The sequence below is a fragment of the Pseudarthrobacter sp. MDT1-22 genome (assembly GCF_054511035.1).
Window position 1 is genome coordinate 113,834 of sequence record NZ_JBTNDK010000006.1, and the last position, 57,132, is coordinate 170,965.

The 57,132-nt window shown below is 64.7% G+C and carries 53 protein-coding genes, 1 tRNA gene and 1 pseudogene (2 of these 55 only partly in view); 36 read left to right on the top strand and 19 right to left on the bottom strand.

The features are described from left to right. The 3 genes from mmsB to ACX80M_RS07030 all read right to left on the bottom strand — a co-directional run. A protein-coding gene (gene mmsB / locus ACX80M_RS07020; protein WP_252607787.1) for a multiple monosaccharide ABC transporter permease crosses the window boundary here: on the bottom strand, positions 1–451 show its 5' end (the start). It extends 833 nt beyond the left edge of the window; 451 of the gene's 1,284 nt are visible here — the first part of the coding sequence; it begins with the start codon at positions 449–451; the stop codon falls past the left edge of the window. A 45-nt stretch (positions 452–496) separates the two neighbouring features. Continuing rightward, on the bottom strand, positions 497–2,053 hold the full coding sequence (gene mmsA, locus ACX80M_RS07025) for a multiple monosaccharide ABC transporter ATP-binding protein (protein WP_252603695.1): 1,557 nt from the start codon (positions 2,051–2,053) through the stop codon (positions 497–499). A gap of 130 nt (positions 2,054–2,183) precedes the next feature. Further along, a complete protein-coding gene (locus ACX80M_RS07030; protein ID WP_252607788.1) occupies positions 2,184–3,374 on the bottom strand; it encodes an ROK family transcriptional regulator in 1,191 nt (396 codons plus the stop codon). A gap of 207 nt (positions 3,375–3,581) precedes the next feature. On the opposite strand from ACX80M_RS07030, the gene ACX80M_RS07035 reads away from it, so the two are divergent. After that, on the top strand, positions 3,582–4,376 hold the full coding sequence (locus tag ACX80M_RS07035) for a carbon-nitrogen hydrolase family protein (RefSeq protein ID WP_252603698.1): 795 nt from the start codon (positions 3,582–3,584) through the stop codon (positions 4,374–4,376). Here the strand turns inward: ACX80M_RS07035 and ACX80M_RS07040 are convergent. Next, positions 4,355–6,004 carry a PucR family transcriptional regulator gene (locus ACX80M_RS07040; protein ID WP_459309310.1) on the bottom strand — a complete coding sequence of 550 codons (1,650 nt, stop codon included), beginning with the start codon at positions 6,002–6,004 and terminating at the stop codon, positions 4,355–4,357. The genes ACX80M_RS07035 and ACX80M_RS07040 overlap by 22 nt on opposite strands. Then, complete coding sequence (gene alr / locus ACX80M_RS07045; protein ID WP_459309311.1) at positions 5,994–7,208, bottom strand: alanine racemase; 1,215 nt, start codon at positions 7,206–7,208, stop codon at positions 5,994–5,996. Before alr ends, ACX80M_RS07040 begins: the two co-directional genes overlap by 11 nt. A gap of 100 nt (positions 7,209–7,308) precedes the next feature. Between alr and ACX80M_RS07050 the strand changes: the two genes are divergently transcribed. Together ACX80M_RS07050 and ACX80M_RS07055 are read left to right on the top strand one after the other, a co-directional pair. Further along, a complete protein-coding gene (locus ACX80M_RS07050) occupies positions 7,309–8,847 on the top strand; it encodes an amino acid permease (protein ID WP_252603704.1) in 1,539 nt (512 codons plus the stop codon). Further along, positions 8,844–10,538, top strand: coding sequence for a flavin monoamine oxidase family protein (locus ACX80M_RS07055; RefSeq protein ID WP_459309312.1), 1,695 nt, complete (start codon positions 8,844–8,846; stop codon positions 10,536–10,538). The genes ACX80M_RS07050 and ACX80M_RS07055 overlap by 4 nt, the downstream gene beginning before the upstream one ends. Here ACX80M_RS07055 and ACX80M_RS07060 read toward each other — a convergent pair. The 3 genes from ACX80M_RS07060 to purU all read right to left on the bottom strand — a co-directional run bounded on the left by ACX80M_RS07060 (position 10,535) and on the right by purU (position 12,701). Beyond that, a complete protein-coding gene (locus ACX80M_RS07060; RefSeq protein ID WP_252603621.1) occupies positions 10,535–11,053 on the bottom strand; it encodes a gamma carbonic anhydrase family protein in 519 nt (172 codons plus the stop codon). The two genes, ACX80M_RS07055 and ACX80M_RS07060, sit on opposite strands and share 4 nt — an antisense overlap. A gap of 83 nt (positions 11,054–11,136) precedes the next feature. Further along, positions 11,137–11,814 carry a class I SAM-dependent methyltransferase gene (locus ACX80M_RS07065; protein ID WP_252603624.1) on the bottom strand — a complete coding sequence of 226 codons (678 nt, stop codon included), beginning with the start codon at positions 11,812–11,814 and terminating at the stop codon, positions 11,137–11,139. Positions 11,815–11,840: 26 nt separating this feature from the next. Continuing rightward, positions 11,841–12,701: a formyltetrahydrofolate deformylase gene (purU, locus tag ACX80M_RS07070; protein WP_252603627.1), complete on the bottom strand. Its 861-nt coding sequence runs from the start codon at positions 12,699–12,701 to the stop codon at positions 11,841–11,843. 257 nt (positions 12,702–12,958) lie between these two features. On the opposite strand from purU, the gene glyA reads away from it, so the two are divergent. From glyA to ACX80M_RS07105, 7 genes are all read left to right on the top strand, one after another. Next, positions 12,959–14,257 (top strand): serine hydroxymethyltransferase, encoded by a 1,299-nt coding sequence (glyA, locus tag ACX80M_RS07075; RefSeq protein WP_459309313.1) that lies wholly within the window; start codon positions 12,959–12,961, stop codon positions 14,255–14,257. Between the two features lie 3 nt (positions 14,258–14,260). Beyond that, the gene (locus ACX80M_RS07080) at positions 14,261–15,160 is read left to right on the top strand and encodes a bifunctional methylenetetrahydrofolate dehydrogenase/methenyltetrahydrofolate cyclohydrolase (protein ID WP_252603630.1); all 900 of its coding nucleotides are present in this window, start codon (positions 14,261–14,263) and stop codon (positions 15,158–15,160) included. A 217-nt stretch (positions 15,161–15,377) separates the two neighbouring features. After that, on the top strand, positions 15,378–15,941 hold the full coding sequence (locus ACX80M_RS07085) for a hypothetical protein (protein ID WP_058929690.1): 564 nt from the start codon (positions 15,378–15,380) through the stop codon (positions 15,939–15,941). 10 nt (positions 15,942–15,951) lie between these two features. Continuing rightward, positions 15,952–16,785: an exodeoxyribonuclease III gene (locus ACX80M_RS07090; RefSeq protein WP_459309314.1), complete on the top strand. Its 834-nt coding sequence runs from the start codon at positions 15,952–15,954 to the stop codon at positions 16,783–16,785. Between the two features lie 19 nt (positions 16,786–16,804). After that, entirely contained in the window at positions 16,805–17,848 is a 1,044-nt protein-coding gene (gene trpS / locus ACX80M_RS07095; RefSeq protein ID WP_252603635.1) for a tryptophan--tRNA ligase, read from the top strand. 4 nt (positions 17,849–17,852) lie between these two features. After that, positions 17,853–18,449 carry a 2'-5' RNA ligase family protein gene (locus ACX80M_RS07100; protein ID WP_252603638.1) on the top strand — a complete coding sequence of 199 codons (597 nt, stop codon included), beginning with the start codon at positions 17,853–17,855 and terminating at the stop codon, positions 18,447–18,449. Positions 18,450–18,486: 37 nt separating this feature from the next. Continuing rightward, entirely contained in the window at positions 18,487–19,569 is a 1,083-nt protein-coding gene (locus ACX80M_RS07105) for a YihY/virulence factor BrkB family protein (RefSeq protein ID WP_252603640.1), read from the top strand. Here ACX80M_RS07105 and ACX80M_RS07110 read toward each other — a convergent pair. The 5 genes from ACX80M_RS07110 to sdhC form a co-directional block, all read right to left on the bottom strand. Further along, on the bottom strand, positions 19,526–20,296 hold the full coding sequence (locus ACX80M_RS07110; RefSeq protein WP_252603643.1) for an alpha/beta hydrolase family protein: 771 nt from the start codon (positions 20,294–20,296) through the stop codon (positions 19,526–19,528). The genes ACX80M_RS07105 and ACX80M_RS07110 overlap by 44 nt on opposite strands. Before the next feature lie 94 nt (positions 20,297–20,390). Beyond that, the gene (locus ACX80M_RS07115) at positions 20,391–21,173 is read right to left on the bottom strand and encodes a succinate dehydrogenase iron-sulfur subunit (RefSeq protein ID WP_058929685.1); all 783 of its coding nucleotides are present in this window, start codon (positions 21,171–21,173) and stop codon (positions 20,391–20,393) included. Position 21,174: 1 nt separating this feature from the next. Further along, entirely contained in the window at positions 21,175–22,974 is a 1,800-nt protein-coding gene (gene sdhA, locus ACX80M_RS07120; RefSeq protein ID WP_252566498.1) for a succinate dehydrogenase flavoprotein subunit, read from the bottom strand. Between the two features lie 104 nt (positions 22,975–23,078). Continuing rightward, entirely contained in the window at positions 23,079–23,555 is a 477-nt protein-coding gene (locus ACX80M_RS07125; RefSeq protein ID WP_252603645.1) for a succinate dehydrogenase hydrophobic membrane anchor subunit, read from the bottom strand. Positions 23,556–23,558: 3 nt separating this feature from the next. Then, a complete protein-coding gene (gene sdhC / locus ACX80M_RS07130; protein ID WP_082576094.1) occupies positions 23,559–23,939 on the bottom strand; it encodes a succinate dehydrogenase, cytochrome b556 subunit in 381 nt (126 codons plus the stop codon). A 257-nt stretch (positions 23,940–24,196) separates the two neighbouring features. Between sdhC and ACX80M_RS07135 the strand changes: the two genes are divergently transcribed. The 25 genes and pseudogenes from ACX80M_RS07135 (at position 24,197) to ACX80M_RS07255 (ending at position 49,181) form a co-directional block, all read left to right on the top strand. After that, positions 24,197–25,330 carry a mannose-1-phosphate guanylyltransferase gene (locus ACX80M_RS07135; RefSeq protein ID WP_252603648.1) on the top strand — a complete coding sequence of 378 codons (1,134 nt, stop codon included), beginning with the start codon at positions 24,197–24,199 and terminating at the stop codon, positions 25,328–25,330. A gap of 87 nt (positions 25,331–25,417) precedes the next feature. After that, positions 25,418–26,617 carry an amidohydrolase gene (locus ACX80M_RS07140; protein ID WP_252603650.1) on the top strand — a complete coding sequence of 400 codons (1,200 nt, stop codon included), beginning with the start codon at positions 25,418–25,420 and terminating at the stop codon, positions 26,615–26,617. A 178-nt stretch (positions 26,618–26,795) separates the two neighbouring features. Beyond that, positions 26,796–27,230, top strand: coding sequence for a MarR family winged helix-turn-helix transcriptional regulator (locus tag ACX80M_RS07145; protein ID WP_252602441.1), 435 nt, complete (start codon positions 26,796–26,798; stop codon positions 27,228–27,230). A gap of 45 nt (positions 27,231–27,275) precedes the next feature. Next, positions 27,276–27,707, top strand: coding sequence for an organic hydroperoxide resistance protein (locus tag ACX80M_RS07150; protein ID WP_459309315.1), 432 nt, complete (start codon positions 27,276–27,278; stop codon positions 27,705–27,707). Next, the gene (locus ACX80M_RS07155; protein ID WP_252602438.1) at positions 27,704–28,726 is read left to right on the top strand and encodes an NADP-dependent oxidoreductase; all 1,023 of its coding nucleotides are present in this window, start codon (positions 27,704–27,706) and stop codon (positions 28,724–28,726) included. Before ACX80M_RS07150 ends, ACX80M_RS07155 begins: the two co-directional genes overlap by 4 nt. A 297-nt stretch (positions 28,727–29,023) precedes the next feature. Then, complete coding sequence (locus ACX80M_RS07160; protein ID WP_445260466.1) at positions 29,024–30,130, top strand: BMP family lipoprotein; 1,107 nt, start codon at positions 29,024–29,026, stop codon at positions 30,128–30,130. Positions 30,131–30,304: 174 nt separating this feature from the next. After that, complete coding sequence (locus ACX80M_RS07165) at positions 30,305–31,942, top strand: ABC transporter ATP-binding protein (protein ID WP_252602434.1); 1,638 nt, start codon at positions 30,305–30,307, stop codon at positions 31,940–31,942. Beyond that, positions 31,935–33,302 carry an ABC transporter permease gene (locus tag ACX80M_RS07170; protein WP_459309316.1) on the top strand — a complete coding sequence of 456 codons (1,368 nt, stop codon included), beginning with the start codon at positions 31,935–31,937 and terminating at the stop codon, positions 33,300–33,302. The genes ACX80M_RS07165 and ACX80M_RS07170 overlap by 8 nt, the downstream gene beginning before the upstream one ends. Further along, complete coding sequence (locus tag ACX80M_RS07175; RefSeq protein ID WP_459309317.1) at positions 33,299–34,624, top strand: ABC transporter permease; 1,326 nt, start codon at positions 33,299–33,301, stop codon at positions 34,622–34,624. The genes ACX80M_RS07170 and ACX80M_RS07175 overlap by 4 nt, the downstream gene beginning before the upstream one ends. Before the next feature lie 5 nt (positions 34,625–34,629). Next, a complete protein-coding gene (locus ACX80M_RS07180; RefSeq protein ID WP_459309318.1) occupies positions 34,630–35,046 on the top strand; it encodes a cytidine deaminase in 417 nt (138 codons plus the stop codon). Continuing rightward, positions 35,043–36,356, top strand: coding sequence for a thymidine phosphorylase (locus tag ACX80M_RS07185; protein WP_459309319.1), 1,314 nt, complete (start codon positions 35,043–35,045; stop codon positions 36,354–36,356). The genes ACX80M_RS07180 and ACX80M_RS07185 overlap by 4 nt, the downstream gene beginning before the upstream one ends. A gap of 5 nt (positions 36,357–36,361) precedes the next feature. Next, positions 36,362–36,991, top strand: a complete 630-nt coding sequence (locus tag ACX80M_RS07190; RefSeq protein WP_252607798.1) for a DedA family protein — start codon at positions 36,362–36,364, stop codon at positions 36,989–36,991. 105 nt (positions 36,992–37,096) lie between these two features. Further along, positions 37,097–37,825: a DedA family protein gene (locus ACX80M_RS07195; protein WP_252602417.1), complete on the top strand. Its 729-nt coding sequence runs from the start codon at positions 37,097–37,099 to the stop codon at positions 37,823–37,825. Positions 37,826–37,864: 39 nt separating this feature from the next. After that, positions 37,865–39,016: an adenosine deaminase gene (locus tag ACX80M_RS07200; RefSeq protein WP_459309320.1), complete on the top strand. Its 1,152-nt coding sequence runs from the start codon at positions 37,865–37,867 to the stop codon at positions 39,014–39,016. Between the two features lie 61 nt (positions 39,017–39,077). Beyond that, complete coding sequence (locus tag ACX80M_RS07205; protein WP_459309334.1) at positions 39,078–39,656, top strand: MazG nucleotide pyrophosphohydrolase domain-containing protein; 579 nt, start codon at positions 39,078–39,080, stop codon at positions 39,654–39,656. Between the two features lie 131 nt (positions 39,657–39,787). Continuing rightward, on the top strand, positions 39,788–41,068 hold the full coding sequence (eno, locus tag ACX80M_RS07210; RefSeq protein WP_056343550.1) for a phosphopyruvate hydratase: 1,281 nt from the start codon (positions 39,788–39,790) through the stop codon (positions 41,066–41,068). 134 nt (positions 41,069–41,202) lie between these two features. After that, complete coding sequence (locus tag ACX80M_RS07215; RefSeq protein ID WP_459309321.1) at positions 41,203–41,868, top strand: FtsB family cell division protein; 666 nt, start codon at positions 41,203–41,205, stop codon at positions 41,866–41,868. A gap of 28 nt (positions 41,869–41,896) precedes the next feature. Beyond that, complete coding sequence (locus tag ACX80M_RS07220; protein WP_459309322.1) at positions 41,897–42,568, top strand: DUF501 domain-containing protein; 672 nt, start codon at positions 41,897–41,899, stop codon at positions 42,566–42,568. Then, positions 42,565–43,512 (top strand): Ppx/GppA phosphatase family protein, encoded by a 948-nt coding sequence (locus ACX80M_RS07225; protein WP_252607800.1) that lies wholly within the window; start codon positions 42,565–42,567, stop codon positions 43,510–43,512. Before ACX80M_RS07220 ends, ACX80M_RS07225 begins: the two co-directional genes overlap by 4 nt. Before the next feature lie 35 nt (positions 43,513–43,547). Then, the gene (locus ACX80M_RS07230) at positions 43,548–44,924 is read left to right on the top strand and encodes a S8 family serine peptidase (protein WP_252602407.1); all 1,377 of its coding nucleotides are present in this window, start codon (positions 43,548–43,550) and stop codon (positions 44,922–44,924) included. Between the two features lie 38 nt (positions 44,925–44,962). After that, positions 44,963–46,462, top strand: coding sequence for an NAD(P)/FAD-dependent oxidoreductase (locus ACX80M_RS07235; RefSeq protein ID WP_252607801.1), 1,500 nt, complete (start codon positions 44,963–44,965; stop codon positions 46,460–46,462). Between the two features lie 107 nt (positions 46,463–46,569). Further along, positions 46,570–46,884 (top strand): annotated as a pseudogene (locus tag ACX80M_RS07240) (ACT domain-containing protein); the annotation flags it as partial. 220 nt (positions 46,885–47,104) lie between these two features. Next, positions 47,105–47,515 (top strand): GNAT family N-acetyltransferase, encoded by a 411-nt coding sequence (locus tag ACX80M_RS07245; RefSeq protein WP_459309323.1) that lies wholly within the window; start codon positions 47,105–47,107, stop codon positions 47,513–47,515. Positions 47,516–47,535: 20 nt separating this feature from the next. Next, a tRNA-Leu gene (locus tag ACX80M_RS07250) sits at positions 47,536–47,609 on the top strand. 225 nt (positions 47,610–47,834) lie between these two features. Beyond that, positions 47,835–49,181, top strand: coding sequence for an ABC transporter substrate-binding protein (locus ACX80M_RS07255; RefSeq protein WP_252602399.1), 1,347 nt, complete (start codon positions 47,835–47,837; stop codon positions 49,179–49,181). 179 nt (positions 49,182–49,360) lie between these two features. On the opposite strand, the gene ACX80M_RS07260 is transcribed toward ACX80M_RS07255, so the two are convergent. The 4 genes from ACX80M_RS07260 to ACX80M_RS07275 are packed head-to-tail and all read right to left on the bottom strand — an operon-like array spanning position 49,361 to position 53,423. Then, positions 49,361–50,131 carry an ABC transporter ATP-binding protein gene (locus tag ACX80M_RS07260; RefSeq protein WP_252607804.1) on the bottom strand — a complete coding sequence of 257 codons (771 nt, stop codon included), beginning with the start codon at positions 50,129–50,131 and terminating at the stop codon, positions 49,361–49,363. Next, on the bottom strand, positions 50,128–51,165 hold the full coding sequence (locus ACX80M_RS07265; RefSeq protein ID WP_252607805.1) for an ABC transporter ATP-binding protein: 1,038 nt from the start codon (positions 51,163–51,165) through the stop codon (positions 50,128–50,130). The genes ACX80M_RS07260 and ACX80M_RS07265 overlap by 4 nt, the downstream gene beginning before the upstream one ends. After that, positions 51,162–52,130 carry a branched-chain amino acid ABC transporter permease gene (locus ACX80M_RS07270; RefSeq protein WP_056343518.1) on the bottom strand — a complete coding sequence of 323 codons (969 nt, stop codon included), beginning with the start codon at positions 52,128–52,130 and terminating at the stop codon, positions 51,162–51,164. Before ACX80M_RS07270 ends, ACX80M_RS07265 begins: the two co-directional genes overlap by 4 nt. A gap of 9 nt (positions 52,131–52,139) precedes the next feature. Then, entirely contained in the window at positions 52,140–53,423 is a 1,284-nt protein-coding gene (locus tag ACX80M_RS07275; RefSeq protein WP_459309335.1) for a branched-chain amino acid ABC transporter permease, read from the bottom strand. Between the two features lie 500 nt (positions 53,424–53,923). Here ACX80M_RS07275 and ACX80M_RS07280 point away from each other — a divergent pair, with 500 nt between their 5' ends. Beyond that, positions 53,924–54,823, top strand: coding sequence for a Bax inhibitor-1/YccA family protein (locus ACX80M_RS07280; RefSeq protein ID WP_252602387.1), 900 nt, complete (start codon positions 53,924–53,926; stop codon positions 54,821–54,823). Between the two features lie 101 nt (positions 54,824–54,924). Here the strand turns inward: ACX80M_RS07280 and galK are convergent, their stop codons facing one another. Both galK and galT read right to left on the bottom strand, forming a co-directional pair. Beyond that, positions 54,925–56,088 (bottom strand): galactokinase, encoded by a 1,164-nt coding sequence (gene galK, locus ACX80M_RS07285; RefSeq protein ID WP_252615000.1) that lies wholly within the window; start codon positions 56,086–56,088, stop codon positions 54,925–54,927. A 68-nt stretch (positions 56,089–56,156) separates the two neighbouring features. Next, positions 56,157–57,132, bottom strand: the 3' portion of a protein-coding gene (gene galT / locus ACX80M_RS07290; protein WP_252602384.1) for a galactose-1-phosphate uridylyltransferase. The gene runs 197 nt beyond the window's last position; 976 of the gene's 1,173 nt are visible here — the last part of the coding sequence; its start codon lies off the right edge, out of view — the gene reads right to left on this strand; the stop codon is at positions 56,157–56,159.

Consider the following 57,132-nt stretch of genomic DNA (forward strand, 5'->3'; position numbering starts at 1 on the left):
TGGGTACCGGGATGGTGTTGGACTTGCCCACGAACTGGTTGAAGCCACGGAACAGGAGCATGCCGGCCAAGGTGACGATGAAGGCGGGGATCCCTACGTACGCCGTCCAAAGTCCTTGCCACGCACCGATCAGGGCACCCAGGAGCAGGCCCAGCAGCACGCCGGCGTACCAGGGGATACCCCAGTCGCGGATGGCCAGGGCCACTGTCACGCCCACAAACGCGGCCACGGATCCTACGGAGAGGTCGATGTGACCGGCGATGATGACCAGCACCATGCCGATGGCGAGGATGAGGATGTACGAGTTGCCATTGAAGAGGTTGATGACATTGCCCGGAGTGAGAGTGCGGCCCTCTGTGGTGATCTGGAAAAAGACGATCAGTGCGACCAGGGCGAAGATCATCCCGAATTGGCGGGTATTGCCGCCAAACAGCTTCTTGAGCGCGTTCATTGTTTCAGTCCTTGTATCTGGAAGGATCTGGAGGATTCCAGAGGGTCAGGCGGCCTTACGGGCGGAGGTCATGAGTTTCATCAGGCTTTCCTGGCTCGCTTCCTCCTTATTCAGGACCCCGGTGATGGCGCCCTCGAAGATGGTGTAGATGCGGTCGGAAAGACCCAGCAGCTCGGGCAGCTCGGATGAGATGACCACCACGCCTTTGCCCTGGTTGGCCAGTTGCTGGATGATGCCGTAGATCTCGTACTTGGCGCCCACATCGATGCCACGCGTCGGTTCATCCAGAATGAGGAGGTCCGGGTCCGTGAACATCCACTTCGCCAGAACCACCTTCTGCTGGTTGCCGCCCGACAGCTTGGCGACGCCTTCCTCCACAGAGGGCGTCTTGGTACGCAGCGCCTTGCGGTACTGCTCGGCAACTTCGAATTCCTTGGCAGTGTCCACCACGCTGTTTCGGCTGATCTTCTTGAGGTTCGCTGAAACGGTGGTGGCCTTGATGTCATCGAGCAGGTTCAGGCCCAGGGACTTTCGGTCCTCGGTCACATAACCCAGTCCGGCGTCAATCGCCTGCCGGACGTTTTTGAGGACAACTTCCTTGCCGTCCTTATATACATGGCCGTTGATGAACCGGCCATAGGAGCGGCCGAAGACGGAGCGGGCCAGTTCGGTACGGCCGGCACCCATCAGCCCGGCGAATCCCACAATCTCGCCGCGCCGCACAAAGAAGTTTGAGCTCTTGCAGACCAGCCTGTCCTGGATGGCGGGGTGGCCAACGGACCAGTCCTTCACTTCGAAGAACACTTCGCCGATCTTGGGGGTGTGGTCGGGGAAGCGGGACTCCAGGGCCCGGCCCACCATGCCCTTGATGATGCGGTCTTCGTCGACGCCGTCGGCCTTGACGTCGAGCGTTTCGATCGACTTGCCGTCCCGGATGATGGTGATGGAATCGGCGATCTGCTCGATCTCGTTGAGCTTGTGGGAAATGATGATCGAGGTGATGCCTTTGGCCTTGAGGCCCAGCATCAGGTCCAGGAGGTGCTGGGAATCGGATTCGTTCAGCGCCGCGGTCGGCTCGTCCAGAATGAGGATCTTGACTGACTTGTTCAGGGCCTTGGCGATCTCCACGAGCTGCTGCTTGCCGACGCCGATCTCCTTGATGGGGGTGTCCGGGTCTTCTCTGAGTCCCACCCGGGCCAGCAGCTCCGTGGACCGCTGCCGGGCCTCCGCCCAGTTGATGACGCCGCGTTTGGTCGGTTCGTTGCCCAGGAAGATGTTCTCCATGATGGACAGTTCCGGGATCAGGGCCAGCTCCTGGTGGATGATCACAATGCCGGCGTGCTCGCTGGCGCGGATGTCCTTGAACTGCTGGACCTCGGTCTGGTATACGATGTCGCCGTCGTAGCTGCCGTACGGGTAGACGCCCGAAAGCACCTTCATCAGCGTGGATTTGCCGGCGCCGTTTTCGCCGCAGATAGCGTGAATCTCGCCGGCTTTGACCCGGAGGCTCACTTCCGACAATGCCTTGACGCCGGGAAATTCCTTGGTGATGGAACGCATCTCCAGGATGACCGGGTCAGTGTGCGTGGTCTGGGACGTCATTTGCCCTTACGCCTCCAATGCATGACTTCTTTGTCCGCCCCGCAAAGCGCAGGGGCGTCTGATGAAAAAGTAAACTGGATCACACCCGTTGTCGTCAAGTCTTTAACGCAATTGCCGGATAACAAAACGGCTACGTTCGCCGGATCCCGGCATGCTGGAACACCAACGCGGCAGCCCCCAGGGCCTCCGCGCGGTCCCCAAGTGAGGACATCGTCAGCTTGGTGGTCTCGCCGATCACCGGCACTGCATGCCGGATAAGCCCCCTCCGAATGGGGTCGAGCAGCAGGTCGCCCAGCCCCGCGAGGGGACCGCCCACCACGATCACTTCAGGGTTGATCAGATTGGCCACATTGCCCAGGGCGCGTCCCACTGCCAGGCCTGCATCATCCACCACCCTGAGCGTGGCGGAGTCGCGCGCCAGGGCTTTGCGCACGATGTCCGCCGGCGTCAGGGGCGGGTCTTCGCCGCGGCCCAGCAGCTCCATCATGGTGGTAGTGGAGGCGATGGTCTCCAGACAGCCACGGTTACCGCAGCGGCACACCAGCCCGTGCTCGTGGATCGTTGCATGGCCGATTTCGCCCGTAATGCCGACGTTGCCGTAGTACGGCGCGCCGTTGAGGATCAGGCCCGCGCCGATGCCCGATCCGATCTTGAGGAACATCAGGTTGCTCACGCCCGAATGCGGCCCCCAAGTGACCTCGGACCAAGCGCCAAGATTGGCGTCGTTGTCAACGAATACGGGGATATTGAGCTTTTCCTCCAGATGCTGGAGGATGTTGATGCCCACCCATTCGGGGAGGATAGCGCCCTGCGCCACGGTGCCGGTCCGGCGGTCGATGGGGCCGGGAATTCCGACGCCGGCGCCCACCACCAGGGTCCGGTCCACGCCGCTTTGCTGCAGCAGTTTGTCCAGTAGTCCGACGGCTGCCCGGATGCCTTCCTCGGCCTGGTGGCCGAGCGACAGCAGGACGGATTCCTCGGCGATCACGTGGTAGCTCAGGGATGCCAGGACCACTCGGAGATGCCGCCGGCCGAAATCGATTCCCACTGCCACCGCGCCGTTGCTGTTTAGTCTTACGTTGAGTGCCCTGCGGCCGGAACTGGTGATCGGCTCGGTTGACGCCAGGCCCGCGTCCTGCATGATTTTGACGATGTTGGACACCGTGGCGGTGGAGAGGCCGGTCTGGCGCGCAAGCTCGGCCTGGGTGGACGGGCCGCTCATGAGGGTCTCGATGATCCGTTGCTGGTTCAGTTGCCGGAGGGCTGACTGGGATCCCGGATTTTTTGGCTTGCTCCTCGTCGAGCGCGGTGTGGCGGACATGAAAAGAAGACTGCCCTACATTGACGGTTGCAGTCAAGAAGTTAACGCAAGGAATTTGCCGGATGAGACAAATTGATGGGACGATCCGTCCGTCCTGTGGCCTTGGCCGGTGCAATTGGCCCCGGATGCCGTTCAGGTCCGGTGGCTAGGCTGGAAAAACCGGACGCATACTTCATGTGGCCGTCCCGATCATGTGAGGTGGAAACGGTGCTGCTGGCCCTGATGCAGGCAAACGCCCGCGTACTCGATGTGGATGCAAACTGTGCCGCCCTGGATGCGGCTGCCCGGGCGGCCGCCGGGGAGGGCGCAGCAGTCCTGGTCACCCCGGAGCTGTTTCCCGTGGGCTACGCGCCGCTGCGGCTCCGCGCGGAGCTGGACCCTGCCGGGCTTCCCGCCATCCGGGAGGCGCTGGAAGGGATCGCGCGGCGCCACGGGATCGGACTGGTCTACAGCCTGCCGTCAGTCACAGACGGGGGCAGCTGGCACATCACCTCCACGCTCGTGGACGCCACGGGGGGTGAGCTTCTCACCTACGCAAAAGTGCACCTCTTTGGCGATGACGAACGCGCGGCGTTCAGCCCCGCGGAGGCGGGTCCCGCCGTCGTCGATTTCAACGGATTCCGGACCTCAATGGTGATCTGCTACGACGTGGAATTTCCGGAATCGGTCAGGGCCGCCGCGCTGGGCGGGGCAGAGCTGCTCCTGGTGCCGACCGCTCTGGCGCACGGCTTCGAGGCGGTTCCCCAAGTGCTGCTCCGGGCCCGCGCGCTGGAAAGCCAGCTGACCATCGCCTATGCCAACCACTCAGGAACCGAGGACGGCTGCGAATTCCTCGGCGGCAGTGTCATTGCCGGACCGGATGGTTCGCTGCTGGCCACGGCGGGACCGGGGGCCGAACTCCTGTTCGCCGAGGTGGATCCGGACGCCGCCCGGATTACCCGTGACGTGATGCCCTATCTCCGGGAACGCCGCCCGGAGCTCTACCGGTCCTGGGGCATCTGAACCATCCGGTCCTCCAGGCCGTCCACATACTGCAGGGCAATCCACAGCTCCGCCCGCACGTGGGCGGAACCAAGGTCCATGGCCAGCAGCTCGGCCAGTGCATTGATCTGGCGCCGCACGCTGTTCCGGTGCATCCCCAGGACTTTGGCAGTGGCATCCCAGTTGCCGTTTTCGCCCAGCCACGACTTCAGGACACTGAGTTGGGTGCTGATTCGGTCAGGCTCCTGCGCCAGGATCGGTTCCAGCAACCGGGCGGCAAGCATGGTGCCGGCGCTGCGGCCCAAGAGCCCCGTGACCGACCACGTGACGTCATCCACGCGCACACTTTGTCCGCTGGCCTGGACGCGGGGCCGCAGCGACGCCGCACGCTGGTACGCGGCAGGAAGTCCGGCCATTTCCGTCGGATCGCCCACCACCAGGCGCCAGCCCAGCTCCTCCACCTCATGCAGCAGCGTGTCGTCCACCTTGAGCCGGGTGACGGCGGCAAACCCGTAGTCCGTCAGTTCCACCATCTTCGTGTCGAACAGCCTGCGCCACTGCAGCAGTTCCCTGACAGGGCCATCGGCCGGCGCGGGCGCCGACGCGTCCGCCCGCACGCCCTGAACCACCCGGAGGGCACCGGACCGGGTTCCGGAAACGCTTTGCGCCAGGAGGTCCCTGAGGACGTTCAGCTGCCGGGTTGAGCCGGCGGCCAGGCTCTCCGGATGCAGCAGCAGCGCCGTTGCCAGCTGGCTGGGGGCGAGCGAGCCGCTGGTGCGTTGTCGCACCAGCAGTTCCAGCAGCCCCACTACCGAGGACACCACACTGTTCTGCGCCGGGGTCAGCGCCCTGTCCGTCCCGAGGATCAAAGCGCCGAGGGTGGCGTCCCGCGTGCTGCGCAGCGGATGCCCGAACACCAGGGCAGAGCCGGGAATGTCGAAGGAATCCATTTCCACCCGGGGGCCGCTGCCGCTGAGCAGCCGGTCGAGGATCTGCTGCAGGGCGGGAAGTTCGACGCCGGTGCCCGCCCGGGCGCGGACCCTTCCGTCCGCGCCGACCAGCACCGCCCACACGGGAACCCGCTGGGCCAGTGCGGCCAGGAGTTCATGCTCGGGGCGGGCGGAGAGGACTGCGCGCATCAGCTGCCGGTTGATGTCCGCCAGCTGCCTGAAGGCTTTGGCGTTATCCGATTCGAGCAGCTGCGAAAATTCCAGCCCGATGGCAGCGAACGGCACAGTGCTTGGTACCTGAACCAGAGTCAGGTTATGCCGGACGCAGGCCTTCACCAGTGCCTCCGGCGCTGCGTCGAAGTAAGGTTCCAGCCCGAAGCCCAGGGCCCCCACCCCGGCTCCCACCAGACGCCGCACGTACGCGTCGACCCGGACCTGGTTGCCTGCCTCGCCCACAAACGGCAGACCCGCCGTGAGGAGGAACTCACCGTCGAGCAGGTACGGCGTGGGGTCCTCCAGCTCGCTGGGCTCTACCCAGCGCAGCAGGCCGGAACCGTTGCCGCCGTCGTGCAGGATCGTTAACTCCGGCGGCAACTTTTCCAGGAACTGCTCCAACGTGACAGCGCTGATCGGCTCGGCGCCGGTCCCTCTTCCCGTTACGGCTCTGGTGCCCGCTCCCGCGGCAGCTTCAGGCGACATGCGGCACGCTGACTTCAGGATCCTGGTAGTCGGGGCACTCGTAGGCCCTGGGCAGCCGCGGCGCTATCCGGTTGATGATTTCGTCGCCGTGGCTGCCGATGGCCGAGCCCCATTCGTCCGCGCTCGCCGCACCGGTGTCCGGATCGCCGAACAGCACGGCCGTGTCGCCGACGGAAACTCCGCAGGCTTCCGGGCCGAGGTCCACCATGAACTGGTCCATGCACACCTTGCCGATCACGGGCACCCGCCTGCCGCCCAGTTGGACAATGCTGCGCCCTGAGATGCCTTTCGGGATGCCGTCCGCATAGCCGAGGGGGATCAGCCCCAGATACCTTGCCTCGTGGGTGATGGCCTGGTGTTCGTAGCTCACGCCGGTGCCGGCCGGAACCTTCTTCACGAGCACAACGGGAGCCGTGACAGTCAGGGCCGGGCGCAGCCCGAAATCCGCGGGGTCAAGATGGTCGGCGGGCGCCAGGCCATAAATGGCCAGCCCGGCCCGCACCATGTCGAAGGCAAACTCAGGGCGGTCCAGGATGTTGGCAGAGCTGGACACATGCCTCAGCTCCGGTTCCAGGCCGCCTTCCCTGGCCTGCCGTACGGCTTCCCCGAAGGCGTCCACCGCTGCGGCGTTCCCGGGGTGGGCCGGTACGTCGGCCCAGGCCAGGTGGGTCCAGATGCCCCGGACAGTGAGGGTCCCCTCGAGCTCGGCGTTGCGTGCAGCGGCCACAAGGCCAACCCAGTCTTCCGCGCGGGCGCCGCCGCGACTCAACCCGCTGTCCAGCTCAAGGTGGACCGCGGCCGGCCTTCCGAGCGTGCGGGCGATGCCGGCCACAACGTCGAGTTGGGCGGGGCTGCCCAAGGACATGTCGACGTCGTTTTCCACAGCTTCGCGAATGATCTCGCTGGACGCTGTGGCGAGGTACAGCCAGGACAGCACCGGCGCCGTGATGCCTGCGCGGCGTAGCGCAAGAGCCTCCGTGAGCTGTGCCGTTCCGAGCCAGTCAGCGCCGGCAGACAGGGCAGCCTGCGCCACCTCGACAAGCCCGTGGCCATAGGCGTTGCCTTTCACCACCGCCATGAAGTGCGGTGCGGGAGTGAGTTTCCGGAGGGCGCGGACATTATCGGAAATCGCGGCCAGATCAACGCTGACCCGGCCGGAAAGCACTGCCGAAGGCGTGCTGGTCTGTTGTGCATTACGTCTCATGCCAGAACACTATAGGTCATTTTGCACACTCATGAGAGGTGGCTCACATGCCTAAGCTGGGCGAGGGGAAACGACAACTACTCACGAACGGACGTCAACGATGACTGTGCCCACCTACACAGAACGCCGGCCGGCACCGCCTGCCGGCAGGCCCGGCCTGGCCGCGCAGCTGCTGCGCCGCAAGCCGATCGGACAGATGGTCAATGAAGCCGAAACAGGCCATGGCGGCACCCGCCTGATCCGCAGCTTCGGCGTTTTCCAGTTGACCATGATCAGCGTCGGCGCGACCCTGGGAACCGGAATTCTGGTGATCCTGGGCGAATCGGTTCCGCTGGCCGGGCCGGCCATCTGGATCTCCTTTGCCATCGCTGGACTCGCCGCCCTGCTGTCCGCGGTGTCCTACGCCGAAATGGCCGGCCTGGTTCCGGTGGCAGGTTCCAGCTATTCCTACAGCTACGCCACTTTGGGCGAGGGCATGGCCTGGATCTGTGGCTGGTGCCTCGTGCTCGAATACGCAGTCTCGGTCGCGGCGGTGGCAGTTGGGGCCGGCCAGTACGTGAACGAGTCCCTGGCGGTCTTCGGCCAGTTCCTGCCCGACGCAATCTCCCAGCCACCCGGAGACGGCGGAGTGGTGAACGTCCCGGCGATGGTCATCGTTCTGCTCGCCATGATCCTGCTGGTTCGCGGCGCCAAGGAAAGCGCCTGGATTAACACCGCCATCGTGGTGGTCAAGGTGGGAATCCTGATCTTCTTCTGCGCCGTGGCTTTCACCGCCTTCAGCGCCGGCAACTTCGAGCCTCTCCTGCCCATGGGCGCTGCTGGTGTCTCAGCCGCCGCGTCCAGCGTCTTCTTCTCCTACATCGGCTTCGACGCGGCGTCCACGGCCGGTGAGGAAGCCCGCAATCCCAAGCGCGACTTGCCGCGGGCCATCATGCTCTCCATGCTGATCGTCACCACCATCTATGTCCTGGTTGCCGTCGCCGCCGTCGGCGCCCGTCCCTGGGGCTGGTTCGACGGTAATGAAGCAGCACTCGTGAAGATCCTTGAGGAAACCACCGGACAGCCGTGGATCGCCCTGGTCTTCGCCGTCGGCGCGGTCCTTGCCATCGCCAGCATCGTGCTGACTGTCCTTTACGGACAGACCCGCATTCTTCTCTCCATGGCCCGCGACGGACTCATTCCAAAAATCTTCGGCCGGGTCTCCGCGAGGACCGGCACACCGGTTGCCGGCACCCTGATCGTGGGCCTCCTCGTGGCAGTCACGGCCGGCCTGGTTCCACTCGGCGCCCTGGCTGACGCCACGAGCATAGGCACCCTCTTCGCCTTCGCGCTGGTGAACGTTGCCGTCATCTACCTGCGCCGTGTGCGGCCTGAACTCAAGCGGACCTTCCGGGTCCCGCTATTTCCGCTCACGCCCATCCTCGGAGCGCTCATGTGCGCCTACCTCATGGCCAACCTGGGCGCCGACACCTGGGTGACCTTCGGCATCTGGATGATGGTGGGTATCGCGGCGTACTTCGGCTATGGCCGGCGCAATTCAAGGGTGGCTTCCATGAGCCACGAGGAATACCGTGAGCTGAGCAGGCCGGAATCTTCAACGCTGTCCACCCCCGAACAAACAAAGGCAGAGCTTTCATGACCGTCGCCACCGAACTCCCGGCCTCTGACCCATCCAGCACCCAGGCTGGCCCCATCACCATGCTGAACCCCGATTTTCCGTTCAGCTACGACCACTACCTCGCCCATCCGGCAGGGCTCGGCGCGGTTCCGCCGGAGCTGTACGGCACCGAGGTGGCAGTTGTAGGGGCGGGCCTTTCGGGCCTCGTCACGGCCTACGAACTGATGAAGCTGGGCCTGCGCCCTGTCATCTATGAAGCGGACCAGATCGGCGGCCGCCTGCGGACGGCCGGTTTTCCGTCCGCTCCCGGCGTGGTGGCCGATCTGGGCGGCATGCGGTTCCCCGTGTCGGGCAGGGCTTTCTACCACTACGTGGACCTGCTAGGGCTGGACACCCAGGATTTCCCCAACCCGCTGGCACCCGTCACGTCCAGCACCGTGATCGAACTGGCCGGCCAGAAGTACTACGCCGAGACCGCCCAGGACCTGCCGCCGTTCTTCCGCGAGGTGGCCGATGCCTGGAAGGCCGCGGTGAACGACGGCGCGAGCTTCGTCGAAATGCAGGAGGCCATCCGGGCCCGGGACACGGGCCGGATCAAGGAGCTCTGGAATGAGCTGCTGCCGCTCATGGACGAGCAGACCTTCTATGGGTTCATCGCCGGGAGCGAGTCATTCAAGGAAGCCGGCTTTGCCCACCGGGAGGCCTTTGGCCAGGTGGGCTTCGGCACAGGCGGCTGGGACACGGACTTCCCCAACTCCATCCTGGAAATCCTCCGCGTGGTCTACACCGACGCCGATGACCAGCACCGGCTCATCAGCGGGGGAGCCCAACGGCTGCCCGAGGCACTGTGGCAGCACGCGCCGTCGGGCATGGCCCACTGGCCGGACGGAACATCCCTGGCGTCGCTCCACTCCGGCACGCCCCGCGGCGCCGTGGACAAGATCAGCCGCGATGCCGACGGCGACCTCCGGATCCGGGAGCGCTGGGGCCGCGAAGCCAGCTACCCCGCCGTGGTCACCACGTGCCAGTCCTGGCTGCTGTCCACGCGCATCCACACCGAGGAGGCACTGTTCCCGGCCGAACTGTGGACTGCGATCGAGCGTTCGCACTACATGCAGTCATCCAAGACGTTTGTGATGGTGGACCGGCCGTTCTGGAAGGACATCGATCGGGACACCGGCCGTGAGGTCCTGTCCATGACCCTCACGGACCGGTTGAACAGGGCCACCTACCTCCTGGATGACGGCCCGGACAAGCCCGCCGTGATCCTGCTGTCCTACACGTGGAACGATGACGCGCTCAAATGGCTGGCGCTGGACGCCGACGAACGCGTTGAGCTGATGCTGCACTCGCTCGAGCAGATTTACCCGGGCGTGGACATCGCCAGCCACATCGTGGGCCAGCCGATCACCGTTTCCTGGGAAGCGGACCCCAACTTCATGGGTGCCTTCAAAGCGAACCTGCCGGGGCACTACCGCTACCAGCAGCGCCTCTTCACGCACTTCAAGCAGGACAAGCTGCCCGAATCCCAGCGCGGGATCTTCCTTGCCGGTGATGATGTGTCCTTCACGGCGGGCTGGGCCGAAGGCGCCGTAACCACCGGCCTGAACGCGGTGTGGGGTGTGGTGAAACACCTGGGCGGGACGTCGGCGCCGGGCAACCCCGGTCCGGGCGAACTCCTGGACGCCATCGGGCCCATCAGCCTCGACTAGCCGTGCAGCTCCCGGTGCGCGCGCGCCAGCTCGACGTAGCGCACGGCGTTCTGCTTCACGCCGTCGAACTCCTCATCGGTGAGTTCCCGCCGTACCTTCGCCGGGACGCCGGCAACCAGCGAGCGGGGCGGCACAATAGTCCCTTCCAGGACAACGGCGCCGGCTGCCACGAGCGAGCCGGTGCCGATCACCGCGCCGTTAAGCACAGTGGCGCCCATGCCGATCAGGCAGTCGTCCTCTACAGTGCAGCCATGGACGACGGCGGCATGTCCCACACTGACCCCGGCCCCGACTGTGCAGGGGAAGCCCGGATCGGCGTGCAGCACCACGTTGTCCTGCAGGTTGCTGCCGGCGCCGACGCTGATGGCCGCTGTGTCGGCCCGGACCGACACACCATAGAAGGCGCTTGAATCCTCAGCGAGCGTGGCCTTGCCGATGATCGACGCCGTCGGGGCGATGAAGGCGGATTCGTGGACGGCCGGGGTGTTCCCGGCGAAAGTGTGAAGAGGAGCCATGGGCCAAGCCTAGGACATCCGCCCACCCCAACTGAGTAGCGCTATCTGTCGTTATGAGCCCTCATAACGACAGATAGCGCTACTCAGTTGGGAGAGGCGGGGGTGCGGAGGATCAGGAACTGGTAGTGCTGTGTCCAGTTCCCGGCGCCCGGGCCGGATTCCTCGCCGTTGCCTTCCGGCCAGGTGACAAAGTCCTCGATGGCACCGTGCCGGCCAAAGACCTGCCGCACCGTCGCGTCGCTGCGCCGGCTGAAGAACCGGGGTTCTACGTCGTCCTCGGGGTTCAGGACCTCTTCATCCTCACCGGACCAGAGGCCGACGGCGATGGGCGCGCCGCGTGCCGTGACGCGCACCAGTTCGCGCAGGACGCCGTCGATATCGGTGGCAGGGACGTGTAGCAGCGTGCTCATGGTCCAGAGGGCCGGGAAGGTCCCGTCCGGGAAGGGCAGCTGCCGGGCGCTGGCCACGGAGACGTCCAGGCCCTTCGTCCGGGACCTGCGGACGTGCTCCTCGGAGAGGTCAACGCCGGTGTAATGGATGCCGGCCCGGACGAACTCCAGGCCGTCGAGCCCCATGCCGGAGCCGATCTCCAGGACGTTGTGCCGGCCCTCGGCCTTGAGCAGCGAGATGAACCGCTCACGCTGTTCTACCCGCTGGGGCGCAAGCGGATGTTCCGTGCCGGACGCCGCGCGGCGGTTATAGAACTCGGCGAGGCGCTGTTCGCGGCCGGGTTCCTCCACTGCATTCTCAACTGCGTCCATGGACCACGACCTAGATAAGAGACTGCCTAGTTAAAGACCACTGTCCGGTTGCCGTCCAGCAGCACCCGGTGTTCTGCATGCCATTGGACGGCCTGCGTCAGGGTGCGGCCCTCCACGTCCCGGCCCATCTGCACGAACTGCTCCGGAGTGCGGGCGTGGTCCACGCGGATGACTTCCTGCTCGATGATGGGGCCCTCGTCCAGCGCGGCCGTGACGTAGTGGGCAGTGGCGCCGATCAGCTTCACGCCGCGGGCATGAGCCTGGTGGTAGGGCTTGGCGCCCTTGAAGGACGGCAGGAACGAGTGGTGGATATTGATGGCCTTGCCGGTGAGCTCCGCGCACAGGTCATCCGAAATGATCTGCATGTAGCGGGCCAGGACGGTCAGTTCGATATCGTGCTCGGCCATGAGGGCGCGCAGCTTGTCCTCGGACTGGGCCTTGGTGTCCGGGGTGACCGGGATGTGGTGGAACGGGATGCCGTAGAACTCGGCCAGCCCGGCGAGGTCACGGTGGTTGGAGACGATGGCCGGGATCTCGATGGGCAGGGTGCCGGAGCGCTGCTGGAACAGGATGTCGTTGAGGCAGTGCGCGGACGTGCTGGCCATCAGGAGCGTGCGCACCTTCTGGCCCACGGGGTTGAGGCTCCACTGCATGCCGAAGGAGTGGACCACCGGCTCAAGGGCGGCCTGGACCTCGGCCCGGGAGGCCGTCGTCGTCGCTTCCACCCGCATAAAGAAGTTGCCGGTTGCGGGGCTGCCATACTGCTGCGAGTCCAAAATATTACAGCCCGCCACCAGCAGCGCTCCGGCCACTGCGTGGACAATTCCGGGGCGGTCCGGGCAGGACAATGTCAATACGTAAGCTCGGTTCAGCTGCTCTTCAGTCACGACTACAAGCCTACCCGCGCGGCCCGCCCGCGTTTGGTAGTCTGGTGGGGTCGCAACTGGCGTTGGGTGGCTAACCACCAGGGAGTGGCAATCACGAAGACCACGGATCGTACGCCTGGGCCGAGGGTCATGTCTTACCGGAACTGCACCCTCTGCGGGTGCGGTTCGCTTTCACGCCCTGTCATCAAGGGGCGGTGATGTGCGCCAGCCGGTAGCCTGACCTTAGCAGTGCCCGTATCCCTAGCCAGGAGTTTTTCGTGACTACTACCGCCACCACCACAGCCGCCGTCAGCAACCAGTCGCTGGCCGAGCTTGACCCCGAAATCGCAGCAGTCCTCAGCCAGGAACTTGGCCGCCAGCGCGGCACCCTGGAAATGATCGCCTCCGAAAACTTTGCCCCGCGCGCCGTGATGGAAGCCCAGGGCTCGGTCCTGACCAACAAGTATGCCGAGGGTTACCCGGGCCGCCGTTACTACGGCGGCTGCGAATATGTGGATATCGCAGAGCAGCTGGCCATCGACCGCGTCAAGGCTCTGTTCGGTGCCGAGTACGCCAACGTCCAGCCGCACTCCGGTGCCCAGGCCAACGCCGCAGCACTGTCCGCCATGATTGCCCCCGGTGACAAGATCCTGGGCCTGTCCCTTGCCCACGGCGGCCACCTGACCCACGGCATGAAGCTCAACTTCTCCGGCAAGCTCTACAAGGTTGCTGCGTACCAGGTGGAGCCGGACAACTTCCGCGTTGACATGGACAAGCTGCGCGAACAGGCCATCGCCGAGAAGCCCCAGGTCATCATCGCCGGCTGGTCCGCCTACCCGCGCCACCTGGACTTCGCGGCCTTCCGCTCCATCGCCGATGAAGTGGGCGCGCTGCTCTGGACCGACATGGCACACTTCGCCGGACTGGTGGCTGCTGGGCTGCACCCGAGCCCGGTGCCGTACTCCGACGTCGTCACCTCCACCGTGCACAAGACCCTCGCCGGCCCGCGCTCCGGTGTGATCCTGGCCAAGCAGGAGTGGGCCAAGAAGATCAACTCCAACGTCTTCCCGGGCCAGCAAGGCGGGCCGCTCATGCACGTCATTGCAGCCAAGGCCGTTGCCTTCAAGATCGCCGGCACCGAGGAATTCAAGGAGCGCCAGGAGCGTGTCCTCGAAGGCGCCAAGATCATCGCTGACCGCCTCAACCAGTCCGACGTCGCCGACGCCGGCGTCTCCGTCCTCACCGGCGGCACCGACGTGCACCTGGTCCTGGTGGACCTGCGCGACTCCCAGCTCGACGGCCAGCAGGCCGAGGACCTCCTGCACTCCGTGGGCATCACCGTGAACCGCAATGCGGTTCCGTTCGACCCCCGCCCGCCGATGGTCACCTCCGGCCTGCGCATCGGCACCCCGGCCCTGGCCACCCGCGGCTTCGGTGCTGCCGAGTTCACCGAGGTGGCAGAGATCATCGCCACTGCACTGAAGGCCGGCACCGCCACGGACGTCGAGGCACTGCAGTCCCGCGTGGACAAGCTCGCCGCCGATTTCCCGCTGTACCCGCTGCACGAGCAGTGGTAATCCATGACCACTGAAACTGGAACTGCACAGATTCTTGACGGCAAAGCCACCGCCGCTGCCATCAAGGCCGAGCTGACCGAACGCGTGGCCGCACTCAAGGCCAAGGGCGTCACCCCCGGACTGGGGACCGTTTTGGTGGGCTCCGACCCCGGGAGCACCTGGTACGTGGGCGGCAAGCACAAGGACTGCGCCGACGTGGGTATCACGTCCATCCGCCGCGACCTCCCCGAGGAAACCACGCAGGACGAACTCCTCGCCGTGGTCCGTGAGCTGAACGGGAACCCGGAATGCACCGGCTACATCGTGCAGCTTCCCTTGCCCAAGCACATCAACCAGGACGTCATCCTGGAGGCCATGGATCCGGTCAAGGACGCAGACGGCCTGCACCCGATGAACCTGGGCCGCCTGGTGGCCAACGTCAGCGGACCGATGAACTCGCCGCTGCCGTGCACCCCCAAGGGCTGCGTGGAGCTCCTCACCCGGCACGGCATCAGCCTCAAGGGCAAGCGCGTCCTCGTGGTGGGACGCGGCGTGACCATCGGCCGTCCCGTCGGGCTGCTGCTGACCCGCAAGGACGTCAACGCCACGGTCATCCTGGCGCACACCGGGACCGTGGACCTGGCCGCCGAACTCCGCCAGGCCGACGTCGTGATCGCCGCCGCGGGAGTCCCGCACATGATCAAGGCAGCGGACCTCAAGCCGGGCGCAATAGTGCTCGACGTCGGCGTGAGCCGTGTTGACGACGGCAACGGTAAGGCAGTGGTCACCGGAGACGTGGACCCCGCCGCTGCCGACGTCGCCTCGTGGATCTCCCCGAACCCGGGCGGCGTGGGGCCGATGACCCGCGCCATGCTGCTCGCCAATGTGGTGGAAACCGCGGAGCGCCAGGCGGGAATCGCCTAGTTTCGTTCCTCAACAGCAAAGCCCGACGGCGGTCAGCACCTCCACTTGAGGTGCGGGCCGCCATCGGCCGTTAACCGTGCCCAGCCCAACTAAGTAGCGCTATCTGTCGTTTTGGAGGCTCAAAACGACAGATAGCGCTACTTAGTTGGGAGCGTGCAAGTGTTCGCCGGGGGTGGAAGGTGCGCTGGGGCTCTGCTGCGTTTGAGACAATAGACGCATGCGATCTCTGGGTAACACTCAATCTCCGTCCGGCCGGCCCAAGGGCGGCTTCTCCATGCTGCGGATCAGCGGTCCGGGAATGATGGTCTTTGTCATCGCGTTCATCGTTGCCGTGATCTTTGCCGCGAACCAGAACGACGTCGTGGGCTGGGTTGTCGCCATCATCGCCGCTTTCTGGCTGGCCCTCGCAGCCTTTGTGGTGTTCAGCATCCAGAAGGCGGCCAAAAAAGCCGGCGCGAAGCTGACGGAAGCCCAGAACGCCTTCAACAGCGCGGCCGGCCGTGCGCCGTCGTCGTCCTCGGCCGACCACGGCGGCACCCGGGTGGTGTACGAGCGGACCGAAGCGGACGAAGTCCGCGACCTCAAGCTGGACCACTCCTTCAAGATCGTCCAGGTCCAGATCCAGGTAGTGGAGAAGGAACGCGCCAAGGGTGAGGCAGCGGACCAGGACACGATCCGCCGCGCGCTGGAGACCATCGAGATCACCGCCACCAACGCCCGCGACATGATCCGCGCTGCCGGCGGCACCGGCGACCCGGTCAGCGGAACCATCATCGACTAGAGTAGTGCGGGTGATCTCGGCATTGAAGAAGGACCACCTTCGCATCGCATCAGTCAACGTCAACGGCCTCCGGGCTGCCTACAAGAACGGTATGGCGGCATGGCTGGAGCCCCGCGAGGTGGACATTCTCTGCCTCCAGGAAGTCCGGGCGCCTGACGCGATTGTGCGCCAGCTGCTCGGTGATGGCTGGCACATCCTGCACGCCGAAGCCGAGGCCAAAGGCCGCGCCGGCGTCGTCATTGCGTCCCGTGAAGAGCCTCTGGACACCCGCAACGGCATCGGCGATGACTACTTCGCCACCGCCGGACGCTGGGTTGAGGCTGACTTCAGGGTGGCCGACGCCGAGGGGAACCCCGCGCAGCTGACGGTTGCCAGCGCCTACGTGCACTCCGGCGAGGTGGGTACCCCGAAGCAGGTGGACAAGTACCGCTTTTTGGATGTCATGACCACCAGGCTGCCGGAACTGTCCAAGCACAGCGATCACGCACTGGTGGTGGGGGACCTCAACGTGGGCCACACCGAACGGGACATCAGGAACTGGAAGGGCAACGTCAAGAAGGCCGGTTTCCTGCCTGACGAACGTGCCTATTTTAACCGCTTCTTCGGCGAGGACATCGGCTGGAAGGATGTCCACCGTGGCCTGGCGGGCGACGTCGACGGTCCCTACACCTGGTGGTCACAGCGTGGGCAGGCGTTCGACAACGACACCGGCTGGCGCATCGACTACCACATGGCCACCCCGGACCTCGCCGCCGCCGCGTTCTCGGCAGTGGTTGACCGGGCGCCTTCGTGGGACACCCGCTTCTCTGACCATGCCCCGCTGGTAGTGGACTACCGGCTCTAAGCCCCGAAGGTTTTTTCCCATGACTAGCCCGAATTCCCCGGTGACCAAGAAACGCATCCTCTCCGGCGCCAAGCCCACGGCGGACTCCCTGCACCTGGGCAACTACATTGGCGCTGTCCGCAACTGGGTGGACATGCAGGCTGAATATGATGCCGTCTTCTTCATCCCGGACCTTCACGCCATCACCGTGGACTTCGATCCCGCCGAGCTTGCCAAGCGCACCCGGGTGGTTGCCGCGCAGTACATTGCCGCCGGCATCGACCCGGACAAAAGCATCTTCTTTGTGCAGTCCCACGTCCCCGAGCACGCCCAGCTGGCCTGGGCCCTGAACTGCATCACCGGCTTCGGCGAAGCGTCGCGGATGACACAGTTCAAGGACAAGACCCAGAAGTCGGGCGCGGACGCCGCAACTCTTGGCCTGTTTGCCTACCCCACGCTCATGGCAGCCGACATCCTGCTGTACCAGACTGACCTCGTGCCGGTGGGCGAGGACCAGCGGCAGCACCTGGAGCTCACCCGGAACCTGGCCCAGCGCTTCAACACCCGCTACGGCCACACGTTCACCGTGCCGGAGGCCACCATCCTCAAGGCCAGCGCCAAGATCTATGACCTGCAGAACCCCAGCGCCAAGATGTCCAAGACGGGGGAGTCGCCCAACGGTTCCATCCAGCTGCTGGAGGACCCTAAGCTCGCCGCGAAGCGCATCAAGTCCGCGGTCACTGACACGGGATCCGAAGTCCGGTTCGATGCCGAAGCCAAGCCCGGGATCTCCAACCTCCTCACCATCTACTCCACGCTCACCGGAAAGTCCGTGGCTGAGCTGGAGACGGAGTACGAGGGCAAGATGTACGGCCACCTGAAAGTGGACCTTGCGGAGATCATGGTGGACTTCATCACGCCGCTGCGGAACCGCACCAACGAACTGATGGCTGACCCGGCCGAGCTGGACCGGCTGCTGGCCCAGGGCGCCGAGCGGGCCAGGGAAATCGCCGCAGTGACCCTTGGCCAGGTCTATGAGCGCATGGGCTTCCTGCCGTCCCTCAGCCTCGCAGGCGTCCGCTAGCTCGATGTCGGCCGCCAGCAATGTCAGTGAAGGAATGAGCGTAGGCGTCATTCTGGGCTTTCCCCCTGCCATCGCCGAGGAGCTTCAACGGTGGCGCGCCTCCTTCGGGGACCCCATGGCGGGGGTGGTGCCCGCGCACATCACGCTGGTCACTACCACGCCCACCCAGGACTGGGCAGCCACCCAGGCGCACGTCCGCGACGTGGCGCGGCGGCAGGTCCCGTTTATGGTCACCATTGCCGGGACCGGAACGTTCCGGCCGGTCTCCCCGGTGGTTTACATCAACGTCGAGGACGGGTTCGACTCCTGCGTGGAGCTCCACGAAAGACTCCAGAGCGGCCCGCTGCAACGCGAGTTGCCGTTCTCGTACCACCCGCATGTCACCATCGCCCACGATGTCGCGCCCGAAAGCCTGGACGAAGCCGAAACGGTGCTTGAAAGTTACCGGGCGACGTTCCCGGTGGTTAGCATGGGACTCTACGAGCACGATGCCGACGGCATTTGGCAGCTACGGGAAGAGTTGGACTTTGGGACCGAAACTGACGACGGCGGGTCCTTCGCCGCGGACGCCGACGCAAACGGAGCCACCGCTCCCTACTGAACAGGCCCGCCTGAAGCTCGCCGTCATCCAGAAACGGATGGAGTGGGGCAAAGCCAGAAGGTCCGACGGCGGCCCGGTGGCCAGCTCGCTGGCGATGCTCCAGTGGCTGCTGGCCAGGCTTAATGCCTTCCGCCCGATGCGCGCGTGGCAGCACTACAACCTCCAGCATGGCCCGTTGATGAGCGCCGGCATCGGCTTCAACATGTTCTTCTCCATCACCGGCCTGTTGGCCACGGGTTTCTCCGTTGCCGGCCTGGTGCTGCGGGGCCAGCCTGCCCTGCTGGACACCATCATCCGCAGCGTGGCCCAGAGTGCGCCCGGACTGCTGAAGGTGGGCGGGGGAGAAGGGCTGGTTGATCCGAACGACCTCCTGAACCCGGACGGACTCGGCTGGACCGCCGTGATTGCTGCCGCGGTTACGGTCATCACGTCCCTGGGCTGGATCGCCGGACTCCGCGACGGCCTGCGCGGTGTGGTGCAGTTGCCGCCCCTGAAAATCAACCCGATTGTCCTTAAACTGCGCGACGCCGGCACCCTCCTGCTCCTGGGAGTGGCCCTGGTGATCAGCGCCGGAGCGTCCCTGGTGTTCGGCACGGCGGCCGGCTGGGTCACGGACTTCCTGCAGCTGGATCCGGCGGTGGCAGGTCCGCTGACCACAGCGATCAAGATCGGTGTGCCGCTGACGCTCAACTGGGTCACGGCCGTCATCATGTTCCGGCTGGCCGGTGGGCTCAAGCTCTCCCGGCGGGCACTCCTGGAGGGGACCATCCTTGCCGCGGTGGGCACCACCGTCCTGCAGGTCTTCAGCACTGAACTGCTGGCCGGTGCGGGACGGAACCCCATCCTGGCGCCGTTTGCCATCATCATCGGCCTGCTGATCTGGTTCAACCTGGTCAGCCAGGTCTACCTCGTGTCCGCCGGCTGGTCCACCATCCGTGAAGAGGACCTCAGGAGCGCACCCGCAGGCCAGGAGAAAGCACTGTGGGGCTCCCGGCAGGTCCAGCCCGGCAAGGTACCCGTGGAGGGCCACAGCGACGGAAAGGGCCCCGGCGCCGGGCACCAGGGCAGCCCGGCAGTTACTTCCCGGCGTCGAGGTACTGGTCGGCCCAGGCAGAAATAATCCTGGCGGCCCGGGCTGCCTGGCCCTTGCCGGTCAGCAGGTGGTCGCTGCCTTCGAGTGAGACGAAGTTCCGCGGATGGCGCGCCGTCTGGAAGATGGTGCTGGCGTTCTCGATGCCCACGGTGTTGTCCGTGGGGGAGTGGAGGACCATCAGCGGTTTGTGCAGCTGCCGGATGCAGTCCGTGAGGTCCGCGTTTTCCAGGTCCTCCACAAAGTGTTTCCGGATCTCCACGCGTTTCCCGCCGAGGTCCACTTCCGCGCTGCCCTCGCTGAGGATCTTGTCCAGTGCGGCGTCAAAGACGTGGGCCACGTGCTTGGGTGAGAACGGGGCCGCAACTGTTGCGACGGCGTCGAGCTCCGGGATCTGTCGGGCGGCCGAAAGCACCGCCGCGCCGCCGAAGGAGTGTCCCACCAGCAGCGAGATGGCCCTCCCGTGGCTGCGCATGAACTCGGCGGCCACCACGGTGTCCGCCACCTTGTGGCTGAAGGAGCCCTCCGACCAATGGCCGGCTGACTCGCCCAGCCCCAGGTTGTCGAAGCGGAGCATCCCGATGCCGGTGTCGGCCAGGGCCTTGCACATCCGGGACGCCGCCGGGCTGTCTTTGCCCAGGGTGAAGCCGTGTGAGAAGACGCCCCAGCCCCGCACCGGCCCCTCCGGGACGTCGATGATGCCGGACAGGAGCTCGCCGGTGGAACCTTCGAAGCTGACTTTTTCGGAGCGGGACATCGCGTGCTGCTTTCGTTGGTGCCGTCACGTGTTAAACAACGACGGCGCCCATCCCACCTAAGGTGGGTGACGCCGTCGTAAGCAAGAACCTGAATTAGATCTTACGGGAGAGAATTGCCTGCTTGACTTCGGCGATTGCCTGGGTCACCTGGATGCCGCGGGGGCATGCTTCGGAGCAGTTGAAGGTGGTGCGGCAACGCCACACGCCTTCCTTGTCGTTCAGGATTTCCAGGCGCATGTCGCCGGCATCATCACGGGAATCGAAGATGAAGCGGTGGGCGTTGACGATCGCGGCCGGGCCGAAGTACTGGCCATCGGTCCAGAAGACCGGGCAAGAGGACGTGCACGCCGCGCAGAGGATGCACTTGGTGGTGTCGTCGAAGCGCTCACGGTCCTCGGCGGACTGCAGGCGTTCCTTGGTGGGCTCGTGGCCCTTGTTGATCAGGAACGGCATGACTTCGCGGAAGGACTGGAAGAACGGCTCCATGTCCACGATCAGGTCCTTCTCCACCGGCAGGCCCTTGATGGGCTCAACGGTGATGGGCTTGGTGGTGTCCAAGTCCTTAAGGAGCGTCTTGCAGGCAAGGCGGTTGCGGCCGTTGATGCGCATGGCATCGGAACCGCAGACACCGTGGGCGCAGGAACGGCGGAACGATACGCTGCCGTCAATTTCCCACTTGACCTTGTGCAGGGCGTCCAGCACGCGGTCGGTGCCGTACATGGTCACCTTGAAGTCGTCCCACGTGGCGTCCTCGGACACCTCAGGGTTGTAACGGCGGACGCGCAGGGTGACGTCGAACGTGGGGATCTCTCCGCCGCCTCCGATGTGTGCGGGCAGTTCGATCTTGGAGGCTGGCTCAGCAAGTTCAGCGGTCATCTTAGTACTTCCTCACCATCGGCTCGTAGCGGGTAAAGACAACCGGTTTGGTGCCCAGACGGATGCCGGCGATTGCCTCTGCCGAGCCGTCGGCCGGGGCGTGGTCATCCTTGTACGCCATGGAGTGCTTCATGAATTTTTCGTCGTCGCGTTCCGGGAAGTCCTCGCGGAAGTGTCCGCCGCGGGATTCCTCACGGTGCAGGGCAGCCACGGTCATGACCTTGGCCAGTTCCAGCAGGAAGCCCAGTTCAACGGCCTCGAGCAGGTCCAGGTTGAAGCGCTTGCCCTTGTCCTGGACGCTGATCTTCTTGTAGCGGGCCTCGAAGGACTCGATGTCCGTCAGGACCTGGTTCAGCGTGTCAGCCGTACGGAACACCTGCATGTTGGCGTCCATGGTGTCCTGGAGTTCCTTGCGGATCACCGCCACCTTCTCGTCGCCGGTGCCGTTGCGGGCAATGTCCAGCAGCTCGATGGTGTAGGCCTCCGGATCCTCTGGGAGGTCCACGAAGTCAGCAGTCTTGGCGTACTCCGCGGCGGCGATGCCGGCGCGCTTGCCGAACACGTTGATGTCCAGCAGTGAGTTGGTGCCCAGGCGGTTGGAGCCGTGGACCGAAACGCAGGCGACCTCGCCGGCGGCGTACAGGCCCGGGATGACGGTGTCGTTGTCCTGCAGGACCTCGGTGGTGATGTTGGTGGGGATGCCGCCCATGGCGTAGTGCGCCGTGGGGAACACCGGAACCGGTTCCGTGTACGGTTCCACGCCCAGGTAGGTGCGGGCGAACTCGGTGATGTCCGGGAGCTTGGCATCGATGTGCGCAGGCTCCAGGTGGGTCAGGTCCAGCAGGACGTAGTCCTTGTTCGGGCCGCAGCCGCGGCCTTCGCGGACTTCGTTGGCCATGGAGCGGGCCACGATGTCACGCGGTGCCAGGTCCTTGATGGTGGGGGCGTAACGCTCCATAAAGCGCTCACCCTCGGAGTTACGCAGGATGGCGCCCTCACCGCGTGCGGCTTCGGACAGCAGGATGCCCAGGCCGGCTAGGCCTGTCGGGTGGAACTGGAAGAACTCCATGTCTTCCAGCGGGATGCCGCGGCGGAAGGCGATGCCCATGCCGTCACCGGTGAGGGTGTGGGCGTTGGAGGTGGTCTTGAAGACCTTGCCGGCGCCGCCCGAGGCGAAGATCACGGACTTGGCCTGGAACACGTGCAGCTCGCCGGAGGCAAGGTCATAGGACACGACGCCGGCAACACGCTTCTGCTTGTACGGCGTGCCGTCCTCGCGGACAGCGTCTTCCTCGACCGTCAGGAGGTCAAGGACGTAGTACTCGTTGTAGAACTCCACGTTGTGCTTGACGCAGTTTTGGTACAGCGTCTGCAGGATCATGTGGCCGGTGCGGTCAGCTGCGTAGCAGGCACGGCGGACGGGCGCCTTGCCGTGGTCGCGGGTGTGGCCACCGAAGCGGCGCTGGTCGATCCGGCCTTCGGGCGTGCGGTTGAACGGCAGGCCCATCTTTTCCAGGTCCAGCACGGCGTCGATGGCTTCCTTCGCCATGACCTCGGCGGCGTCCTGGTCAACCAGGTAGTCACCGCCCTTAATGGTGTCAAAGGTGTGCCATTCCCAGTTGTCTTCTTCGACATTGGCAAGGGCCGCACACATGCCACCCTGCGCCGCACCGGTGTGCGAGCGGGTGGGGTAGAGCTTGGTCAGTACTGCTGTTCGCGCGCGCTGACCGGACTCGATCGCGGCGCGCATGCCAGCGCCACCGGCACCGACGATGACGACGTCGTACTTATGGACCTGCATACTTGGGCGCTCTTTCTCTCAAAATTCGCTATAAAACAACGGGCGGGCGTTGCCTGCACCGCAAAATACAGCCTGCGGCTCACCGCGGGCAGCGGATGATCTGGCTACGCGGGGCAGAATCCGCCGGGCAGCGGAACGCCGTCAACCACGGGGCACGGGTTGAAGGTGAAGATCACCAGGGTGCCAAGGACGATGATCACGGTGGTGGCCGCGTAGAGGACGATCTTGAGCCAGAGTCGGGTGGAATCCTTCTCGGCGTAGTCGTTGATGATGGTGCGTACGCCGTTGGTGCCGTGCAGCATGGCCAGCCACAGCATGGCGAGGTCCCAGATCTGCCAGAACGGGTCAGCCCACTTGCCGGCGACGAAGCCGAAGTCGATGGCTTGGATGCCTTCGCCCACCAGGAGGTTCACGAAGAGGTGCCCGAAGATGAGCACCACCAGCACTACGCCGGAAAGGCGCATGAACAGCCAGGCGAACATTTCGAAGTTGCCCCGGCTTGCGCCGGTGCGGCGGTACTGGGGGGAGATCTTGCCGCTACTGTTTTTCCCACTGCGTGGGCTGTCGATCGTTGCAGTCATGGCTCAGTGACCTCCAAGTGCGAGGGAAAGGTGGCGGATGGAGAAGCCGACCATAACAACTACCCACAGGGCCAGGACGGTCCACAGCATCTGGCGCTGGTATTTGGCGCCCTTCTTCCAGAAGTCGACGGCGATGATCCGCAGGCCGTTAAAGGCGTGGAAGACAATCGCGGCAACCAGGCCCGTTTCACCCAGGGCCATAAGGGGGTTCTTGTAGGCACCGATAACAGCCGTGTAGGCCTCCGGGGACACACGCACCAATGAGGTGTCCAGCACATGGACCAACAAGAAGAAAAAGATCACTACACCGGTAATCCGGTGTCCTACCCAGGACCACATGCCTTCACGGCCGCGGTACAAGGTGCCAGCTGGTTTTGTCGGCACTGATAAACCTCCCTGCAACACAGCGGCGCTGGCATGAGATCCACGCGGGGGGAACGCCTGCTGCGAGAGCAACTCGTAGCTCAGGCCTAAATCTAGGCTTCGCTCACAGCTTATTCAATTTAGGAACTCCTTGGTGACCCCGCAATGCCTGCGTTTTGCCTGCAGATGAGACGAACACCACATCATGGCGCGCCCGCGGGGGTTGGCGGAGGGTTCTGAAAGGGGCAGTTCACGGCTCGTCAGCTAAAGTAGCCGTGATGAGTACAGACAAAGTGACAAGCCCGGATTCACCCCTGAACCGCTTTATTGCGGTCATTCCGGCAGGCGGAGTGGGGACTCGCCTCTGGCCCCTGTCACGGGCAGCAGCTCCCAAATTCCTCCATGACCTCACCGGGTCCGGCAGCACTTTGCTGCGCGCCACCTACGACCGCCTCGAGCCGCTGGCAGGCAGGCGCGTCCTCGTGGTGACCGGCACTGCACACCGGGCCGCCGTCTGCCGGCAGTTGCCCGAGGTCCAGGAGTCGGACCTGGTCCTGGAGAGCGAGCCCAAGGATTCCGGCGCCGCCATCGGCCTGGCTGCCGCCATCCTGTACCAGCGCGACCCGGACACCATCATGGGTTCCTTCGCCGCTGACCAGGTCATCAGTCCTGACCACCTGTTCCAGCAGGCCGTCCGCGAAGCCATCCACACGGCCGCCGCCGGCAAGATCGTGACCATCGGCATCAAGCCGACCCACCCGTCCACCGGCTTCGGTTACATCCGCGCCGGCGCGGAACTCAACATCGAAGGTGCGCCCAGCGCCCAGGCCGTTGTCGAGTTCGTAGAGAAGCCGGACGAGGAAGTTGCCCAGCAGTATGTGGACAGCGGTGAGTATGTCTGGAACGCAGGAATGTTCGTGGCTCCCGTTGCCCTGATGCTGAGGCACCTTGAGGCCAACCAGCCGGAGCTGTTCAAGGGCCTGCAGGAGATCGCCCAAGCCTGGGACACTCCCGAACGTGATGTCGTCACAGCCCGCGTTTGGCCCACGTTGCCCAAAATCGCCATTGACTATGCGGTGGCCGAGCCTGCCGCCGCTGCCGGCGATGTGGCCGTTGTGCCGGGCACGTTCGGATGGGACGACGTCGGAGACTTTGCTTCGGTGGGCCGGCTCAACAGTGCGCGGGAAGTCGATGACGTCACCGTTATCGGTGAAGGCGCCCGGGTTTTCACCGAAAACGCCAGCGGTGTGGTGGTTTCGGACACGAAGCGCGTGATCGCCCTGATCGGCATCAAGGATGTGGTCATCGTTGACACGGGCGATGCCCTCCTGGTGACCACCAAGCAGCACGCGCAGCGGGTCAAGGGAGCCGTTGACGCGCTCAAGGCCAGTGGCGACACCGACGTTCTGTAACCCGGTCGGGAGTGTCCAGGCGCGGCACAATCTGTAACGCGCCCGCCGTGATGACGCTATTCCGTGGACGCTCGCTAGAGTAAATGAGTGCGTAATTACACTACTGAAGCCGAGCCCACCGCATTAGTGCGGCCATGGTTGGAACCCCTCCTGCCGGAGCTGATCGACTTCCGCCGAGATCTGCACGCGCACCCCGAGCTTTCCTTCAAGGAATTCCGCACCACAGACAAGCTGTTGGAGCGGCTCGAAGCCGCCGGACTGGCTCCGCGGCGGCTTGAAGGCACCGGCCTCACCGTCGACATCGGCGAGGGGCCCATCGCCACAGCGCTCCGGGGCGACATTGACGCCCTGCCCATCATCGAGGAAACGGGGCTGCCGTTTGCCTCGAAGAACCATGGCGTCACGCATGCCTGTGGCCACGACGTACACACCGCCGCCATGCTCGGCGTCGCTCTGGTCCTGCAGCGCATGCACGAGGAGTCCCCGCTGGGCGGTTCGGTCCGGATCATTTTCCAGCCTGCCGAGGAGACCATGCCCGGCGGCGCTCTGTCCTGCATTGAGCAGGGCGTCCTGGACGGTGTGCCGCGCATCCTTGCGCTGCACTGTGACCCGAGGATCGACGTCGGACGCATCGGCACGCGCATCGGCGCCATCACTTCCGCCTCGGACACCATCAGGATCGAGCTGAGCGGCCGCGGCGGCCATACCTCCCGTCCGCACCTGACGGAGGACCTCGTGTTCGCCCTGGCACAGATCGCCGTGAATGTTCCGGCTGTGCTGTCCCGCCGCGTTGACGTGCGCAGCGGTGTCTCTGTGGTGTGGGGCCATATCTCCGCCGGATCGGCGCCGAACGCCATTCCCGGCACGGGCTTCATGGCCGGGACCATGCGCTGCCTGGACCGCGATGCCTGGAAGGACGCCGGCGAGCTCCTGGACGAAGTGGTACATCAGGTGGCCGCGCCCTACGGTGTCGAAGTACGCCTGGAGCACACCAGGGGAGTGCCGCCGGTGGTGAACTCCGAGGACGAGACGGCTCTGATCGAGGCCGCAGCCCGCGCTGAAATCGGCGAGGGCGCCGTAGTGCTGACGCCGCAGTCCATGGGCGGCGAGGACTTCGCCTGGTTCCTGGCTGAACGGCCTGGCGCCATGATGCGCCTGGGTACCAAGACCCCCGGCGGCGAAGAGTACGACCTGCACCGCGGTGACTACATCCTGGACGAACGCGCCCTGGGCCTGGGTATCCAGGTCCTCACGGCAGCTGCCCTCCGGACCATCCGCGACCTCTAGCCCCGCGCCCCCGACCTACCTAAACCCCTGGCGCGAACGGACACTTAACCACCACCCCCGGCGCGAACTGGCAGATAACACCCTCAAATCCCGGTTTTGAGGGTGTTATCTGCTCGTTCACGCGTCCCTTTGGCGCGGTAAGTTGTGCACAATTGAATTGTGGACTACCGTCTTAGGTATGACTGAAGCCCCCCGCCTCGACCGCCAGGTGTGTTTTGCGCTGTACTCCGCGTCCCGCGCGGCAACAGCGGTCTACCGCCCCGTCTTGGAAGACCTCGGCCTGACGTACCCGCAATATCTGGTGATGCTGGTCCTCTGGGAATCGGAGCCGAAGGGCGTCAAGGAGCTCGGCGAGGAACTGGGCCTTGACTCCGGCACGCTGTCGCCGCTGCTCAAGCGGCTTGAGGCCATGGGGCTCGTGGAGCGCCGCCGGTCCGGGGAAGATGAGCGCCGTGTTGCAGTCCACCTGACGCCGACCGGGCGCTCGCTCAGCAGCAAGGCCAGCGGGATTCCACGGCACCTTGCGGACGCCGCCGGGTTGTCATCCGAGGAGCTGGAACAGCTTCGCACCACCTTGGAAAGGCTCACCGAAGCTCTTCACCGCGCGCACTGAGCGCCAAGATTTTCCGTTATCCACATCCAACAGGACGGACCACATATGAAGACTCTCTACACTGCCGAGGCCCTCGCTTCCGGCGAAGGCCGGGACGGCAACGCACGCACCAACGACGGCAAGCTGGATGTCTGCCTGGCCAGCCCTGTGGAGCTGGGCGGTGACGGCCAGGGCACCAACCCGGAGCAGCTGTTTGCCGCCGGTTACGCGGCCTGCTTCCACTCCGCGCTCCGCCTCGTAGGGCGCAAGGAGCGCGCAGACCTGACCGACTCGGCCGTCGCGGCCAAGATCCACTTTGGCGCGCTGACAGACGGCGTGGGCTATGGCCTCGCTGCTGAACTGGAGATCGCTGTTCCGGCCCTGGATCTCGCCACGGCCGAGTCCCTGGTCGCCCAAGCGCATCAGATTTGCCCATATTCCAACGCCACCCGCGGAAACATGACGGTGGAAATCAAGATCCTGGAGTTCGCAGCATGAGCCTGACAACGGCACTTCCAACATCCAGCCGGGAAATCCGCCTGGCCTCACGTCCGGTAGGGCGTCCGGTCAGTGAGAACTTCCGGCTGGCAGAGTCACCGCTGACGGAGCTTCAGGACGGCCAGATCCTGGTCCGCAACCTCTACATCTCCGTGGACCCTTACATGCGCGGCCGTATGAACGACGTCAAGTCGTACTCGGCGCCGTTCGCGCTGGATGCAGCGCTCGACGGCGGCGCCATTGGTGAGGTCATCGCGTCCAGGGCCGAAGGGCGGAAAGTGGGGGACGCCGTCGTCCATCAGCTGGGCTGGCGGGAATTCGCCGTACTGGACGCAGACTCAACCTCGGTTGCCCGCACGGACCTTGCGCCGGCGTCGGCGTTCCTTGGCGCGCTGGGCATGACCGGCCTGACGGCGTACGCCGGCCTGCTCAAAGTGGCGGAGTTCAAACCCGGCGATGCGGTGTTCGTGTCAGGTGCGGCGGGTGCCGTGGGCTCTCTTGTGGGCCAGATCGCCAAGGCGATGGGCGCTTCCAGGGTCATCGGCAGCGCGGGAACCGCGGAGAAGGTGGCCCGGCTCCTGGAACTGGGCTTCGACGCCGCGTTTAACTATAACGACGGGCCGGTGCTGGACCAGCTTGTCCAGGCCGCAGGACCCGCAGGCATTGACGTGTATTTCGACAACGTGGGCGGCGATCACCTGGAAGCTGCCCTGGCGGTCCTGAATGTGGGCGGCCGCGTTGCCATGTGCGGCGCGATAGCCCAGTACAACTCCACCGAACCCACCCCGTCACCGCGGAACCTCGCGCTTGCCATTGGCAAGCAGCTCATCCTGCGGGGGTTCCTGGTCGGCGGACAGCGCCAGCACAGTGCTGAATTCTTCGGGAAGATGTCAGCCTGGCTTGCGGACGGTTCAGTCCAGTATGACGAGACCGTGGTGGATGGACTGGAGAATGCGCCCCAGGCCTTCATGGATCTGCTCGATGGTGCGAACACCGGCAAGATGCTGGTGCGCCTCTAAGCTCCCCACCAGCGCGAACGGACACTTGGGGCCCCTCCCGGGCGGGCCCCAAGTGTCCGTTCGCGCTTAAAGGAGGGGCGCGCCAAGACGACTTCTACTGGTTGGTAACAAATTCTCAACAATCTTCGGGATCCGGCGCCAATGTGGTAGAGGATGCGCTGCAGGCCACTAATGTTGGTTCTATCAGAGCGCTTCGGCGCAGTGCTGCGGACCGTCAGTGAAAACAGAATTTCAGGGTTGAAACAGACACTCATTGAATTCACGTCGTAGCGCCTCTCTCTTCATCCTGGAGGAATCTTGAAGACATCACTGCGTGCACACGTCAAGCGCGGTTCAGTTGCTAGCGTGGCCACCATGGGTGCTACCGCACTCCTGCTGACCAGTTGCGGTGCGCCGCCCGAAGCAGGCAGCCCCACCGCGACGGCCACAGACTACACCGGTTGCATCGTTTCCGACTCCGGCGGATTCGATGACCAGTCGTTCAACCAGTCCTCCTACGATGGACTGAAGAAGGCTGAGAAGGACCTGGGCATCAAGGTCAACCAGGTCGAGTCCAAGACCAACAACGACTATGAGCCAAACCTCCGTGCCATGGTTGCCGCCAACTGCGACCTCACCCTGACCATCGGCTTCCTGTTGGGTGACGCCACGAAGACCCAGGCCGCGGCAAACCCGGAGAGCCGCTTCGCCATCATCGACTTCGGCTACGACACGCCCATCAGCAACGTCAAGCCCATCATCTACGACACCTCCCAGGCTGCGTTCCTGGCCGGTTACCTCGCTGCAGGCACCACCAAGACCGGAACCGTGGCCACCTTTGGCGGCATCAAGATCCCCACGGTCACCATCTTCATGGACGGCTATGCCGACGGCGTGAAGTACTACAACGAGAAGAAGGGCACCAGCGTCAAAGTCCTTGGCTGGGACAAAGCCTCGCAGGACGGCAGCTTTACCGGTGACTTCGAAAAGCAGGACGTTGGCAAGCAGCTCACCCAGAACTTCCTGGACCAGGGCGCGGACATCGTGATGCCCGTAGCCGGTCCGGTGGGCAAGGGCGCCGGCGCAGCCCTGAACGAAGCGAAGGCGGCAGGCAAGGACGTCAAGATGATCTGGGTGGACTCCGATGGCTTCCTCACTGCACCGGAATACAAGGACATCATGCTGTCCTCGGTCATGAAGCTCATGGGCGAGGCCGTTGAGACCGTAGTGAAGGAAGACAAGGAAGGCAAGTTCACCAACACGCCCTACGTGGGCACATTGGCGAACGACGGCGTCCAGCTGGCACCGTTCCACAGCTTCGACTCCCAGGTCTCTGCCGATCTGAAGTCCGAGCTGGACCAGCTCAAGAAAGACATCGTCGACGGCAAGCTGAAGGTCGAGTCAGCAGCAAGTCCCAAGGTATAGGCATCCTCGCCAAGCGCCGCCCCCGGATGGTCTTCGACTGCCCGGAGGTGGCGCTTTGCGTTGCAATGCAGGCCTCCGCGCTACCGCCCACCCGAGGCTGCAGGCACTAGGCTGGTGCTGCAGCCTCCTATCCCGTCCGGTTCCTGTACGGACGCTTCGAGATTGGTCAGAGTTTTGAAACTTGAACTCAGAGGGATCACCAAACGCTTCGGCTCCCTGCTCGCCAACGACCACATTGACGTGGTGGTTGAACCCGGACAGATCCACTGTCTGCTGGGCGAGAACGGGGCCGGCAAGTCCACCCTGATGAATGTGCTGTATGGGCTCTACGAGCCCTCCGAGGGCGAGATCCTCATCGACGACAAACCGGTTTCGTTCCGCGGGCCCGGCGACGCCATGGCCGCCGGGATCGGCATGGTGCACCAGCACTTCATGCTGGTCCCCGTCTTCACCGTCGCGGAGAACGTGGCCCTTGGAGCCGAGACCACCAAGGCCGGCGGCTTCCTCAATCTGGAGGACACCCGCCGCAAGATCAAGCAGATTTCCGACCGCTACGGGTTCGACGTCGATCCCGACGCGCTGGTGGAGGACCTCCCCGTGGGTGTCCAGCAGCGTGTGGAAATCATCAAGGCACTGGTCCGCGACGCCAGGGTACTGATCCTGGATGAGCCCACGGCAGTGCTGACGCCCCAGGAAACGGACGAACTGCTGGACATCATGCGCCAGCTCAAGTCCAGCGGAACCTCGATTGTCTTCATCTCGCACAAGCTGCGTGAAGTGAAAGCCGTCTCGGACACCATCACCGTGATCCGCCGCGGCAAAGTTGTGGGTTCGGCCAGTCCTGGTGACTCCACAGCAGAGCTGGCCTCCATGATGGTGGGCCGCGCCGTCAGCCTCACGCTCGACAAAGCCCCCGCCAGCCCCAAGGAGAAGACTTTCCAGGTCAAGGACCTCACAGTCATTGCTCCGAACGGTCAGCACACCGTGGACGGCATCAGTTTCGACATTGCGCGCGGAGAGATCCTGGCGGTTGCGGGCGTCCAAGGCAACGGGCAGACCGAACTGACCGAAGCCATCCTCGGGCTGCAGGACCGCGTGCAGGGCTCCATTCTCCTGGACAACGTGGAGCTCGTGGGCCGCAGCGTGAAGGACGTCCTCAACGCCGGTGTCGGCTTCGTCCCGGAAGATAGGTCTGTTGATGGCCTGATCGGCACGTTCTCGATCGCCGAAAACCTGATCCTTGACCGTTACGATCAGCCACCGTTTGCCAAGGGCATCAGCATGAGCCCGGCAAAGGTCCTGGAGAACGCGAAATCGCGGATCGATGAGTTCGATGTCCGGACGCCCTCGGGCCTGCTGGCCGCCGGCACCCTCTCGGGCGGCAACCAGCAAAAGGTGGTCATGGCGCGGGAACTGTCCCGGCCGCTGCGCCTCTTTATCGCCTCCCAGCCCACCCGCGGTGTGGACGTCGGGTCCATCGAGTTCCTGCACAAGCGGATCGTGTCCGAACGTGACCAGGGCACACCGGTCATGATCATCTCCACCGAACTGGATGAGGTCATGGAACTCGCCGACCGTATCGCCGTGCTCTACAAGGGCAAACTTGTGGGAATCGTCCCCGCAGGCACCGGACGCGATGTCCTGGGCCTGATGATGGCAGGGATCTCCGCGGAAGACGCCGCCAGCGCAGACCATGCCGGCCCGGTGAAAGCTGACACACCGGCCACTGAAACGCCCCCGGCCGACACGAAGGATGCCGCTACCGCAGAACGCCGTGCAGCCTCCAGCCCCGAAGGAGGCGATCATGTCTGAAAGGCATCCCCCTAAGCATGCTGACCAGCACCCGAAACCGCACCAGCCGACCCCGGCGGCGGACGAAACCGCCGCAGGAGTGGCCGTGGACACGGCCGGCGGCGCCATCAGCCCTTCAGCCGTACCAGCCAGTGCCCAAAGCGGAAAGCCGCCCGGCGGGCCGGACACGCTGCTCCGGAAGATCTTCACCGGCAGCGGCATGGTCTCAGTCCTGGCGGTGCTGCTGGCACTCGTGATCGGCGGACTGCTCATTGCCGCCACGGACGAACGCGTCGGTGCCACGTCGTCGTACCTTTTCGCCCGGCCCACCGATTTCCTTTCCGCGGTCTGGGACGCTGCCACCCGGTCCTATGCGGCGTTGTTCCAGGGGTCCGTCTTCAACCCCAGGGGTTCCAGCCTGGCCGCCCGGTTCGCACCCATGATGGAGACACTCACCATCGCCACACCGCTCATCACGGCTGGCCTGGGCGTTGCCCTCGCGTTCCGGGCAGGCCTGTTCAACATTGGTGCCCAGGGCCAGATCATCATGGCAGGCATCCTGGCGGCCTGGGTTGGTTTTGCCCTGCACCTTCCCCTGGGCCTGCACCTGTTGCTGGTGCTGGTTGCGGGCATCGTGGGCGGCGCTCTCTGGGGTGGCCTGGTTGGCCTTCTCAAAGCCAGGACAGGTGCCCACGAAGTCATCGTGACCATCATGTTCAACTACATCGCCCTTTACTTCCTGCGGTACCTGCTGAACACGCCGGCGTTCCAGCGCCCGGGGGAGTCGAACCCGATCTCGCCCATCCTGGATCCCACCGCGATTTACCCCCAGATTTTCGGCTCGCAGTACCGCCTGCACCTTGGCTTTGTCCTGGCCATCGCGGCCACCGTCCTGGTGTGGTGGCTGCTGAACCGCTCCACCGTCGGCTTTGAATTCCGGGCAGTCGGGGCCAACCCCAAGGCCTCGCTGACCGCCGGCATCAACGTCTCGCGATCCACCATCCTGGTCATGGCAATAGCCGGCGCACTCGCCGGAATGTCCGGAGTGGCCCAGGTGGCGGGCACGGAAAAGGTCCTGACAGACGGCGTCGCTGCAACGTACGGGTTTGACGCCATCACGGTGGCGCTGCTGGGACGTTCGACGCCGTGGGGCACCTTCGCTGCCGGCCTGCTGTTCGGCGCCTTCCGCGCCGGTGCCGTGCAGATGCAGATCCAGACCGGAACGCCCATCGACATCGTCCTGGTGGTCCAGTCGCTGATTGTCCTCTTCATCGCGGCCCCGCCGCTGGTGCGGGCAGTCTTCGGGCTGAACCCCCGCCGCAAGAAGCCGGCCAAGGCCGGAAAAACCCAGCAGGCAGCAACCACCGGAGGCGCAGCATGAGCGCAACAGCAACATCGCCCCTGCCGGGACGCGGAACGCCCGGAACATCGCCCCAGGCCGACGAGGCCCAGCCAACATCCGGCAAACCGGTGCTCTGGAAAACCCCCGTCCTGCTCTCGGCGCTGGGACTCGTCGCTTTTGTTTTCTTCGGCCTGATGGGATCAGCGCAGACCGCAAGGTTCGGAATTTCCACCGGCGGGGATTTCTTCCAGCTACCCACGCTGGAAATTCCTGCAATGCCGGGCGGCATCGTCCTCTCGGTCCTGATGCTTGGGCTCGCGGCCTATGCCGTCTATCTGAAGACCAAGGCCCGGCCCACGCCGGCCTGGCTGACCGTCACTTTTACGGTGCTGTTTGTGGCAGCCTTCCTCATCTGGGTGGTGGGCGGTGCCCGGACGCCCAGCATTTCGCTCGCCGGACTCATCGCCGGTTCGGTCACCCTGGCCGTCCCGCTGGTGTTCGGCTCTTTGTCCGGCGTGCTGTGCGAGCGGGTCGGGGTAGTCAACATCGCCATCGAAGGCCAACTCCTGGGCGGCGCCTTCACCGCGGCAATCGTGGCCAGCATTACGCAGAACCCCTTCGTGGGCCTGCTCGCGGCCGCTGTGGCCGGCGCGGCGGTGTCCATGGTGCTTGCGGTGTTCAGCATCAGGTACCTGGTCAACCAAATCATCGTCGGCGTGGTGCTCAACGTACTGGTTTCCGGCGTCACCGGCTTCCTGTTCAGCACTGTTATGCAGGCGGACAAAGCTAAGTTCAACTCACCGCCCGGCCTGGACATCGTCCAGATTTCCATCCTCTCCGGAATCCCGATCCTCGGCCCCATCCTGTTCAAGCAGTCGCTGGTGGGCTACCTGATGTACGTCGCCGTCATCGTTGTATGGGTTGGGCTGTTCAAAACCAAGTGGGGCCTGCGGGTACGCGCTGTGGGTGAACACCCGCAGGCAGCCGACACGATGGGCATCAAGGTCAACGCCACGCGCTTCTGGAACGTGACCCTGGGTGGTGCCATTGCAGGTATCGGTGGCTCGTTCTTCACGCTCGTGGCGATCGACAGCTTCACGAAGGAGATCTCCGGCGGACGAGGCTTCATCGCACTCGCCGCGCTGATCTTCGGACGCTGGAACCCGATCGGCGCGTTCTTCGCCGCCCTGCTGTTCGGCTTTGCAGACAACCTGCAGAGCATTGTGACTATCATCGGAACCCCGGTGCCGAGCCAGTTCATGGCCATGCTGCCCTACCTGGTGACGGTGCTGGCCGTGGCCGGGCTGGTGGGCCGGTCCAGGCCACCGGCAGCCAGCGGCATCCCGTACGTCAAGGGTTGACGGCCGTGGAACAGGATCGGGTTTCGCTCCCCATCGACTGGCAGGCCCTGGAGGCCGCGGCCGTGGACGCCATGAAAAACGCCTACGCCCCGTATTCGAAGTTCCCGGTGGGGGCCGCGGCCTTCACCGAGGACGGGCGGCTGGTCAGCGGCTGCAACGTGGAGAACGCCAGCTACGGGCTCTCCCTGTGTGCTGAATGTGCCCTGGTGGGAAACCTGCACATGACCGGCGGCGGGTTGTTGCGCGCCTTCTACTGCGTAGACGCTGCGGGCAACGTGCTGATGCCGTGCGGCCGCTGCCGACAGCTTCTCTATGAATTCCGCGCGCCTGACATGGAGCTTATGACCACCCAAGGCATCAAAACCATGGACCAGGTGCTGCCCGACGCATTTGGTCCCCAAAACCTGGAGGATCCAAGGTGACACAGGCAACTGAGGCATTCGACGCCGTCGACATCATCCGCACCAAGCGGGACCGGGGCGCCCTGAGCCCGGAGCAGATCGACTGGACCATTGACGCGTACACCCGTGGGGTCATCGCGGACGAACAGATGGCTGCGTTGAACATGGCCATCCTGCTCAACGGCATGGACCGCGCCGAAATTTCGCGCTGGACGGCGGCGATGATTGCCTCGGGTGAACGGATGGACTTCGGCGGCCTCCGGCGGCCCGACGGCGGCGTGAAGGCTACGACCGACAAGCATTCCACCGGGGGAGTGGGGGACAAGATCACGCTGCCGCTGGCACCCCTGGTGGCAGTGTTTGGCGTGGCCGTGCCCCAGTTGTCCGGCCGGGGACTTGGCCACACCGGCGGCACCCTGGACAAGCTGGAATCGATCCCCGGCTGGCGGGCGGCCCTGAGCAACAGCGAAATGATGGCGCAGCTCCAGGACGTCGGCGCCGTGATCTGCGCTGCCGGGGCGGGGCTGGCGCCGGCGGACAAGAAGCTCTACGCACTGCGTGACGTTACCGGCACGGTGGAGGCAATTCCGCTGATCGCCTCCTCGATCATGAGCAAAAAGATCGCCGAAGGCACGGGGTCCCTGGTCCTGGACGTCAAGGTGGGCAGCGGCGCCTTTATGAAGGACGAAGCCCGGGCACGCGAACTGGCCGAAACCATGGTGGCACTCGGCAAGGACGCGGGAGTGAACACCGTGGCGCTGCTGACCAACATGAGCACCCCGCTCGGCCTCACCGCAGGCAACGCGATCGAAGTGGAGGAATCCGTGGAGGTCCTGGCCGGCGGCGGCCCGGAAGACGTCGTCGAACTCACCGTCCGGCTGGCCGAAGAAATGCTGGCCTGCGCTGGCGTACACGACGCCGATCCGCGCGCCGCGTTGAAGGACGGCCGGGCCATGGACGTCTGGAACCGGATGATCGAAGCGCAGGGCGGAGATCCGCGCGCCAAGCTGCCGGTCGCCAAGGAATCCGAGGTCATCTACGCCCCGGCCGACGGTGTCCTGGTAGGGCTCGATGCCTTGGCAGTGGGCGTTGCGGCGTGGCGCCTCGGCGCGGGACGTGCCCGCAAGGAAGACGCCGTCCAGGCCGGTGCAGGGATCCGCATGCATGCAAAGCCTAGTGCCACGGTCCGTGCCGGCGAGCCGCTGATGACGCTGCTCACGGACACGCCGGAAAAGTTCGCACGCGCCAAGGAATCTCTTGAACACGCCGTCACGGTTGCCCCGGAAGGGTCGCGCCCGGCCCAGCAGCTCATCATCGACCGAATAGCATAGGGACAATGCAGGCCATCAATGAATTCATCCTTGCCGCCGCCGGGCAGCCGTGGGTGCTCCTCCTTGTGCTGGCCTGCTGCCTGATCGACGGGTTTTTCCCGCCTATCCCCAGTGAATCCGTGGTGGTGGGGCTGGCCGCAGTGGCCGCCACCGCGGACGTCCCCAATCCCTGGCTGCTGATGGCCGTCGCGGGCCTGGGCGCCTTCTCAGGCGACAACATCGCGTATGTCATTGGCCGCCGGGTGGGTACCCGGCGCTGGCACTGGATGCGCGGACCGCGGATGCAAAGTGCCTTCCGATGGGCAGGAGACGAGCTGAGGAAGCGGCCGGCGTCGCTCATCCTGGTGGCGCGGTTCATCCCTATCGGAAGGGTTGCCGTTAACCTCACCGCGGGCGTGACCCACTATCACCACTTGCGTTTCGTCGGCCTGACGGTCCTTTCCGCCACGCTCTGGGCCTCCTACTCGGTGGGTATCGGGTTGTTCTTCGGCCAGTGGTTCGAGAACAACCATCTGCTCGGCGCGGCCATCGCAATCGTCTGCGCCGTGGGCCTTGGAATCGTGGTGGATCTGATCATTAACCGCATCCGGGGAAAGGTTCCTGTGGTGGAGCGCCTGAAGGATCCGGAACCCTAGGGTTTGCGGCGTCCGTGCGTAGCGGGCAGGGTCCCGGGCATGGGACACTGAAGAGCGACTTACGTCACTTCCGGCTGCATCATTTCGTCTAGGAGCAAGACCCGCGTGGAGTTTATTAATGAGGCCGTGCTCCATGCAGCGGGCCAATGGTGGATCTACCCGGTCCTTCTTGTGTTCTTCTTCATCGACGGCTTTGCCATGGTGGTCCCCAGTGAGACGCTGATTGTGGCGTTGGCCGCGTTTTCCCGGCACAGCGGTGAACCGAATCTCTGGATCCTGGGCGCGACAGCACTGGTCGGTGCCATCGCCGGTGACAACATGGCCTTTATGCTCGGCCGCAGGATCGGCCTCAACCGCTGGAAGTGGATGCGGCGTCCCAAAGTGCAGAAGGCCTTCGGCTGGGCACGGTATGAACTCGAAAAACGCGGCGCCGTCCTGATCTTCACGGCGCGCTATATTCCCTGGGGCCGGGTGGCGGTCAACTATGTGGCCGGCAGTACCGGCTTCGCGCACCGCCGGTTCTTCCTGCTGGATGCCTTCGCCTGCATCACGTGGGTGGGGTACTCCATCGGCATCGGGATCCTGGCCAGTTCGTTCCCCTGGCTCCACCACAACCCGCTGCTCAGCGCAGGCATTGCCGTGGTGTTCGCGATCGTGCTGGGCATCCTGATCGACCACCTCCTGCGCTGGTGGCACAAGCACCTGGCCCGCAATGACGCCGAAACTGTGGATGAATGGCTCGACGGCGGCCCGGAAGGTGCCCTGCCCGCGCACACCGCGGCTTCGCCGCTGCTGGCGTCCTCCCCGGCTGAGGCTGAGCAGCGCGGACAGTAGCGGCTGGCATAAGCCGCTTCCCGACCCTAAGGTTGGAAGGTGACTGAGCCTATTGTTGACGCTGCCCCTGCCATCGATTTCGACCTGAAGAGCCTGCCTAAGGTTTCGCTCCACGACCACCTGGACGGTGGTCTCCGTCCAGCCACCATCATCGAACTGGCCGAGGCCGTTGGCCACACGTTGCCCTCCACCGATCCGGTGGCCCTGGTCGAGTGGTTCCGCGAGTCCGCGGACTCCGGCTCGCTGGTCCGCTACCTGGAGACGTTCGACCACACAGTCGCCGTGATGCAGACCAAGGAAGGCCTCATCCGCGTCGCCAAGGAATTCGTGGAGGACCTCGCGGACGACGGCGTGGTGTACGGCGAAGTGCGCTGGGCACCGGAGCAGCACCTCCAGAAGGGCCTGTCCCTGGACGAGGTTGTTGAAGCAGTCCAGGATGGCCTCGAAGCCGGCGTGGACGCCGTGACCGAAAGCGGCCGCGAAATCCAGGTGGGTCAGCTGATCACCGCCATGCGCCACGCAGACCGTGGCCAGGAAATCGCGGAACTGGCTGTCCGCCACCGCAACAAGGGCGCTGTGGGCTTTGACATCGCCGGGGCTGAAGACGGCTTCCTCCCGTCCCGGTTCAAGGACGCCTTCACGTACCTCGCCCAGCACAACTTCCCCGCGACGGTACACGCCGGCGAGGCCGCCGGACTCGAAAGCATCCAGTCCGCCCTCGTTGACGGCCGGGCACTGCGCTTGGGCCACGGCGTCCGCATCGCCGAGGACATCATGGTGGAGTTCGACGACGAAGACGACGACAGCACGGTGAGCGACGAGGACAGCATCGGCCTGGTCACCTTGGGCGACCTGTCCAGCTGGATCCGCGACCGCGGCATCGCCCTGGAGATCTGCCCGTCATCGAACCTCCAGACCGGAGCGATCGCCGGTTTCGGCGAGGGCATCGAGAGCCACCCGCTGGACATGCTGTACCAGCTGGGCTTCAACGTCACCATCAACACCGACAACCGGCTGATGAGCGGCGTCACCCTGACGGACGAGTTCGAACTCCTCGTGGAAACCTTCGACTACGACCTCGACGATCTGCTGGAGCTCACGCTGAACGCTGCCGAGGCCTCCTTCCTGCCGCTTGAAGAGAAGGAAGCGTTGGTGGAGTACATCAACGACGCCTACGACAACCTTGGCTGAGCAGGCTCCCATCGACAGGCTGGTCGCTGTCGTAGCCCAGCTGCGGGAGCACTGCCCGTGGATGGGCGCCCTCACTCATGCCTCGCTGGTGGAGTACCTCCTAGAGGAGGCCTTTGAGGTTGCCGAGACCATCGAGACCGGCGCGGATGACGCCGAGCTTCGCGGCGAACTGGGCGATGTGCTGCTTCAGGTAGTGCTGCACGCCCGGCTCGCCGAGGAGCGCGGCACGTTCACGTTCGACGACGTCGCCCGCGGGCTGAGTGCCAAAATGGTCCGCCGCAATCCCCATGTCTTCCGGTCCGACGGCACGCTGCAGGACACCTTCCCTGCCTCGGTGGCGGAGATTGTCCGTAAATGGGACGCCGTGAAGACTGCGGAACGTCCGGAGCGAACGGGGCCCTTTGAAGGGATCCCGGACGCGCTGCCGGCCCTGGCGAAGGCGCAGAAGTTCCTTGACCGGGCCGAACGGGCCGGAACTGTGGTTGAGCTTGCGGAAACCCCGGAAGTCGAAACCGCAACGACGGAGGAGGAGCTCGGCGACCTGCTGCTCGCCGTCGTCGGCTCTGCCCGTGCCAAGGGATTCGACGCCGAACGTGCCCTTCGGGGCGCCATCCGGCGCCAGTTCGCGTCGCCATCATGACGTCCGGGTGATGGATAGGGTTCCGTAACGTGCACCACTCTCGACTAGGCTTGGTCCTGACGAGGACGTCCCAGATTTAACGCTTTTTCCAGCTGTTCGTTCCCCCAAAATCGCCCATAAGGAGCACATCCATGGCGCTTATCGATGCCATCCACGCCCGCGAAATCCTCGATTCCCGCGGAAACCCGACCGTAGAAGTTGAAGTACTGCTCTCCGATGGCCAGATCGGCCGCGCGGCAGTACCCTCCGGTGCCTCCACCGGTGAGCACGAGGCTGTTGAGCTCCGTGACGGAGACAAGGGACGTTACCTCGGCAAGGGTGTCCAGAAGGCCGTTGACGCTGTCATCGACCAGATCGCTCCGGCACTGACCGGCTTCGACGCCACCGACCAGCGCAGCATCGACCAGGCCATGATCGACCTGGACGGCACCCCCAACAAGGCCAAGCTCGGCGCCAACGCCATCCTGGGCGTTTCGCTGGCCGTTGCCAACGCCGCTGCCGCCTCCGCAGACCTGCCGCTGTACAAGTACCTGGGCGGCCCCAACGCGCACGTCCTGCCGGTTCCGCTGATGAACATCCTCAACGGTGGCTCGCACGCCGACTCCGACGTGGACATCCAGGAATTCATGATCGTCCCGATCGGCGCCGAGACCTTCTCCGAGGGCCTCCGCTGGGGCGTCGAGGTCTACCACAACCTCAAGTCCGTCCTGCAGGCCAAGGGCCTGTCCACCGGCCTGGGTGACGAAGGCGGCTTCGCGCCTAACCTGCCGTCCAACCGTGCTGCGCTGGACCTGATCCAGGAAGCCATCACGAACGCCGGCTACACCCCGGGCAAGGACATCGCACTGGCACTGGACGTCGCCTCCTCCGAGTTCTTCAAGGACGGCGCCTACCAGTTCGAGGGCAAGGCACTGTCCGCCACCGAGATGAGCGCCTACTACGCCGAGCTCGTGGCCGACTACCCGCTGGTTTCCATCGAGGATCCCCTGGATGAGAACGACTGGGACGGCTGGAAGACCCTCACCGACAGCATCGGTGACAAGGTCCAGCTCGTGGGCGATGACCTCTTCGTCACCAACCCGGCCATCCTGCAGCGCGGCATCGACACCAAGACCGCCAACTCGCTGCTGGTCAAGGTCAACCAGATCGGTTCACTGACCGAAACGCTGGACGCCGTCAGCCTGGCACAGCGCGCCGGTTACACCACCATCACCTCGCACCGCTCCGGCGAGACCGAGGACACCACCATCGCCGACATCTCGGTGGCCACCAACGCCGGCCAGATCAAAACCGGTGCCCCGGCACGCTCGGAGCGCGTTGCCAAGTACAACCAGCTCCTGCGCATCGAAGAAGAACTCGACGACGCCGCACGCTACGCCGGCCGCAGCGCCTTTCCGCGTTTCAAGGGCTAGTAGCCGCGTAAATCTCTGACCGGTGGCTATGGTTGAAAGACCATAGCCACCGGTTTTTGTTTAGCCGGCATTGATTGAGCCGGCATCAAGCGCAGAGTTGCGGCCAGAGGCAGGCCGCACGTTTCAGGAGTGTCATGGCCACCCGCCGTCCCAAAGTTCCCAAAGCCGCGTCGAAGCATCAGGCCAGCACGGACCCAGCCAGGGAAGACGCCGGCGTCATCCGCGCCGATTTTGGCGGTACAGCCGGCAGCGCAAAGGGCGGGACCAAGGGCAAAGCCAGCCCGGCGTTCGGCGCCGGAACGTCCGCACCGGACACCAGGATGCCGGCCACCAAAGGGCAGGGGAGCGGCCACAGCGGTAACGCCGCGGGCGGGACACCGAAGCCTGACACCACTCAGGATGACACTCAGCCCATACCTGCCAAGGCGTTCTCCGGCCGCATGCTGGCACTGGCGGTGGTCATGATTGCCATCACCATCATGCTGGCACCCACCGTGAAGATCTTCTTCGACAAACGGGCGGAGCTCGCCGCCCTCAGCGCCGATATTGCCGCCCGCCAGGCCGAGCAGGACGGCCTGCGGCAGCAGATCTCACGGTGGCAGGATCCGAACTACGTGAAACAGCAGGCCCGCGACCGCATTAACATGGTTATGCCGGGTGAATCCGGCTACTGGGTCTTCGGTGGCGATCTGCCGGCCGGAACAAGCAGTAGCCTGACCGCCACAGCAGCACAAGACCCCGCCGATCTGCCGTGGGTGGATTCCCTGTGGGAGTCCATCAGGCGTGCGGCCACAGACTGAACAGCTAGAGGAAGGATGGCCCGCGCCAGTGGAAGAAAACACGGCGACTGCGCCGGAGAAGTCCCGCCAGCCATCAGCACACGATCTTGAAGTACTCAGCAGGCAGTTGGGACGGCCGGTGCGCGATGTGGTGGAAATCCCGGCGCGCTGCGTCTGTGGCAACCCCCTCGTCGCCGCCACCGCACCGCGGCTGAGCAGCGGGACGCCGTTTCCCACCACGTTTTATCTGACGCACCCCGTCATCACGTCGGCGGTTTCCAGGCTGGAAGCTGCCGGGCTGATGAACGACATGAATGAACGCCTGAGCGCCGATGAGCCCCTCGCGGCCGCCTACCGTGCGGCGCACGAGGACTATCTTGGAGCCCGCGCGGCCATCGGCGAGCGTTCCGGCATCGGCGCCGTCCCGGAGATTGACGGCATCTCCGCCGGCGGCATGCCCACCCGGGTCAAATGCCTCCACGTCCTGGTGGGCCACTCCCTCGCGGCAGGTCCCGGCGTGAACCCGCTGGGGGATGAGGCCATTGCCGGCATCGGTGAATGGTGGACAACGGACCGCTGCTACTGCGACGGCGCATGGGACACCGCAGGGGAGGCCCCGTCAAAGGATCTCAGCCGCCACGGACCCCAGGGCCTGCCGGAGATCGTGGGCCGGCCCGCTCCGGTCCGCAAGACAGCAAGCGCTGACGGGGCAGGGGCATGACCCGCGTCGCCGCCATCGACTGCGGCACGAACTCGCTCCGCCTGCTCATCGCCGACATCGACCGCAGCACCGGGACAGCGAAGCTCACCGACGTTGTCCGCGAAATGCGGGTTGTCCGGCTGGGCCAGGGCGTGGACGCCACCGGCGAACTTGCCCCTGAGGCACTGGAGCGCACCTTCGCGGCCACAGGGGATTACGCAGCCATGATCCGTGAGTATGGCGCCGAGTCCATCCGTTTTGTGGCAACCTCGGCCAGCCGGGACGCGCGCAACCGCCAGGTTTTTGTGGACGGAATCCGGGAACTGCTGGGCGTTGAGCCGGAGGTTATCTCGGGCGATGAAGAAGCTGCCCTGTCGTTCGCCGGGGCCAGCAGCGTGCTGCCCATCCTTGACGGCGAGCAGGTGCTGGTGGTGGACCTCGGCGGCGGCAGCACGGAGTTCGTCCTCGGAACCTCCGACGGCGTCACGGCCGCCAAGTCCGTGGATGTCGGCTGCGTCCGCCTGACCGAACGGCACCTGCAGGACGATCCGCCCACGGCGGAGCAGATCGCCGCCGCGGAAGCCGACATCGACGCCGCCATCGCCCGGGCGGGGCTGGACGTTCCGCTGGAACGCGCCACAGCCGTCGTCGGGGTGGCCGGCTCGATCACCACCATCACCGCCCATGCCCTGCGGCTTACGGAGTACTCGCCGGCGGCGATCCACGGGACGGAATTGTCCATCGGCACCATCACCGAAGCCGCTACTGACCTCCTCCACATGACCAGGCGAGAACGTGCCGAACTGGCGTACATGCACCCCGGCCGCGTCGACGTAATGGGCGCCGGCGGGCTGGTGTGGCGGCGCATCCTGGAGCGGCTGAATGAACTCACCGCGGGCCGGATCGTCACGGCCACGGCCAGTGAACACGATATTCTTGACGGAATTGCCCTGAGCATCCACTAACCAGGCCTTCAGCCAACCAAAGCATGGGAACCCACATGACCAGAGCAACAGCACGGTTCCGCCGGGCCGCGTCAGCTCTCCTGGCGATGACCCTTGCAGGCGTCAGCGTGGCCGCAGGACTGACCCTGGCGCCCGCGGCCATGGCCGACGCTGAACGGGACAAGCAGTACTGGCTTGGCGAAGCCGGAATTACGAAGGCCTGGGAAGTTTCCAAGGGCGCCGGAGTCAAGATCGCGGTGATCGACAGCGGTGTGGATGCCCAGCACCCTGACCTGAAGGGCGCCGTCACCGGAGGCTTCGACGCGTCCGGGGCCGGCAGCCCCAACGGGCAGAAAAGCCTGGGGGTCAAGCCGGAACACGGGACCCTGGTAGCCACCATCCTGGCCGGCCGCGGCCACCAGCCCGCCGGCGCCACCGCTTCGCCCAGTCCCGGCCCCGCTGCCGCAGGCGGACCGGACGGCATGATTGGCGTGGCTCCTGAAGCTGAGATCCTGTCCGTGTCAACGTGGCTGGGATCGGCCAACCCCGCGGGAAAGAGCGATCAGGACCAGATCCCGGAAGCGGTCCGTTGGGCCGTGGACAACGGGGCCAAAGTCATTAACATTTCGCTGGGCAGCGCCACGCCGCAGTGGCCCCAGAGCTGGGACGCTGCCTTCCTCTATGCCGAGCAGAAGGATGTGGTGATCGTGGCCGCCGCCGGAAACCGGATAGGCGGCAACCTCCAGGTCGGGGCTCCCGCCACCATCCCCGGCGTCCTCACCGTCGCCGGCCTGGACCGCAAGGGTACAGCGAGCGTCGACTCGTCCTCCCAGGGGATCAGCATCGGTGTGGCGGCCCCGGCTGAAAACCTGCTGGGCGGGCTGCCGGGCGGCGGCTACGCAGAATGGGCGGGAACATCCGGAGCTGCCCCGATCGTTGCCGGTGTGGCCGCACTCATCCGTTCCAAGTGGCCGGAGATGAGCGCCAAGCAGGTCATCAACCGGATCGTCAGCACGGCCAAGGATGCCGGTCCTGCCGGAAAAGACCCGCTGTACGGCTTTGGCGTGCTGAACGCCGAGGCCGCCCTGAAGGACTCCGTCCCGGAAGCCGCCGCCAACCCGCTCGGCTCCATCTCGGACTGGATCCGCGTGCACCGCCGCGGCAACCTTGGTGCGCCGGCACCGGTGCCCACCGACGAAGTGGCCAGTGCCGTTCCCACGCTGCCCGAGCCCACTGTGCCCGCGGCGGAGGCGCCCTCACAGCGTGACAGTGCCGTTGGCGCCGCCGTCGTGATCGGTTCAGTGATCCTCTTTGTGGTGATCATCGGGGCAGCAGTCCTCCAGCTGCGGAGGGCTGCCCGAAACCCCGGAGCGGCGCGCGAGGAACCCGATACCGGCGCGTTCCAAACCGTTGATTCAGGCGGCAAATCGTAGTTAGTGAAGATTTTCACAAACTGTTGTATCCTTAAATCATGGCAACCACCCCAGAGCTCCAGGACCGTCCCAGGGTACTCGTCGTCGGCGGCGGGTACGTCGGCCTGTACGTAGCACTCAAACTGCAGAAGAAGATCGCGAATGCCGGTGGCATCGTCACCCTCGTGGATCCACTGCCCTACATGACTTACCAGCCCTTCCTGCCCGAAGTGGCCGGCGGCAACATCGAGGCCCGCCACGCGGTGGTCTCGCACCGCCAGCACCTGAAGCAGACTGAACTCATCCAGGGCAGCGTCACCTCGATCGACCACGCCAACCGCACCGCCGTCGTGGCGCCCGCGGACGGCGGAGAGCACATCGAGATCCCCTACTTCGACATCGTGGTGGCCGCAGGCGCCATCACCCGCACGTTTCCCATCAAGGGCCTGGCGGACAAGGGCATCGGCCTGAAGACCATCGAAGAGGCTGTGGCCCTTCGTAACAAGGTGCTGGAGCGCCTCGAGGCCGCGTCCACCATCGCGGACCCCGCTGCCCGCGCCAAGGCACTGACATTCGTGGTTGTCGGTGGCGGCTTCGCCGGCATCGAGTGCATCACCGAAATGGAAGACCTGGCCCGCGCCGCGGTCAAGAACAACCCCCGCATCCGCCAGGAAGAAGTACGCTTCGTCCTGGTTGAAGCCATGGGCCGCATCATGCCGGAGGTCACGGCACCGCAGGCCGAATGGGTTGTGGAGCACCTCCGCAGCCGCGGCATCGAGGTTCTGCTGAACACCTCCCTGGACAGCGCTGAGGGCTCCCTGAAGCTCATCAACCTCCCGGACAAGTCCCTCGCCCAGGAATTCGAAGCCGATACCCTCGTCTGGACTGCCGGCGTGCAGGCCAACCCGATGATCCGCTCCTCCGACTTCCCGCTGGAACCCCGCGGCCGCGTCCGCGTTCTGCCGGACCTCCGCATCGCCGGTGATGAAGGCATCATTGACAACGCCTGGGCCGCCGGCGACATCGCCGCCGTGCCGGACCTCACGGGCAGCGGCCTGCCGGACGGCACCTGCGTCCCGAACGCCCAGCACGCACTTCGCCAGGCCAAGCGTCTCGCCAAGAACCTGTGGGCTTCGCGCTGGGACAAGCCGCTGAAGGACTACAAGCACAAGAACCTGGGTGCTGTGGCCGGCTTCGGCGAGTGGAAGGGCGTTGCCAACATCAACATCCTGGGCCGCATCGGCCTCAAGGGCCCGCTCGCGTGGCTGGCACACCGCGGCTACCACGGTATGGCCATGCCCACCATGGAGCGCAAGGTCCGCGTCATCATGGGTTGGATCCTCGCGTTCTTTATGGGCCGCGACACCACCCAGCTGATCGACCTCGACAACCCGCGCGGTGCCTTCGTGGCCGCTGCCACACCGGCTCCCAAGCCGGCTGCGGCTGCTCCTGCCCCGGCGGCCAGCGCGCCCGAGGCATCCGCCGGAGCGGCAAAGCCCGGCTCCGCCGAGGCCACCAGCGTGGACCCCAAGCAGTCGGTCACCGCGGACGCCAAGTAACACCGGCATCTCGAACCAGCATTTGTAACGCCCGACGGCGGCTGTCCCCTTGAGGGATAGCCGCCGTTTTGGCGTTTCCCGCCTGGTGTCCCTTCTAGACTGGCAGCATGACTGGCGAAAAGAACCTCCAGACCCTGCTGGCAACCCTGAAACCGGTACTGCGGGAGGGGGAGTACGTCTACGTCCTGTGGCCGCATGGCAGGCCGCTAGAGCCCGGCATCGAAGCTGCCGTCCGTGAGGCCGAGGGCCTGACGGTCGTCCTGCCGCGGGAAAGGGCAGACAGCCTGGGGCTGCACTACGACTTTGTGGCGGCCTGGATCACCCTGGAAGTGCACTCTGCGCTGGAGGCTGTTGGCCTGACCGCCGCCGTCGGGAAGGCCCTGACCGACGCCAGGATCAGCTGCAACGTGCTGGCCGGCTTCCACCACGACCACCTGCTGGTGCCGGTGGCGGACGCACCACGCGCCGTCGAAGCCCTAGCTGAGCTGTCAGCGGCCAGCCGGCACGTGCCGCGGCCCGAGCTGCTGCTCAGGAACGAGACGGCCGCGGACAGGGACAAGATCCTCGCGTTGACGGGCGAGGCGTTCGCGGTCTCCCCGGTCACGGGCCTGCCGGTGGGGGGGGGAGCCCGAGGAGGTGGACGTGCTCCGCCGACTCTTCGAGTGCGAGGACTACCTGCCCGGGTTCAGCGTGGTGGCGGTGCTCGACGACGAAATAGTCGGCCATGTGATCAGCACCCGCGGCTGGGTGGGCGACTACGGGTTGCTGGGGCTCGGGCCCATCGGGGTGACGCCCAGGCTGCAGCGCCATGGGATCGGCAGCGCCCTCATGAATGACACCATCGCCCGGGCCAATGCGGCGGGGGAGGGCGGGATTGCGTTGCTGGGCAGCACCGAATACTACCCACGCTTCGGCTTCGTGCCGGCTACAAGTTTCGGCGTCCTGCCGCCCGACGAAACGTGGGGCGACCACTTCCAGCTGCTCCCGCTGGCGGCCTGGCCCGGCGGGGTCCACGGGACGTTCCGGTACGCCGCACCGCTTGCGGGCGAATGACGGGATACCATTGACCGGGCGCCCCAGTAGCCCAATTGGCAGAGGCAGCGGACTTAAAATCCGCGTGTTGTGGGTTCGAGTCCCACCTGGGGTACAAATTCTCCCTAGGGAGTTCCTCCTGATGCGCCCTTCCGCGCCTCCCGCGTGATCTCAACAGTCCTCTCCCGTTCATTGATTTCGCATATGCAACGACTGTTATAAGGATGTGACCTCAGTCACTTATATCCGCCGAAGATATGCATTAGCTTGAAGTTAAATCAGGAACACCTGATCATCCGCGTCAAAGGCCGTTCGCACCTTTCGATCCAGGAGATTGTCAATGATTTCACTTTCCCCGGCGGCACCCCGTCTTGCTAAGCTCACAGCGCTTAGCGTCGGCGTCGCCTTTCTGGTTACAGCCTGTGGTGGTACCTCCACCCCGAGCTCGACAGAAACCACCACGTCAGCAACTGGGATCTCCTGCCCCGCTCCCGGCGCGGCCCCCGGAAGCACAGCAAAGGCAGGCGCTGGAGGCGCTGTTCCGCCTGCAACCACCGTCACGGAAACGCCGCTCAAGCTGGGTTCCCTGCTCCCCACCACCGGCTCCCTGGCCTTCCTCGGGCCGCCCGAAATCGCGGGTGTGAATCTTGGCGTCAAGGAAGTTAATGATGCCGGGGGTGTCCTGGGCAAGCCTGTGGAAGTGATCCACCGTGACTCCGGCGACACTAAGACAGACATCGCCACGCAGTCCACCAGTGCGCTCCTCGGCCAGGGCGTCAGCGCCATCATTGGTGCCGCGTCTTCCGGTGTCTCCAAGACGGTCATCAACCAGATCACCGGTGCCGGTGTTATCCAGTTCTCGCCCGCCAATACTTCCCCGGATTTCACTACCTGGGATGACAAGGGCCTCTACTGGCGTACTGCGCCTTCAGATGTGCTGCAGGGTAAGGTCCTGGGCAACTACATGGCCACCTGTGGTGCACAGACTGTGGGCATGATCGTACTCAACGACGCCTACGGAACCGGCCTTGCCAGCAACGTCAAGTCCTCCTTCGAGGCAGCTGGTGGCAAAGTGGTTGCGGAAGAGCTGTTCAACGAGGGTGACTCCCAGTTCAGCAGCCAGGTGGACAAGGTCATCGCGGCCAAGCCTGACGCGATCGCCCTGATCACTTTTGACCAGGCCAAGAGCATCGTGCCGCTGATGACGGGCAAGGGTGTCAAGCCCACCCAGATGTTCCTTGTGGACGGCAACACCTCCGACTACAGCAAGGACTTCCAGGCCGGGACCCTGAAGGGCGCCCAGGGAACCATCCCTGGCACGTTCGCCAAGGAGGCGTTCAAGCAGAAACTGCTCGCCATTGATCCGGCACTGAAGGACTACAGCTACGCAGGTGAATCCTACGATGCTGTGAACCTGATCGCCCTTGCCACTGAAGCCGCCAAGAGCACCAGCGGCGTTGAGATTGCCAAGCAGCTCAAGGCGGTCTCGGAGTCGGGTGAGAAGTGCACCGACTTCGCCTCCTGTGTCACGCTGCTCCGCAACGGCAAGGACATCGACTACGACGGCCAGTCAGGTCCGGTGACGTTCTCTGACGCCGGCGACCCGACGGAAGCCTACATCGGCATCTACGAGTACCAGGACGATAACAAGTACGCACCGTCCAAGGAAGAATTCGGCAAGCTGTAAAGCCGCTTCCTCCACAAAGAACCCCCGCCCGGGTTGCACCGGGCGGGGGTTCTTTTTGTGTGCGCGAGGGGGTGAGGCACCCGGACGGCACCGGGGAACCACGGCAGGCCTGCAGAAGGGCCGCCACCGGACGGTGACGGCCCTTCTGCAGCTCCTGGCGGCGGCTGGACGGAGATGGCTTAGACCTCGTCCGCCAAGGTGCCGAGGTACAGCTGGATCACCTTGGGGTCCTTCATCAGTTCCCGCCCGGTTCCCGTGTAGGCGTCCCTTCCTTGGTCCAGCACGTAGGCGCGGTCGCAGATCTGGAGGCAACGGCGGGCATTCTGTTCCACCATGATCACCGAAACCCCTGCCCGGTTGATCTCGTGCACCCGCAGGAAGGTTTCGTCCTGCTTGACAGGGGAGAGGCCGGCGGAGGGCTCATCAAGGAGCAGGACGGCGGGCTCCATCATCAGCGCGCGTCCCATGGCCACCATCTGACGTTCGCCGCCGGAGAGCGACCCGGCCCGCTGGGCCCGGCGCTTGCCGAGCTCGGGGAACAGGCTGGTCACAAAATCAAAGCGCTCGGCGAAGTCTTTGGGGCGCTGGAACATGCCCATCTGCATGTTCTCTTCGATAGTCAGCGTGGCGAACACGTTGTTGTTCTGCGGGACGAATCCCACGCCCTTGGTCACCAACTTGTTGGCTTTGAGTCCGGTGATGTCCTGGCCACGAACCACAACGGTGCCCGAATGGACTTTCACCAGACCGAACATGGCCTTGAGAAGCGTCGATTTGCCGGCGCCGTTAGGACCAATAATGCCGATCAGTTCGCCCTTGCGAGCCTCGATATTGCAACCGTTGAGGATATTCACACCGGGAAGGTAGCCGGCAACGAGGTTTGTTACCTTGACGACCGAATCGTCGGTTGCTGCGCTACCGGCAGCGGGAGCCGCACTCGTGGCGCTCATTCTGTGTCCTTTTCTCTGCGACGTGGTTCTTCCGCACGATTCTCCTCGAGCTCCTGCTCGAGCACATCGATGGCGATGATGCCCGCATTCTCAGTACCGACAATCGATTCGTCGTCGGCCACCAGCTCGGCTGCAAGTTCCTTGATGCCCTCAGCGTCGCCAAGGTCCACGTCGTGATGGGCTCCCAGATAGGCATCGATGACTGCCGGATTCTTCATGACTTCGCCAGGGGGGCCCTCGGCAACGATCTTTCCTTCCGCCATCACCACCACCCAATCGGCAATATGGCGCACCATGTTCATGTCGTGCTCCACGAAAAGCACGGTCATGCCTTCAGCCTTGAGGTTCTTGATGTGGTCCAGGAGGGACTGGGTCAGCGCCGGGTTGACGCCTGCCATGGGCTCGTCCAGCATGACCAGCTTCGGCCTGACCATCAGCGAACGTGCCATTTCCAGGAGTTTCCGCTGGCCTCCGGAAAGCGAGGCAGCGTAGTCGTCCTTCTTGGCGTCCAGCTTGAACTTCTCAAGCAGGACGTTCGCCTGGGCAGTGATCTCCTTTTCCCGGCCGCCCCAGAGGCCCTTGAACAGGGCCTTGGAGAGGCGCTCACCGGGCTGTTCCGAGCCACCGAGCCGCATGTTCTCCATGACGGTGAGCTTGCCCATGACCTTGGTCAGCTGGAAGGTCCTCACCATCCCCATTCGTGCCACTTTGTAGGGTGAAACCCCGGCAAGGCTATTGCCTTCGAACTCCCATTTGCCGGAGTTCGGCATATCGAATCCGGTCAGCAGGTTGAAGAGGGTGGTCTTACCTGCACCGTTCGGGCCGATCAGCGCTGTGATCTTGTGCCGCGGGATCTCCAGGTATTCGACGTCGACGGCGTTGATGCCGCCGAAGCTGCGGGTGACGTTTGCCGCCACCACGATCGGATCGCGCTTCTTGCAGCCGGGAGCAGTGTCCCCGGCGGCAATCGGACGCGTGTCCGTCATGTAGTCAATTTTCTCCGACGGACGGGGTTCTTCGCTATGCGTGCTCATGCGAACGCCAGCTCCTTCTTGTTACCGAAGACGCCCTGGGGCCTGAAGATCATCAGCAGCATCAGTGCGACACCCACAAGGATGTAACGCAGCTGGCCGGCCTGGACTGTGTTCAGCCAGGTGACGGCGCCGGATTCGATCAGGCCGTACAGGATGCCCTGTGTGAGGGACAGCACCACCCAGAAGATCATCGCGCCGATGACGGGTCCCAGCACCGTGCCGAGGCCGCCGAGCAACAGGCAGGTGTACAGGAAGAACGTCAGCTCGGTGCCGTAGTTGGCCGGCTGGACTGCGCCGCGGGGGAGCGTAAAGATCATGCCCGCCAGGGCGCCGAGCACGCCACCGATGATGAGGGCCTGCATTTTGTAGGCATACACGTTCTTGCCGAGGGACCGGACCGCGTTTTCGTCCTCGCGGATGCCCTTGAGTACGCGGCCCCAGGGGCTCCTCATCAGCAGCCACACAAGGGTGCAGCAGATGATGACGAGGCCCCAGCCGACGATGCGGATGAAAAAGTCCCGGTTGTTCATGCCCATGTACGAACCCGCCGGGAACGGGTTCATGGCGTAGAACCCGCCTTCGAAGGCGGCCAGGCCGTTGGCCGAACCGGTCACGGCGGTCAGCTGGTTGGTCGTGACAATATAGCGGACGATTTCCGCGGCTGCGATCGTGACGATAGCCAGGTAGTCCGCGCGCAGCCGCAGGGTCGGTATGCCCAGGAGCATCGCGAAGATAGCCGAGCAGATCACGGCGATGACCAGTCCCACAAAGAAGGGCACACCAAAGGTGAGCGTCGAGATGGCGAAGCCGTAGGCGCCCACCGCCATAAAGCCGGCCTGGCCAAAGTTCAGCAGGCCGGAGTAGCCGAAGTGGACTGCCAGTCCGAGGGCCGCAAGAGCATAGGCCGCGGTGGTCGGGCTGAAGAGTTCGCTGGCAGCGCTGGAGAAAATGAATCCGAAATCCATGGCTGTCTCCTAACCCACGCGCTCGCGACGGCCCAGGATGCCCTGGGGCCGGAACAAGAGGACAACAATCATGATGAACAGTGCTCCCACATACTTGAGGTCGGCAGCGAGGCCGAAAACGGTGGTCAGCTCTACGAAGATGCCGACGATGATGGACCCGATGAGGGCGCCGAAGACGGTGCCGAGGCCGCCCAGGGTCACGCCGGCGAAGATGAGCAGCAGGATCTGCGAACCCATGTCGAAGGTCACGCCCGGCCGGTAATAGGCCCATAGGATTCCGCCGAGGGAGGCGAGCATGCCGCCGGTAACCCAGACGATCCGGATGACCGAGTCGACGTCGATGCCGGACGCGGCCGCCAACGCCGGGTTGTCGGCCACCGCGCGGGTGGCCTTGCCCAGCCGGGTCTTGAGCAGGATGATGCCGATCAGCGCGATTACGATAGCGCTGATGATGAGCGACCAGAGGTTGTTGGGAGAGATGGAGACCGGACCCAGTTGGATCTCGGCGCTCTGGGCAAAGGGCAGTTGCTGCGTGGCGCCGCCAAAGTAGAACTGGATGACGTACCGGACGGCGAGGGCGAGCCCGATGCTGACGATCATCATGGGCACCAGGCCCGTTCCGCGGCGGCGAAGTGGCTTCCAGAGTCCGGCGTCCTGGACGTAGCCGAAGAGGCCGCCGCCGAGGAGCGAAAGGATCAAGGCAAGCCAGAAGGGGAGGCCTATGGCGTTAAAGGCGAAGACCAGTACAGCGCCCAGGGTGACCATTTCCCCATGGGCGAAGTTAGTCAGCCCCGTGGTTCCGAAGATCAGGGAAAGTCCCACGGAGGCCAGTGCCAGCAGGAGACCGAAGCTCAGCCCAGCAACGAGCCGGTTGAGGAGATTCTGGCCGAAGTCCTGCTGTTGCACCACGATGCCCTCACCGAAGGCGAAAATCACCGAGAGGTTGGAGGTCTGGCTAAACGTGACACTGCGGGGGTTATCCTGGCCTTCTGCGAGCCTGATGCCCTCTGGCAGGGTCGATTCGTCCAGCTCGATCTCATAGGTGCCCTGGACAGGGACACCGATGCTCCAGGACCCGTTGGCCGCGGATGTGGCGGTCCCTTCGAAGTCCCCGCTCCTAGCGGTTATGGTCACATCGGCGATGGGGGCGCGCGCGTCATCCCGAAGGAAGCCGCTGATGTTGTTCTGGAAGGTCGTAAGCGACGGGGATGGTGTCGGAGACGGCGAAGTGGCTTGTGATGCCGGGGCGACGACGAGCAGTATCGCCACGACAGAGGCAAAGACGGCCCCTATCACTTTCAGCAATCCGCCCGGCCGTCTGTGCGGCGAGCCTTTGGGTGTACTTCTCAAAATTAAAATCCTCCACTTGGGTGGGGTGGCCAGGGATGCGCCATTGCAACCACTGCAAACGTCACGGGACGGATAGTGGTGCTTTCTGCAGGCTGGGGGCCTGATTGTGATATCCGTCACCGTGTGTGGTTTATGTTACAGCTCGTCAGAGGCAAATTTTAGGCTGGGGGGAGGCCGTCGGGTAGCGATCGCATAACAACTGCGTTACAGCCATGGCGCATTGGCAAAGTGTTCGCAAAGAAACTTCTGTTGATCAGCAGTATTCCTCAGGGGTCGGTCTGGCCTACGCGCGGCCCGGGGGCGCGTGCGACCGTCCACTCGGATGCATCACGGTTGCGTTTCGGCGCCATGGATGGGGAACTTATTGAAGCGCGGGCACGTGGAAGTTGGTAACGTGAACCTTAACTTCAGCAACCCACCCCCTTACTTGGAGGACACCAGCAATGGCACTTGGCGGAAACCCGATCTTCAACGGAAAAAATTTCCGTGGAGCCACCCAGGCACCGCCTGTCCCGCAGGCGCCCTACGGACAGACCCAGTACGGCCAGCAGCCTTACGGCCAGCGGGCTCCCGGCCAGGTCATGGATCCCCAGAACGGCTGGGGCCAGCAGCAGAACATGACCGATGAGCAGTTGCGCCAGATGTACAACCAGCCGGCCGCAGGTCCCGCGGACACCGGCCGGATGACGTACGACGACGTCATCGTCAAGACTGCTGCCTGCCTCGGAGTCCTGCTGGCCGGTGCCGCGGTGACCCTGTTCGTCAGCATGGGGCTGGCCAGCATCCTGATGATCGTCGGTGCGCTGGGCGGCTTCGTCCTGGCACTGGTCAACACGTTCAAGAAGCAGCCTTCGCCGGCCCTGATCCTGGCCTATGCCGGGCTCGAAGGCCTGTTCCTCGGCGGCCTCACCCGCGTGCTTGACCTGATGTACCCGGGAGTCGGCCTGCAGGCCGTCATCGGCACGCTGTCCGTGTTCACCGTGACGCTGCTCCTGTTCAAGAGCGGCAAGGTGCGCGCCTCTCCCAAGGCCATGAAGTTCTTTATGATCGCCCTGGTGGGTTACGGCCTGTTCTCCGTGGTCAACCTAGTCATGATGATGACGGGTATGACGACGGAACCGTTCGGCCTGCGCAGCGGCATCATTGGTGTTGTCATCGGCATCCTGGCCATTGGCCTGGCCGCGTTCTCCCTGGTCATGGACTTCACCAGCATCGAAGCCGGCGTTCAGAGCGGTGCGCCGCAGCGCTTCTCCTGGACCGCGGCCTTCGGCCTGACGGTCACCCTGGTCTGGCTGTACGTGGAGATCATCCGCGTCCTGGCCATCCTCCGCGGCGAGGACTGACAACAAAACCCGGCATCCGCCGTCGTAATTCGCACTCACAAGAAGAGGGCCCCACCGATGCATTTCGCATCAGGCGGGGCCCTCTTTTTGCGGTATCAGCGCTACGAAATGCGCATGGCTCCCTCTGCAGGGGTCACCGTGAAGATGTCAGGGGCCCTGTAGCCGGCTTCTTCGAAGGCACGCACGACGGCGGCCCGCACCTGCTGCTCCGACGTCACCGGGGTGAGCGCGATGGCGGCCCCGCCGAAGCCACCGCCGGTCATCCGGGCGCCGATTGCGCCGTTGGCGCGGGAGGTGGCCACCGCCAGATCCAGCTCCGGGCAGGAGATTTCAAAGTCGTCCCGCATGGAAATGTGACTGGCGTCCAGCAGCGCGCCGATGGAAATGGGGCCCGCACTGGCCAGCAGCTCCACGGTCTGCAGCACGCGGTTGTTTTCGGTCACGATATGGCGCACGCGCCGGTAGGTGACCTCGTCCAGGAGGCCGGCGGCTTCTTCCAGGTCCTCCATCCGGACGTCACGCAGTGCCTTGACGCCCAGGACCTCGGCGCCCAGTTCGCAGGACGCGCGACGGGAAGCGTACCCGCCGTCGGCATGGGAGTGGGAGACGTTGGTATCGATCACCAGCATCACCAGCCCTGCAGGTTCTGTTTCGAAGGGAACCAGCTGAACGCTCTGGTCGCGGCAGTCCAGGAAGACTGCGTGCCCCTTGGATCCGCGCAACGACGCTGACTGGTCCATGATGCCCGTGGGGGCGCCGACAAAGTCGTTCTCTGCGCGCTGGGTGGCGAGGACCATCTCCTCGGGTTCAAGCCCCGCTCCCGTCAGATCATTCAGGGCTGAGATGACCGCGCATTCGATGGCGTGCGATGAGGACAGGCCGGCGCCCAGGGGGACGTTGGAATCCAGCAGCAGGTCCACCCCCGGAACGGTGATGCCCTGCTGCTGCAACGCCCACATCACACCGAGCGGATACTTCGTCCAGCCCTTGGCGGAAGCCGCGTCCAAAGAGCCGAGGTCAGCGGTGACCATGCCGTGGTCACCATAAGTGGAGAGGAGCCTGACCATGGAGTCCGGACGGACTGCAACAGCCACCCGGGCGGTCCGATCGATCGCGAACGGGAGCACAAAACCCTCGTTGTAGTCGGTGTGCTCGCCGATGAGGTTAACGCGTCCCGGTGCCTGCCAGACGCCGTCGGGAAGCCTGCCGAACTCCTGCCCAAAGCGGGCGGCCAGGTCCGCCGTGCCGGGCTGCGCTGTATCCAGGTCCTCAGTGCCCGGTTCCGCCGGGTTGGTCAGAGGGGTCCGGGCAGTCGACGCGTCAGGGGAGGCGCTCACGCGTGTACTCCTTCAGGCAGGGCCCCCAGAGCAGCAGGGACGGTTGCTGCAGGGACGGGGCTGGACTCCGGAACCACCACGGCACGGAGCCGCTCCGCCACGCTTTCCGGGGTGGTGTCATTGATAAAGGCGCCCATGGCGGCTTCGGAGCCGGCCAGGAACTTGAGCTTGTCCGCTGCCCGGCGGGGCGACGTCAGCTGGAGGTGCAGGTAGCTGGCGGGGCGCAGGAGGTCGTCAAGAGGGGCCTGGTGCCAGGCGGAAATGTAGGGCGTCGGCGTCGGATACAGGGCATCGAGCCGTTTGAGCAGGTCAAGGTAGACATGGGCCAGTTCATCCTTTTCCTCACCGCTCAAGGCGGCCAGGTCGGGTACCTGCCGGTGCGGCACCAGGTGGATTTCCAGCGGCCAGCGGGCAGCGAACGGCACGTAGGCGCTGAAATTCTCGCCCTCCATCACCATTCGGCTCCCGTCCTCGCGTTCCGCCCGCAGAAGCGAGCCCGTGAGCGTCTGCCGCCCGTCGGACCCATCATAGAACTTGCGTGCGGCCGCTCCGATGACCCCTGCCCGGGGCGTGACGTAGGGGTACGCATAGATCTGGCCATGCGGGTGGTGGAGGGTGACGCCGATGTCGGCCCCGCGGTTTTCGAACGGGAACACCTGCTTGATCCCCGGCAGTTTGCTGAGGACTTCGGTGCGGTGCGCCCACGCCTCAACTACAGTCCGGGCGCGGGCCTCACCCAGGCCACTGAACGATCCCGTGTGCTCGGGAGTGAACGCCACTACTTCGCAGCGTCCGTACGCGGGTCCGGTGGTGCCCCAGGCCGGAGTGGACGGCACTGGGCCCACAGCCGGGCCCAGCGACGGGAAGCGGTTTTCAAACACCACAACGTCGTAGTCGGGTGCTGGGATCTCGGAGGGGTTGTTCAGTGTGGTGGGGCAGATGGGGCACTGGTCGGCAGGCGGGAGGTGGGTG

Bases quoted from the DNA above. Each gene is read 5' to 3' on its own strand.
- mmsA (WP_252603695.1), bottom strand. From the start codon at position 2,053: ATGACGTCCCAGACCACGCACACTGACCCGGTCATCCTGGAGATGCGT.
- ACX80M_RS07030 (WP_252607788.1), bottom strand. From the start codon at position 3,374: ATGTCCGCCACACCGCGCTCGACGAGGAGCAAGCCAAAAAATCCGGGA.
- ACX80M_RS07040 (WP_459309310.1), bottom strand. From the start codon at position 6,004: ATGTCGCCTGAAGCTGCCGCGGGAGCGGGCACCAGAGCCGTAACGGGA.
- alr (WP_459309311.1), bottom strand. From the start codon at position 7,208: ATGAGACGTAATGCACAACAGACCAGCACGCCTTCGGCAGTGCTTTCC.
- ACX80M_RS07050 (WP_252603704.1), top strand. From the start codon at position 7,309: ATGACTGTGCCCACCTACACAGAACGCCGGCCGGCACCGCCTGCCGGC.
- ACX80M_RS07055 (WP_459309312.1), top strand. From the start codon at position 8,844: ATGACCGTCGCCACCGAACTCCCGGCCTCTGACCCATCCAGCACCCAG.
- ACX80M_RS07060 (WP_252603621.1), bottom strand. From the start codon at position 11,053: ATGGCTCCTCTTCACACTTTCGCCGGGAACACCCCGGCCGTCCACGAA.
- ACX80M_RS07065 (WP_252603624.1), bottom strand. From the start codon at position 11,814: ATGGACGCAGTTGAGAATGCAGTGGAGGAACCCGGCCGCGAACAGCGC.
- ACX80M_RS07080 (WP_252603630.1), top strand. From the start codon at position 14,261: ATGACCACTGAAACTGGAACTGCACAGATTCTTGACGGCAAAGCCACC.
- ACX80M_RS07085 (WP_058929690.1), top strand. From the start codon at position 15,378: ATGCGATCTCTGGGTAACACTCAATCTCCGTCCGGCCGGCCCAAGGGC.
- trpS (WP_252603635.1), top strand. From the start codon at position 16,805: ATGACTAGCCCGAATTCCCCGGTGACCAAGAAACGCATCCTCTCCGGC.
- ACX80M_RS07100 (WP_252603638.1), top strand. From the start codon at position 17,853: ATGTCGGCCGCCAGCAATGTCAGTGAAGGAATGAGCGTAGGCGTCATT.
- ACX80M_RS07105 (WP_252603640.1), top strand. From the start codon at position 18,487: ATGGAGTGGGGCAAAGCCAGAAGGTCCGACGGCGGCCCGGTGGCCAGC.
- ACX80M_RS07110 (WP_252603643.1), bottom strand. From the start codon at position 20,296: ATGTCCCGCTCCGAAAAAGTCAGCTTCGAAGGTTCCACCGGCGAGCTC.
- ACX80M_RS07115 (WP_058929685.1), bottom strand. From the start codon at position 21,173: ATGACCGCTGAACTTGCTGAGCCAGCCTCCAAGATCGAACTGCCCGCA.
- sdhA (WP_252566498.1), bottom strand. From the start codon at position 22,974: ATGCAGGTCCATAAGTACGACGTCGTCATCGTCGGTGCCGGTGGCGCT.
- ACX80M_RS07125 (WP_252603645.1), bottom strand. From the start codon at position 23,555: ATGACTGCAACGATCGACAGCCCACGCAGTGGGAAAAACAGTAGCGGC.
- ACX80M_RS07135 (WP_252603648.1), top strand. From the start codon at position 24,197: ATGAGTACAGACAAAGTGACAAGCCCGGATTCACCCCTGAACCGCTTT.
- ACX80M_RS07145 (WP_252602441.1), top strand. From the start codon at position 26,796: ATGACTGAAGCCCCCCGCCTCGACCGCCAGGTGTGTTTTGCGCTGTAC.
- ACX80M_RS07150 (WP_459309315.1), top strand. From the start codon at position 27,276: ATGAAGACTCTCTACACTGCCGAGGCCCTCGCTTCCGGCGAAGGCCGG.
- ACX80M_RS07155 (WP_252602438.1), top strand. From the start codon at position 27,704: ATGAGCCTGACAACGGCACTTCCAACATCCAGCCGGGAAATCCGCCTG.
- ACX80M_RS07170 (WP_459309316.1), top strand. From the start codon at position 31,935: ATGTCTGAAAGGCATCCCCCTAAGCATGCTGACCAGCACCCGAAACCG.
- ACX80M_RS07175 (WP_459309317.1), top strand. From the start codon at position 33,299: ATGAGCGCAACAGCAACATCGCCCCTGCCGGGACGCGGAACGCCCGGA.
- ACX80M_RS07190 (WP_252607798.1), top strand. From the start codon at position 36,362: ATGCAGGCCATCAATGAATTCATCCTTGCCGCCGCCGGGCAGCCGTGG.
- ACX80M_RS07205 (WP_459309334.1), top strand. From the start codon at position 39,078: ATGGGCGCCCTCACTCATGCCTCGCTGGTGGAGTACCTCCTAGAGGAG.
- eno (WP_056343550.1), top strand. From the start codon at position 39,788: ATGGCGCTTATCGATGCCATCCACGCCCGCGAAATCCTCGATTCCCGC.
- ACX80M_RS07215 (WP_459309321.1), top strand. From the start codon at position 41,203: ATGGCCACCCGCCGTCCCAAAGTTCCCAAAGCCGCGTCGAAGCATCAG.
- ACX80M_RS07225 (WP_252607800.1), top strand. From the start codon at position 42,565: ATGACCCGCGTCGCCGCCATCGACTGCGGCACGAACTCGCTCCGCCTG.
- ACX80M_RS07230 (WP_252602407.1), top strand. From the start codon at position 43,548: ATGACCAGAGCAACAGCACGGTTCCGCCGGGCCGCGTCAGCTCTCCTG.
- ACX80M_RS07235 (WP_252607801.1), top strand. From the start codon at position 44,963: ATGGCAACCACCCCAGAGCTCCAGGACCGTCCCAGGGTACTCGTCGTC.
- ACX80M_RS07255 (WP_252602399.1), top strand. From the start codon at position 47,835: ATGATTTCACTTTCCCCGGCGGCACCCCGTCTTGCTAAGCTCACAGCG.
- ACX80M_RS07260 (WP_252607804.1), bottom strand. From the start codon at position 50,131: ATGAGCGCCACGAGTGCGGCTCCCGCTGCCGGTAGCGCAGCAACCGAC.
- ACX80M_RS07265 (WP_252607805.1), bottom strand. From the start codon at position 51,165: ATGAGCACGCATAGCGAAGAACCCCGTCCGTCGGAGAAAATTGACTAC.
- ACX80M_RS07270 (WP_056343518.1), bottom strand. From the start codon at position 52,130: ATGGATTTCGGATTCATTTTCTCCAGCGCTGCCAGCGAACTCTTCAGC.
- ACX80M_RS07280 (WP_252602387.1), top strand. From the start codon at position 53,924: ATGGCACTTGGCGGAAACCCGATCTTCAACGGAAAAAATTTCCGTGGA.